The organism is Hymenobacter baengnokdamensis (genome assembly GCF_008728635.1).
GTDB lineage: Bacteria > Bacteroidota > Bacteroidia > Cytophagales > Hymenobacteraceae > Hymenobacter > Hymenobacter baengnokdamensis.
In genome coordinates this window covers 457986-515656 of record NZ_CP044285.1, presented here as the reverse complement: position 1 = coordinate 515656, position 57671 = coordinate 457986, and the positions used below count along the sequence as shown (strand labels likewise).

Here is a 57671-nt window from a genome sequence, read left to right as displayed (position 1 = left end):
CGGGGATAGAAAAGATGCTGCTTTCAGTGGCGGCGGGCAGCGGCGTAATGACGGTGCCGGCCCCCACTACCTGGTTGAAGTAACTACCGGCCTGGGCCAGGGTGCTCTCATTGCCTAAGGCATTGGAATTCACAATAAACTGAGCCAGCGAGCCTTGTCCGCTCGCTTTAGTATTCACAACAAGGTCGAAGTTGAAGCCAAAGTCGGTGCCGGTGGCGTTGCCGGAGCTTCCCACGGCTATACTGTTGAACGCCTGAACTGCCTGGCTGGAACTGGTAAGCGCAGCCAGCGTGGTGGTACCGGGGTTGGCCGGGGCATCGGGCAGGGCGGGGTTGGGGCCGCCCACCCGGTTGGCGATACCGCCCGAATAAGTGACGATGGGAAGCAGCGTGCTGACATAGCCAGCGCGGGCCGACGATACGCTGCCGCTTACTACGCGCACCGTGTAAGAGGTGTTGGCTACTACCTGTGGCGACGGAAAGTTGTAGAAGCCGGCTGCATCGGTGGTGGTAGAGAAGAGAAAGACTCCTGTTGAGCTGTACAGCTCAACTTTGGCACCCGGCCGCCCAATAGCGGCCGTAAAGCCTGAGGCAGCGGCCGAGCTGGTAGCCGTAGCCAATGGCCGGCCCGCGCCACCACCGTAGTTGACGTCTTCAAACACGGTGCCGGCAATGCCGCCCGTATTCGTCTGCACCAGCGCCATATCATCCAGACCAAAGTCGTTGCCATTAGCAGACGTGATGAGGTCGGTTAGGGTCAGCGTAAGCTGTGTGCTGGTGCTGCCAGTGGTGATAGTATAGGACTTTTGCTGCCAGGTAGTACCGGTTGCGGAAAATGTACCGGCCGTAGTAGCCACCGCGTCGTTATTGCCCTTGTATTGGAGCTGTAAGTTGGCCGGGGTAGTAGCATTTAGATTACGTTGCCAATAGGAGAAGGTATAGGTGCGGTTGGATTGTACAGTAATGGTCTGCTGCCAGACAATCGTGGTTGCACTGCTGGGTCCATCCACGGCCATGAGCACGCCGGGGCTGCTGCCCACCGTATGGTCGGTAGCGGTGAACCCAGAGTTGAATTTACTGGCGTCGGGCAGTATCAGGTATTGGCCGGCGGCCGACGAGCCCAGGGTACCCATTGTGAGCTGCGTGGTAAAATCAGCCGGGGCAGCGGCTACGCTGGTCGCCGTCCCAAAGTCTGGTTTAGCTACCAGATTCTGGCCTGATACTCTGCTTGCAGAGAGCAGCCCTAGGGCCAAAGTCAGGCGAAGAAGTTTATTCATAAGCACATTGAGCTAAAAAGCGAACTACTGATGAGCCGCAAAGGTACTGGTTAAAAATAGCTGGTGTGGTAAGGGAGGGGGATAAAAAGTCGTATTGCAGAATTCTAAATAATAGAACTTTATAATATAAACCTACTTTTTTGAGCCGAATAGCTGAATGCGATAAGAGTGCCTATTAGAGGTGCTTGCCAATTCGGGTGCCAGGCCCAAAGCCGACCGCCCACCCCAACCGAGCAGTGCCCGGACCTGAAAGTTGTGCTAATCCCCTGGAAAACAAAAAAGCTCCTCTCAGATGAGAGGAGCTTTTTCCAGAAAGACAGCTGGTGTGAGCGGGCTATTCTTTACTCAATTGCAGCACCTGGCGCAGTACCGAGCCATCGGCCAGGGTACCGGTTACTACTACATGGTAGATGCCGGTTGCGAGGCTTGCCAGGCTCAGGGACTGAAGCTGGCCGCCGGCCAGCGTGGCCGCCAGTACCTGGCGCCCGGTGGCGTCCAGCAGCGCTACCTGGTAAGAACCGGTGGCGGGCAGCTGGCTCAGGTCCAGGGTGGTCGTCATCGTTGCTGGGTTGGGGTACAGCGCCAGGGCTACCGTAGCAATCTTGGTGAAGCTTACTGCCCGAACTGGCGAGTAGGAGGCGGAGCCATCGAGGTCTACCTGCCGCAGGCGATAATAAGCCGTGCCTTGCGTGCGGGCCGCAATGTTGGCATCGGTATAGGTATAGCCGCTGGTAGTGGCCGTGGTACCCTGGGCAGCCAGCTCCGCTATTTTGCTGAAGCTCGTGCCTTCGAGACTGCGCTCGACCTCAAAGTGGTCGCTGTTCTGCTCCGAGGCGGTGGTCCAGGTCAGTAGCGCGTCACGGTTCTGCACGGCAGTGGCGGTAAAGGCCGTGAGCACAACCGGCAGCGGGTAGGCCCCGATGCCAAACGTAACGGGTGCGGTATTGGTACCGCCGTTGCTATCGGTAGTCGTAACCGACACCGTGTAGGTCTGGGCCGTTTTATTGTTAACCAGTAAGCTGGCATTGCTAACGTAGATAGTTCCGGTAGCGGGGTTGAGGCTTACCCCGGCCGGCAGGGTACCCGAAGCCAGCACGGCGTTGGTGCCGGTAGTGGGCAGGCCATTGGCCGCGCCGGCTTGCAGAACGCCGGTCGTCGTGTCGTAGATAGTGCCGGCCGAGGTGTACACTGCCGTGTTGGGGTCAGTTACCTGCGCCAGGACATCGTTGTTGGCGTACTTGCTGGTTTTCGAGTCGTTGTATTTCACGTAGGAAGTCGACTGGTCGGCCGCTACCGGGATGGTGTAGCCTGCTACTGGCGACTGGTTGCTGGCGGCATCGGTAGCCAGGTAGGTGAACGAGGCATTCCCCATGAACGACGTGCTGGGCAGGAAGCGCAGCGTGGCGGCCTGCGCGGCAGTCAGCGTCTGGTTGGCGGCCACGGCGGCATACGTACCCGTGCTGCTGCCGTTGTTGCTGTAGTACAGTACGCCCTGCGAAGTGGGCGGGATGCTCACGATGGTAAACGGCGTCGTAGTGCTGAGCGCGTTCTCGGGGTCAGAAGCGGCCAGCGGCGAGATGAGCAGGCCATTGGGCATCAAGCTGTTATTAGCAGCGGTGTTGCCCATTGGGCTTTGCAGGGTATTCACCACGGCGTAGGCCAGCGGGGGCTGGTTGGTAGCCGTAGTGGTGGTGGTCGCGCTGTTGTTAGCGGTATTGCTTTCGCCGGTTACCGCTACGTTGGCCGTGAGCGTGAGGCCGCCTGCGGGCTGGACCACGGTAAAGCTGTTGGCCACGGCGCCGTTGCTGCCAGCCGCCTGGCCAGCAGCTACCGTCCAGGTGATGGTGTTGCCTGAATACGTTCCGCCATTCGTGATGTTGGTGGGCGTGAGGCCACTGGGCAGCGTTACCGTCTGGGTAGTGGCGTTGGCCGTGAGCGACGCGCCGTTGTTGGTGGTCGTTACGGTATACGTCTGGCTCGTGCCGGCCAGCGCCGTAGCCGGGCCGCTGATGCTCGTTACCTCATCGAACACGGGCGTGATGGTTACACTGGCGCTGTTCACGTTGTTGGCCTGAGCAGCGGCCGTTGCCGGCTCGCTCGTGTCGGAAGTCGTGGCGGCGGTAGCCAGCAGCGGCCCGTTGGTCGGGGCCGTTACCTGCACCTGGTAGCTGACGTTGCCGGTGCTGCCGGTAACCTGGCTGGCTACGGTCGGGAAGGTAACCAGGCCCGAGGTCGTGTTGTAGGTAGTGCCGTTGCCGAAGGTGATAACGTTACCGCTCAGCGTGCCCGCCGATTGTCCTACTACCTGGACACTGGCCGTCGTCAGGCCCGGTACCAGTTGCAGCGTGGGCCGTACGTTCACGGCCGGGTCGGTGCCGATGTTGCCGTAGGTCGCCGTAAAGGTTACGGCCGCGCCGGCGTTGACGGGGCTGGCCGAAGCCGCTACCGTCGCCGTGATATCAGCCGAGGTTGTAGTAGTCGGGGCGATGCTGGTAGCAACGCTGCTCGTGTTATTGCTGGCAATAGGGTCGGCTGCCGCCGAGCTGGCCGAAGCAACGCCGGTGGTCTGGCCACCGGTGGCATTGGGCATTACGTAGGTCACGTAGTTGCTCACCGTCTGGCCGTTGGCCAGGCTGGCCAGGGTCGGGAAGGTAACCAGGCCCGAGCTCGTGTTATACGTAGCGCCGCTGCTGTAGGTGATGACGTTGCCGCTCAGCGTACCCGTCTGGCCACCCACTTGCAGGGTAGCCGGGGTAAAGCCGGTTGCCAGCTGCAAGGTCGTTACGGTGCTGGTAGCCACCGAGGGGCCGTTGTTGGTGGTGTTCACCGAGTAAGTAACCGCGTTGCCCACTACGGCGGTGGCCGGGCCGGCTACCGTGGTGGCCAGGTCGGCCGAGGCGGCTACCGTAGTAGCGACGCTGGCATTGTTGTTGGTCGCCACGGCGTCGGAGCTGCTCGACCCAACGCTGCTGCGCGGGCTGAAGCTCAGCGCCGGGGCGGCAAAGGTCAGCTTGTATACCTGGGTGGTCCCGTTGGGGTCCGTGGCCAGGGTCGGGAAAGTAACCAGGCCGGTGGTGGTGCTGTACGAAGCCCCGCTCACCGCATTGCCCGCGCCATCGGTGATGGTGACGCCGGCCAGGCCGGCCGGCAGCTGCGCCGTCTCAGTGACGCCGGTGGCAGCCATCGGGCCGTTGTTGAGGAAGGTAGCCGTGTACTGAACCGACTGGCCCGCCGTAGCCGAGGCCGGGCCCGCGATGGTCGTGGCCAGGTCGGTCGATTGCAGCAGCGTAACGGCGACTGCCGCCACGTTGTCGGCCGGTACGGGGTCGGTGTTGGAGGTGCTTACCATCGCCGTCGCCAGCAGCGGGCCGTTGCTGCCCGTGGAGGCCGGGGCCGCAAACGTAATCGTGTTGCTCACGCTCGTGCCGCTGGTGCTGCCGTTCACGCCGTTGGCCAGGGTAGAGAAGGTCACGATGCCGGTCTGCGTATTGTATGTGGGACCGTTGGTGCCAAAGGTGATAACGTTGCCGCTCAACGTACCCGTAGTGCTGTTTACCTGAATGGTACTCGTAGTAAAGCCCGGCAGAATCTGCACCGTTTGCGAAACGCCGGTAGCCTGGCCGGGGCCGTTGTTGCCCGTGATGACGGTTAGCGTAACGTTACTGCCCACCGTGGTAGTAGCTACCGACGAGCTGATTTTAGTGTAAGCGTTGGCCGTGCCGGCAGCTGTGGTGCTCACGGCCACCGAGGCCGGACTGGTGCTGGTGCTGCCGTTGATACCAACCGCGTTGTTGGCCGTATTGGTATCGCCGGCCGTGGTGGCAGTCGAGGCGGTGTTGGGTGTTACCAGGGCCGTGGGGGCGAAAGCCGTGCCGGGCATGGTAAAGCTCACGGTATTGGCGACCGTCTGGCCGCTGGGCACGTTGGGCAGCGTGGGGAAAACCACCCCGCCGGCCGGTACGGCCGGGTAGGTCACGCCGTTTGCTACCAGGGTCTGGGCCGAGGTGGAGGAGTTATACACCCCGCCGTTGCTTACGTACACGTTAGTCAGGCCGCTTACCAGCTGTAGGGTCTGCACGGCGTTAGCTACGGCGCTCGGGCCGTTGTTGGTCGTGGTCACCGCCAGGGTTACTGGGTCGCCGGCTACGGCCGAGGTTGGGCCCGTCAGCGTCGTGGCCAGGTCGAAGGCCGGGGTGATGGTCATAGCCGTATTGGCCGTGTTGTTGGCCGTCTGGCCGGCTTCGCTGGTCGTTGTCGATACGGTGGCTGCGGCCACGACCGGACCGGTCGCCGGGGCATCGAACGTGATAACGGAGGTGGTTGGGGTGCTGCTGGCGATAGACGTCAGGCCCGCGTAGGTAACCACCCCTGTTGCGCTGCTATATACGCCACCGTTGGTAGCCGTTACGTTGGTCAGGCCCTTAGGCAGCTGCACGGCGGCTACTACGCCGGCTGCCGTAGCAGGACCGTTGTTGTTGAAGACCACCGTAAACTTGGGCGGCGTGCCGGCCGAGGCTAGCGTACCTGCCGCTACCGAAGCAGTAGTAGCCGTCACGGTCGTGAAAACATCGGCCGTCGGCGCTACCGTAGCGTTGATGGTCGAGCTGTTAGGCGCCGTGTCGCTGCCCTGCGGAGTCGTCGTCGTTACGTTGCTCGTAATGGCCACGCTACCCGTGGCCGTCGTCGCCGGTGTGAAGCTGAAGCTGAAGGCGTTGCTGGCACCGCTGACCAGCGTAGAAGCCGTGCCGAAGTCAATCGTGCTGCCGGTGAGGGTAGCCCCGGTAGGCAGTACTACGCTAGTGGCGCCCGCGGGCAGCGTTACCTGCCGGGTTACGGCAGTAGCCGTCGAAGGGCCTTCGTTGGTAAACGTTGCCGTGTACGTGCCCGTTGGCTGGCCGGCGCTCACGGTCGAGGGACCGGTGAGGGCAGTTGTCACGTCGGCAATCGGGCCGATGGCCGTCGTGACGGAGGAAGTATTATTGGACGTCAGGCCGCCTTCGGTTGTTGTGGTTGAGGTGTTCGAGGTAGCCGTTACCGGCCCGCTGCCGGGCGCCACGTAGGTAATGGTATATGTATTGGAAGCACCCGAAGCCAGCGAAGTAGCCGGGTAGGTTACCGTGTAGCCCGACAGCACGTTGCCGGTGATGGTGGCACCAGCCGCGATAGGGTTGAGTACGCCAGCCGGCAGGCTTACCGTGCGCGTGACGCCAGCCGCCGGCTGGGCCCCGATGTTGCTGAAGGTGGCACTGAGTGTTACCGTCGAGCCGGCATTGGCATTGGCGGGGCCCGTGATGGTAGTCGCTACGTCGGCGATGCAGTTAGCGCCAGCCGTACTGTTGGCAATGCTATTGCTAATAGCTGAGTTGCTTATGCCGATAGTGCCGGGCGCTGAGCCGTAGGCAATAGCACCGGGCACAGTCGTACCATTAGTGCCGCCGTTAGCAGTTGCGGTAGCCGTCACAGTGCTATTAGTCAGGATAACCCCGCCGCCGCCGCCGCCACCGGGACCGTGCGAGGTGCCTGCCCCGGCATTATTGCCGCCCGTACCACCGTTAGCAGTGAGGGTCAAGGTAGCCGATTGATTGTTGGTTACCGTTACGAGGATAGAGCCGCCAGAGCCGCCGCCCCACCGCCATCATTGTTTACCGTATTATTAGCATTGGCACCATTGGCCAGGATGGTGCCTGTACCAGTAAGTGTGCCCGTTCGTACCATTACTATTCCCCCACCGGCTGCGCCGCTACTGGCAAAACCGGCGCCAGGCGTGCCGGTGCCATCGTTGGTGGTACCCGCCCCGCCGCCACCGCCCATGACCAGCTGGCTACTGCTAGATGCGGGGAATGCCGCGCCAGGCTCGCCTCCTACGGGGTTGTTGCTGCTCCAGGAATTGCCACCCCGGCCGCCCTGGCCCCCATTGGCACCGCCACCGCCCCCAGTGTTCTGGTCATTGGAAGTCGGATGAGCATCTGTGCCCCCGCCCCCGGCATTGCCAGGTGCGCCCCGGCCATTGTCTCCGCCAGGATAGCCATCAGTCAGTGTGGCTGGCAACAGGGTGGGGTAGCCAGTAGTAGCCGTACGTGTATCAAGAAGTACGTTGTTGGCCGTAGCATAGGCTGGGTCATTGACATAGCGCGGCGTGCCGGCAATGCCTTCGCCCTTCGTACCCCCAGTGTTCAGGCTCGCCGACAAGAGATAGTCAGTACCCGTAGTAGTGCCCGAGTTATCGCCTCCAAGCTGACGGCCCGCGCCACCGCGGAAGCCGAGGCCCGAGGCATCAATCGTAAAGCCGTTCAGGTTCAGCTGGCCGTCTACGTCAATGGCTACAACACCACCCGTAGTACCGTTCCAGGCTACCGGCAAGATATTAGCAGCCAGCGTAACGTTGGTATACTGTGGCACCCGGATTACCTGGAATATGCGCTGGCCCGTGGTAGAGGTAGCTGCCGCGTTGGCATAGCTGTTCTTAACGGCCGTGCTCAACGTAATGGTGCCGCCAGCCGCAGCCGAGAAGCCTCCATTGACGCTGGCTGCCGTGATATATTCGTAGGTGCCGGCCGTGAAGTTGGTCGTGCCATTGGCCGAGCCACCAGCTACGCCGTCACCGTAGCTGTCGGTATTGGTAGTATTGAGGTTGGCCCCCTGCATCTGTATGATGAGCAGCAGGTCGCCGGCGGCGATTGTAGTGGCCGCGCCGCGGGCCGCGCCCACCGCAATAGTCGTAGTAGTACCGGCTGTCAGCGTTTGAGCAGCCGTACTGGGATAATAAGCATTGGGGGTAGTCGAAAGCGCAGTAGCTGCGCCATCCTTACCAGCCGTAGCGCAGGGTGCGGCAGTTCCGGCTGCGCCGGTAGGAGTAATGGTAGTAGTTATGTTCGCACTAGCCGCCGAGCCATTATTATCAGCGGGTGCCGCATCCGTGGTGGCCGAGGTGCTGGCGGCCTTGCCGCTCACCGTAGCCGGAGAAGCTTGCGCAACAAAGCTTACAGTATTTACCACCGAGGCTCCGGCCGCCAGCGTTGTGCTGGTAAATGAAACAATACCCGTAGCGGAATCATAGGTGCCGCCGGTTACTGTTACCGTGTTGGCCGCTGGCTTATTAGCCAGGGTGATAGTAGCCACCAAGCTGTTCGCGGTTGCGTTTCCATTGTTAGTCGTGGTGGCCTGATAATACACTGTTTGACCCACTACTGCCCTAGTGGCACCACTCAGAGTAGTGGCTAGGTCAACGGTTCCTTGAGTAACCGTCACGCTAACCGAAGTCGGGTTAACGTTGGTGTTTGTAGTAGCTGTGGTAGGGGCAGAGGTAGCCGTAAAAGTGCTGATACCGCCCGTTGGCACTACAAATGAAATAGTAAAGTCTAAGGTATTGGTTCCTGAGGCTAGGCCGGGAGCCAGAGAGCTAAATGTAACCGTACCCGCCCCCGAGTTATAGGTTGCATTTGCACTGCCCGGCCCAGCAAACGTGACACCCGTCAGCCCGGTTGGCAAACCAGTTACAGTACGGGTAGCTACTGTTGGCCTGTCGGTTCCTGAGTTGTACGTGTTGGTATACGTTAAGCTAAGGGTAATAGTGCTACCACCAGAAGAATAGGCAGTATTGGCGGTAATGCCCGGTGTGAGCGTATTATTTGCCCAGCCCGCCCGCGCGCCCAGCACAAGCAGCAGCAAAGTGAGTAATCGTAAAGTTAATTTCATAAAGAGCAGATGCTAAGCAGGAAAAGCGGTGAGCGAAGGGAAGAGTGGTGAGGTAAGGAGCCGCTACTGAGTAAGGCTGGGCGAAGTGCCACTAGCGTAAAAGAGCTAGTCAGCAAATGCCGGGTAGCGTAGGGGCTCCACATAAAAAGTGATGCGAAACCGCTTATTGTCAAAATTTTTCAGAGCGCAAAAGCGGAGTAAAAAATAAGCTTTTGGAGTAGCCAGGCACTTATCGAAAAGTGTGCGAAAAGTAGTAAGGTGCACTGTGGGAAGAGAAGCAAACAGTCGGTTTATATCCATAGAAATACCATACGCTGTCTTGAATACTTACAAAGCTATGATGGGGGTACTAAGTGAAGTAAAGATTTCGTTCAACTAATCTATTTTCTATCTGAATGGGGTTAGCTCTGCAAAGCCCATCTCTTATGCTTAGGTAAAAGCTTAGGTAAGAGTACTCTAGTTAGGTTGAAAAAAGTTGCGCAAAATAGTCTTTGGTAAAATAATGCAAAACATTATTGATATCAGAAAACTTCCTCAGTGGGCATAGAAGTAATCTAAAAATTATAATATAAGGTTATAATTTTTAGATTACTTCGTGCCTGTTATGTGCTCTACTTATAAGAACTATGGAGCCGGCGCTACGGAGTTAGCCTAAATAGCAGGTTATGGAGTATATTGGTAGGTAGCCCATGCTTTTAGGCTGGGTAGTGCGGGTGAAGGGTTCCTGAGTTAAATTTTTGTTCAAAAGTTTGATAGCCAGATAATTATTTCTAAAAAAACACCCGTTAAGGATACCTCTTCGCCAGTCTGCCGGTTTAAAATCATCTGCTCACTATACCGTTGATTTTATGCGTGCTTCTTTTGCCCACTGGCTTCTAGGCAGCCTGCTGGCTGCTGCATTGCCGTTAGCCGCCGGCGCTACCCGCCCATCGGTTAGCATTGACCCGCCGGCCGCCGAGGAGGAATTTATACAGACCTGCAATGCTCGCCTTGACCTTACTGATGAGCAGCGCACCGGCCTGCGGGCCTATCTGGAGCAGGAGATAGACTATATGGCCGTGCAAGCGGCCAACCACTCGGCGGCCGAAGTAGCCGAGCTAGTGCCCGCCGAGCGCGAGCAGCTTCAGCGCGTGGCGGGACACCTGCTTTCGCCGGGGCAGCTGCGCCAGTTTCGCGAGCTGGAAGCCACGCCTCGCATGCGCGAATACCTTAAAGAGATGTCGCTGGCCGATTAGACAGTGGCGACACTCCTGTAGATAGCTAAAAAGGCCACCCGTTTGGGTGGCCTTTTTACTTCTTAGCTGCTGAAGCGGTTTAGGAAGTCGGGTCTGAAGCGGGCTGCCGGCTTTTTGCCGGCTGTCCGCTCGCGATACCGCCCAACTAGACTTCCTAAGTAGTCAAGTAAAAGTAATCCAGTAGTCAGCGGTACTAATAGCGTGGAGGACTTGGGAAGCGCGCAATAGGAGCTAGTTTCATCCTCCTAAGATACTGCTGAATTACTTTTGGTAGACTACTTATAGTGATTTATCAATCTGATTAGCAAGTAAAAAGCCGGCAGTGCGCCCCCCAATCTGTATCCGGACCTGAAAGTTGTGCTAATCCCCTGGAAAACAAAAAAGCTCCTCTCATCTGAGAGGAGCTTTTTCCAGAAAGACAGCTGGTGTGAGCGGGCTATTCTTTACTCAATTGCAGCACCTGGCGCAACACGGAGCCATCGGCCAGGGTACCGGTGACTACTACATGGTAGATACCGGTCGCGAGGCTTGCCAGGCTCAGGGGCTGAAGCTGGCCACCAGCCAGCGTGGCTGCCAGCACCTGGCGCCCGGTGGCGTCCAGCAGCGATACCTGGTAGGTACCGGTAGCGGGCAGCTGGCTCAGGTCGAGGGTGGTGCTGGCAGATGCCGGGTTGGGGTACAGGGCCAGCGCCACCGTGGCAGCTTTGGTGAAGCTCACTGCCCGAACCGGTGAGTAGGAGGCGGAGCCATCGAGGTCTACCTGCCGCAGGCGATAATAAGCCGTGCCGTGCGTACGGGCCGCGATGCTGGCATCGGTATAGGTATAGCCGGTGGTAGTGGCCGTGGTACCCTGGGCAGCCAGCTCCGCTATTTTGCTGAAGTTCGTGCCTTCGAGGCTGCGCTCAACCTCAAAGTGGTCGCTGTTCTGCTCCGAGGCGGTGGTCCAGGTCAGCAGTGCATCGCGGTTCTGCACGGCAGTGGCGGTGAAGGCCGTCAGCACAACCGGCAGCGGATACGCCCCGATGGTGAACTGAGCCGTTACTGTGTTGATGCCGCCTTTCAGGTCAGTCGTGATTACGTTAATCTGGTAGAACCGCGCCGTGGGGTTGTTGGCCAGCAGGGCGGCGTTGCTCACGTAAATCAGGCCAGTAGCAGGGTCAAGGCTTACGCCGGCCGGCAGCACGTTGGTGGGGTTGGCCGGGTAAGAGCCGTTGGCGGCCGGGCCGTTGCCCGACGTAGCCGCTACCGCGCTGGCAACACCATTGACGCCTTGCAGAATGGTGGCCGTAGTACCGCCAGCCGAATTGTACACCGTGCGGCTGCTCGTGTAAACAGCAGCATTGGGGTCAATTACATACGCAAGCACGTCGGAAGTTACATACTTGTTGGTGCCTCCTTTGGTGGGCGTAGTAGCGTAGAATGAGTTGATGTCCTGGCTTACCGGAATGGTATAGCGAGCGGGAGCCGAAGTCAGCGCATAGGTAGCGTTGCCATTGCCATTGTCGGTCGCGGTGTACGTGAACGTAGCATCCCCTACGAAGCCGCTGGCCGGGACAAAGCTCAGCTTGGTAGCATCCGTAACCAGGCCGGCCGCCAGGGTAGCCGGTGAGCCATTGTAGTAGAGCACGCCCATAGCTGCCGTGGGCAGGCTGGTGATGGTGTAGCTGGCAATGCTGCCGGCGTCTGTATCAACAGCGCTGAGCGGGCTCAGGGCCAGTGCACCGGCCGTATTGCCGCGCGGGCCTTGCAGCGTGTTTACGATGTCCGAAGCCACGGGGGCCAGGTTAACGCTGGTAGTTACGCTGGCCGTGTTGGGGGCCACATCCGTTTCTGCTACCCCGCCCGTAGTGGCGATGCCTGAGCTTACCGTGAACGTAGAAGCCGGGGCCGTAAAGCTGATTTGATACAGCTCGGTTACGCCCGCCAGCAGGTTGGCCGAAGCCCGGATGTTAACCGTGCCGCTGCCAGTGATAGTGGTAGCGGTGCCGGTGGGGCCGGTAAGAGTGTACGAGGTTACCCCGGCCGGCAGCGTTACGGAGCCCGTAACGGCGGTAGCCTGCGAGGGACCATTGTTCGACAGCGTTACGGCGTAGTTTACCGTGGAGCCGGCCGGGGCCGCAGCCGGACCGCTGATGGTAGCGGCCAGGTCGTATTTAGCGCCAATAGTGGTAGAGTTCGTCGCCGTATTGTTGTTCACGTTCGTTTCCGGGTTTGCGGTGAACGAAGAAGCCGTAGCCACCAGCGAGTAGCTGGGGTTGTCGGACCCCGACGGGCCGGCCGGCAGCGTGAAGGTGGCCGAGTTTGTAACGGCACTGGCACCCAGGTTGCCTACCGTGAAGGTAACTACGCCGGTGAGGTTGTTGTATACGCCGCCATTGGTCGTTGCTACCGTACCGCCGTTGGTGGTAAGGCCGGCTGGCAGCACCAGGGTTTGCGTTACGTTGGTAGCCGTAACGCTGGCCCCCGTGCTGTTGGTAGTCGTGACGCTATAGGTGCGGCTGCCGCCAACCGTCGTGCTGCCGGTTGAGGCGATAGTCGTTATCAGGTCGAGCGTGGGCAGGTTGCTGTTGTTGCTGAGCGGCGTGATAACCTGAGCCGAGTTGTTGGCCAGGTTCAGGTCAGTGCCCGATGTGGTAACGTTAGCCACGGCATTGAGCAAGGTGACGTCGGGAGCCACAAACTGGATGGTGTTTACCGTGCTCAGGCCCTGCTTGGGCAGGTACAGCGCGGCGCTCGGGAAGGTCACTACCCCTGTAGCCGAGTTGTAGGTAGCTCCGGAAGCATAAGTATACGTGCCCGAGGCGTTGCTGGTGCTGGCCGCATTGTTAAGCAGCAGGGTAGTGGGGTCGAGGTCGAAGGGCAGCGTTACCGTTGTGGTTTGCGTCCCGTTGGCTGCGGGGCCGTTGTTGGTCGTAGCTACAGTATACAGCACAGGGTTGCCGATAGTGGCCTGGGCCGGGCCACTGAGGTTCACGGCTACGTCCTGCGCCGAGGCGATGCGCGTCGACAGCGCTGCCGCATTGTTGGCCGTGTTCGATTCGGGCGTACTGGTCGAGATGCTGGCTTGCGCCGGCATAGTGAAAATACCCGAGGTATTGGGAGCCGGAATGGTAAAGCTGACCGAAGTAGCCTGGGTGGCACCGCCCACCAGCTCTGGGATGGCTGGCAAAGTCACTACGCCGGTGCCAGCGTTATAAGTAGCCCCGCCCGTGAAGCTGTACAGGCTGCCGCTGAGTGTGCCGGCTGCGCCATTCACGCGCAGCGTAGTGGCATCGAGTGTGGGCGCGAGCGCCACAGTCTGCTGCACATTGCGGGCCGCTACGGTCGAAGCATTGGTGGCCTGCACCGCATAGCTTATCGTTTGGCCGGCCGTCAGGTTGTGGCTTGCGTCGTCAACGTAGGCGGTGCCGCTGGCAGTCAGACTCACATTGTTCAGGGCAATTACCACGTCGGTAACCGGCTTCACCTCGGTCTGGGTCATTGCCACGTTGTCCGAAGGCATGATATCGGCAGTAGTCGAGCTTACACTGGCAGCAGCCGTGTAGTTGGGCAGCGTAGTGGGAGCCGGGAAGCCAATCTGGTAGGTTTTTTGCGCCGCAGTAGCCGGGCCCTGCGCTGCCGTGAGCGCGGCTAGCTGCAGAATGCCGGTAGCCTGGGTGTACGTGCCGGCAGCACCAAAGCTGATGACTCCAGCCGAAAGAGTGCCGTTTACGAGGGTGCCGTTATCGACCGTCAGAGTCATGGCGGCGAGGCCCGTAGGCAGCGCTACCTGCGTTTGCACGCCACTGGCATCGAGCGGGCCACTGTTGCCCTGCGTTACGGTATAGGTGGCGGTGGCGCCGCCCGTTACCTGGGCTGGGCCCGCGATGGTAACATACACGTTGGCGCTGGTATTGGGAGTAGCGGCAGTTGGGGCAGCTGGGGCGGTGCCGGTAGCCACCGTGTTGGTAGCGCTGGCGTTGCCATTCAGGTAAGCCGAATCGTTGGCCGCGTTGGTGTCGGTACCGGTAAGGGTGCTGGTTTTAGCCACGAGAGCCTGCACGGCAAACGTAGTAGCCGCCCCTACGCTGAAGCTCACCGTGTTGGCCACGGTCTGGCCGCTGGCCAGCGCCACGTCGGGGAAGGTAACGATGCCCGTTGTTTTATCATACGTGCCGCCATTGGTGGCAAATACGCCGATGAGGTTAGTTGGCAGCTTCACGGTTTGCACCGCGCCGGTAGCAGCGGTGCTGCCTTCGGCCGGAATACCAATGGGCGAAGGGCCGTTGTTTTTGGTCGTTACGGTGTAAGTGGCCAGCGCACCCACCGTGAGGGTGGTCGGACCAGTGATGGTCGTGGCCAGGTCAAACGAGGGAGCTACCGGAATGGTCGTGGTAGCCGTATTGTTGGTCGTCACTGTTTCAGCCGACGTGGTGCCGATAGTCGACACGGCCGTGAGCGATGACAAGCCGGCTGGTACCGAATTAATGGTGATAACAGAGTTCAGGTTGGCCGCGCTGGCCAGCGTGGTTGAGCTGGGGCTATACGTTACCAGGCCGGTGGCATTGTTGTAGCTGCCACCATTCGAGGCCGTTACGGTGCCCAGGCCAGCTGGTAGCTGTACCGAGTGCGTTACGCCGGCCGCCGTGCTCGGGCCATTGTTAGTAAAGTTGACGGTGAAGGCCAAGGCAGTGCTGGCCGTTGCGCTCGTGGGATTACCAGCCGCAAATACCGTAGCAACGTCGGCCACCGGCGTTACCGGAATAGTGTACGTAGCGATATTCGAAGTGGCCCCGTTGCTGTCTATAGCATTATACGAGAACGTGGCAGTACCCGAGAAGCCGGCCGTAGGCTGATAGGTCAGCTTGGTCAGGTCAGTAATAACGGTGGCTGCCGTAACTGCCACGCCGTTGTAGCGCAGCGTACCGTTGAGGTTGGTCTGGTCGGTTACCGAGTAGCTGCTGATAGTCACGCCGGCCCCGTCGGTCACTGCCGATAGGTTGGGGTTGAGTACTGCTGCCCCGCTCGAAGCCAGCACTGCTATGTTGGTTACGTTGTTGGCTACCAGCTGGCTCGAAGCTACGTTGCCCGAAAACTCCGAGGTAGCGTTGGCAAGGGTGGCTGTGCTGGTAAGCAGCGTGCCCGGAGCCAGGGTACCATTGGTAAGTACACCGGCCGGCAGGCTGCTCAGCGGAATGCTGAAGGTGAACGCACTGGCTCCCGTGCCCGAGCCCTGGTTAAATCCGTTGATGTTGCCCGAGTAGTTGCTGGTGCTCGCGTTGGCATCCACGATGCCCGTGGTAGCCCCTTCAGTAAGGGTAAGCAGGTAGGTTTTGCCCTGGCCGAAGTTGGCGCCCGTAGCATTAACTGCGCTCGGGTTAGGCTGCGCGATGAAAAGCTCGATGGTAGCCCCGGCTTTCGAGTAGCCCGTTACGACGAGGTTGCTGCCCGTTACGGTGGCTCCGCGCAGAATGGGGTAGTTGAGCAGGCCGTTGGCACCTGTAGTGGTGGTGCTGTTCAGCGTCACAAATGGCGAAGTACCAGCTGGCTCGTTGTCGCCGGTGGCTTCCAGGTCGATACCAACCTGACCGGTGGCGGCGTTCCCGTTGCGGGCAAGCACGTTACCGTTATTGTAAATGGCATTCTGGCTGATGGCCGTTGTACTCGCGGCAGCGGTTGCGCCACCATTCGTTGCCCCTTCCAGCATAATGCCGGCGCCGTAGTTACCAGAGATAATGTTCTGAGTAATGGTGTTGCCCGCACCGTAGATGCGTACGCCGGGTGTTTCGCCGGGGGCCAGGGTAGCCGTGCCACGACCATTATCACTGATGGTATTGCCCGATATGGAGTTGCTGCCTGGCGAGCGATAGCCGTCGATACCCTGGCCCGAAGTGCCGGTAAACAGGTTGTTGGTGACCGTGGCGCTGCTGCCCTGAATATCTACGCCGTCATAGTTGGCACCGCCCAGGCCGTTGCTGCGTACCTCGTTGCCCGTTACACTCACGTTGGTAACGCCTGCGTTAATCGAAATACCCTTGCTGTTGGAGAAGCCAATCAGGTTATTGCTCACTACTACGCCGCTGGTGCCGCCCGTCAGGCGTACGTTGTCAGCGTTGTTGGCAGTTGGTGGGGCAGCAAATGCCGTAGCCGTGGTGCCCAGCGCATTCTGGGTGATGGTGACGCTGTTGGCTGCACTGCGGATGTTAGCGCCGTTGTTGCTGTCGAGCGCGTTGCCAAAGCCGTAGATAGCCAGCCCCTGTACAAGGGTGCCGGTGCCCGTGCTGGCAATATCGAGGCCAAAGGCAACGGCCGAGGTGCCGGTCAGCTGCACTTCCGGGCCGCTGAGTTGCGCCAGCGCCGTGCCGGTGGTGCCCACTGTGCCGCCCGTGCCCAAGGTGGCCGTGTTGGTGTTGCCGATATCACGCAGTTGCGTGGTGCCATCAATAGCTGTATTAGGACCGCTAATGGCCGGTAGAGCCGTGGCGGGGGTGATTTTGGCTACCCCACTAGTGAGTTGGCTGGTAAACCCAGCTAGCTGACCAGCATGGGCCTGCCCATCAGTAAGCATGAAAATACTGGTCTCCACGCCGCTCGTTAGGGGGGTGGTAGCACCCGAGGTAGCCGTATATACCTGAGCCAGTGCGCTTTCGCCACCTAGCGCATTGCTATTGGTAATAAACTGACGCAGGGAGCCCTGGCCCGCGTCGTTGGTGTTTACCACAAGGTCGAAGTTGTAGCCAAAGTCTACGTTGACGGCCGGTGAGCTGGTGACGGAAAGCGTAATGGGCGCCTGGCTTTCAGGAATAGTGCCTATGGTAGCCCCGACAGTGGGGGTAGTGAGTAAGGTAAAGGTGGAGCCGGTACTGCCTTGCGCGGCATCGCCCCGGGCGGGGTCTTCACCGCCCACCCGGCTAGGGTCGGGGGTTGTGCCAGTAGCGGCGGTTACTTTCGTCCGGTAGGTTTGAACGGCCAGCCCACCCGTGCCGCGGCTGCTGGTGACGGTGCTGTTAACTACCCGCACCACGTAGCTTGCCCCGGCCGTGAGGCCCGTAAAGGCGTAGCTGCCATCAGCGGTAGTGGTCTGGAAAGAATTATAAGTAGCTATGCCTGCGTTAACAGTGTACAGCTCTACGCGGGCACCGCTGCGGCCAATGCCTACGGCATTATTCTGGCTGCGGCCCAGGCCTCCACCATAGTTTGGGTCTTCAAATACGGTGCCTGAAATGCTGGGAGCAAATACCAGCTGCGTCGGCGAGGGTGTATCTCCTACATCATTGAGGTCGGCCCGTAGCGCCGGGAAAGTCGACGAGTTTGTCGAGGCATCGTTGGCTTCTAAAGCATTCGGCGTTACTAGCGAGCCATCGGCTGCGGCTTGGGTATAGCCGTCGTTACTGGTGCCACTCGTGCTGGTAGCATAAGCAGTATTGTTCTGAGGAGTAGAGGGTACATTACCGGCCGGAAATACTACCCGCACAGTGTACGTGATTACTGCCCGCTGGCCTGCCGTCAGGGGCTGGGTGCCGCTGAGCAGCGAAGCGGCGCCGGTTTTGCCGGTGAAGGGAGTCGTAGTATTGGCAGCCAGGCTGCTGCCATCGAGGTTGGTTACTACTGGCGCCGACGTAATAGTGGTTGAGGTAGCGGTCGGGAAAGTAGTATTGGCTGTAGTAGCACCAGTGCCACTGAGAAAGTCACTCACCTGTACGTTATCGTCCGTAACCGTCCCCGTGTTGCGCACCCGAATGGTATAAGTGACATCAAACGTAGTAGCACTAACAGCTACTACGTTTGTCAGCTCTTTCGTCACATCTATGCGCTGGTTGGGGTTGATGCAACTAGCCCCGTCGGAGTTACTTACCGGGTCAATCGAGCTAAGCTTGGTATAGGCTCCGCTGGCAAGGTTAACGATATAAAAGCTGCCGGAGCCAGCCGTACCAACGGTACCGTTGGCATAAGCAAACAGGCGGCCGGAAATATCGAAAAATGACGTGCCAATGGCTTGGGTACCCGCCGTGGTACCTATCTGCGTTATCCACGCGGTAGTAGGTACAGTGGTCGAGGTGTTGCCGGTGGTTGGGTTGCCCGCCGCATCGTGCAGGTCGAGACGGTAAATAACGTTATCGGCAAAGGTGCCGTAGAGCTTGTTGTCGCTAGGGTTGTACGCTATGTCGAAGTAGTCTTCGGTAGCGGTGGTAGTTACCGTGCCACCCGTAGCGTTTTTCATGAGCAGTGTGGCCGCATTCAGGGGCGTAGCATTCGAGCTATTAAGGTCGAAGCGATACACGTTACCCCGATAAGTGGCATCTGCTGAGTTGCGGGTAGTTACGTAGTAGTGCCCGGTTTTATCAAACGAGCCGGTAGCAAACTGCGCGATAGGCAGGTTGGTAGCGCCCAGGTCCTGCACTCCACCCAAACCCATCTTGTAGAGGTGCGGCACTACTGTAGGCGTACCATTGTCGGCCGGATACGTCAGGGCATATAAGAAGCCGTCTTGTGAATTGTAAGCTAAGCCGTTAACTACGATGTTGGTGCCGCTTACGCTTAGCGTGCCGGTAGTGCCATAAGTACCACCCGTAATTGGGTTAGTAGTATATGTGCTCGTAGAGCGGTCTACGCGGTAAAGCACTGAAAATGCCGTGGCACCGTTTCCCGACTGGCGCACCTGATAAAAGGTGCCATCGCAGGAAAATGCCCCCCCCGCGCTTTGAGCCTGGGCCCCGCCAGGGTGCAGTAACGCCGCTGCCCACGCGAGTAAAAAGATGAGTAAACTTGAAATTTTCATAAGCCAGCTTATAGTGGTATGGATTATAGAAGATGAAAGAAAGAAAAGTCTGGTATGTAGTGAGTTAACGGGTAAGCTAAAACGCTTAAGCTGAACTAAAATAATTAACTAAATCTTTAGACTGCACAAAATTATTTGTCAGCCAACAAATGGAGCTATTATTTCGTCCAAACGCTCTCTTTACTGGCTGAACGAAATAAGTGTGCTTTAAACCAAGCTTTTTGGACGTACGAAAAAGTGAAATAGCCGGATTTAGCAGGTCAAAAAAGGTTTCATGAAAACCGGTATTATTGAAAAAATACAAAAAAATGTTTGTTTAAGGCAGCTTAGCGCTTTTTAGCGATAAGCGGGTTCACTTAATGATAACTTACTCACTGGAGCCGTTCCCAACTCGAGCACAGCCAGTCTGTTAGCAGACTTACAAAACCGTTCTGGCGTAATTGCAAAGTCAGTGTACTGCCGAGCAAGTAGCGCGGACTGCTGGTCCGCCCGCCTCCGGCTGGCCTATTGGCGGACTAAAAGTCCGCGCTACTGTTCAGCGACTCTGAAAGCGCGCTGAGCTTAACTGCTATAGTAGTTTTCATCAGACTTGAGCGGGCTGCTGACTAAAAAGTAAGCTCATTGTCTGGTATTATTCGGAGTATTTTTAGTATATTAGCAGTGAGCTCAGTCAATTGGTATAGAGACAGGAAGCATGTTTTAAGTAAGCTAAGCGGCTTGGCTCAGTAGTAATTTCTGAAAAAACCAATGGGTTCGGGCACCACTTGCCCGTCGCGCTGGTTAAAAGTCATCCGCTCACTAATACTCTGCCGCTATGAAACTTTACTTATCGGGCTGGCTGCTGAGCAGCCTGCTGGCTGCCGCTCCGGTTGCTGCTGCGCCACACGTATGGACACTAGCCGGGCCACCGGCCGTAGCCGAAGAATTTGTACAGGCCTGCAATGCTCGCCTTGACCTTACTGATGAGCAGCGCACCGGCCTGCGGGCCTATCTGGAGCAGGAGATAGACTATATGGCCGTGCAAGCGGCCAACCACTCGGCGGCCGAAGTAGCCGAGCTAGTGCCCGCCGAGCGCGAGCAGCTTCAGCGCGTGGCGGGACACCTGCTTTCGCCGGGGCAGCTGCGCCAGTTTCGCGAGCTGGAAGCCACGCCTCGCATGCGCGAATACCTTAAAGAGATGTCGCTGGCCGATTAGACAGTGGCGACACTCCTGTAGATAGCTAAAAAGGCCACCCGTTTGGGTAGCCTTTTTAGTAGCGGAGCAAGCCCGTGCCGGGCGGCTAATACGCTGGGCCGCGCCCACTTTCCTGCACCAGCGCCCGCACGGGCTCATTGAAGCCCACGGCTTCTACCAGCTCTTCGAGAGGCAGGTGCAGGCGGTATTTCCAGAAGTGCTGGGGGTTGCTGGGCACGTTAATCTGCTCGTCGTGCGGGTTAGGGCGGCGCAGCTGCGTATCGATACCCAGAAAATCCTGGAGCGGAAAAATGGCCCACATGGCTGGCGAGTGCAGGTGCTGGGTCAGCACCTCGCGTACTACCCAGGGCTCGCAGTAGTAGGGCGCGAGCTGGCGCCAGTGGCCCAGCGTGGTTTCGAAGTAGCGCTGGGTGCGCACCCGGTCTTCTTCCCACCAGCCGCGCAGCGTGCTCATGTCGTGGCTGCCGGTGGTTACTACCGATAGGTACGGCGCATCAGCCGGGTGGCCAAACTCAGTAGCCGGGTTGGAGGGCATGCGCTGAATATTCAGGCCCAGAATACCGAGCTGGTGCATCACGCCGGGCACCGAGGCGGGCACCATGCCCAGGTCTTCGCCACAGATGAGCATGTCGGTGGCGTAGCGCACAGCCGGCAGCTTCACGAGGCCCTGCTCGCGCCAGAACTCCTCGTGGCGACGGAAGAAATAATCAACGTAGATGTCGTCGTAGAGCCGGCGGCGACTCTCGTCATCGGCCAGCTCGGCAAAGCTGGCGGTCTTATTCAGGGTAATGCGGGGGTGGTAGAAGTCGTTGTCGGCGGGCAGAAACAACACCTCGTTCACAAACTGATACAGGCCCGGCCGCACGCGCAGCAGGAATTCTCTGCGCTCGGGATGAGTTAATATATTATTTTCTGAATATTCTTCAATCTGCCGCTGGTTGGCTACGTGCGGCCGGAGCTGCAGCGCGCCATAGCTATCAGCCACCAGAAACTCGTCGAATACGGCCTGCGCGTCGGCGCCAAAAACCCGCTCCAGCAGGTGCCAGCGGATGTAGGGCTCACACAGGCGGCCGTAGTCAAACCAGCCCAGGCGGCGCTGAATCTCGTCGCGGTGCAGCGGCAGGGCAGGGGAAAAGTGGCCAAGCAGGCCCTCAACCGAGTTTTCGGGCATTTCCCAGATGCGGAAAAAGCCCAGAATGTGGTCGATACGCAGCGCGTCGAAGTAGCGGGCCAGGTGGCCGAGGCGCTCGCGCCACCACTGGTAGTTGTCCTGGGCCATGCGCTCCCAGTTGTAGGTCGGGAAGCGCCAGTTCTGGCCGGTGGTCGAGAAGTCGTCGGGCGGTGCCCCGGCCTGCTGGTCCATGTGGAATAGCTCGGGCTGGGTCCAGGCATCTACCGAGTGGCGGTAGATGCCGATGGGCAGGTCGCCTTTCAGCACCACGCCCCTGGCTCGGCCATAGTTTACGGCCGCGCGCAGCTGTTTATCGAGGTGAAACTGGGTAAAGAAATGCAGTCCAAACTCGTCGAAGTCAGCGCCCGCTTCGTTGGTCAGCTCGGCCAGACCGACCGGTGCCCGAAACTCGCGGGGCCACTGGTGAAAGTCGGCCGTGCCGAAGCGCTCGCGCAGCGCCGAGAATGCCGCGTAGGGGATAAGCCAGCTCGCCTGCTCGGCCTTGAAGGTGTGAAACTCAGGGTCGGCCAGGAACTTCTTTTTCTCCTGCTGGTAGAGGAGCTTGAGAAACTTCCACTTGCCATTCATCACAGCCTCGTAGTCCACAAAGTCTTTAGTATTCAGCTCCTCCCGCAGCCGGGTCAGCTCGGCGCGGGCGGCCTTGTCCTTGAGGTCGGCAATGCCTTCGAGGTGCAGGTACTGCGGGTGCAGCGCAAACACGGAGATGGCCGCGTAGGGATAGGAGTCGACCCAGGTATGCGTGGCCGTCGTATCATTGATGGGCAGAATCTGCACCAGGTTAAGGCCGGTTTTCTCGGCCCAGTCAATGAGCAGCTTCAGGTCGGAGAATTCCCCGACGCCCAGGCCCTTCTCGCTGCGCAGCGAGAACACGGGCATGGCCACGCCGGCCCCGCGCCAGGGTCCCGCGTGGTAGCGGAAGCCCTCATCAGCCAGCAGCGTGAGGGTGCCCGGCCGGGCGGTGCCAGCCGGCAGCACCCGGTCGTCGCCGGTTTCGAGCTGCACCACGGCGTGGCGCTCGGGGCTCCAGAAACCATACTTGTAGCGCAGCTCGGCTTCGGGGTTTTGCAGCACCAGCTCGGCCTGCCAGGCCGGAAAATTATTGTCTGACAGCAGCAGCGGCTGGGTATTATCCCAGTTGCCGAGGGCGGGGTCGGAGCCCAGCACGCACACCTGGTGGTGCGGGTCGACGCGGGGTGCCTCGAGCTGAAAGCGCACTGTAGCCGGGATGACCGCCGCTTTTTTGCCCTTGCCGGCGGCTTTTTTCACGACGGTAGCCGAGCCAATGCCGGGCTTAAAGGCCGGCCGCCGAAACAGCGCTTTGGTAAAAGCGGCCGTAAACAGCTCGTTATCTGCCTGCGCGGGCGCCCGCCAGAAATCGCGCACCTCCAGCTGCTGGTAGGGAGGCGTGGCCGGTAGTGGTAAGGCGCGGTTCGTGCCCCATTCCCACACTACCCCGCCACCCTCAAACAGTAGCACGTATTTATAGGCTACCTCGGTGGTAGTAGCCGGCACGGCCACTTCAGCACTCCAGTAGGTAGTTGCCTCGTCGTAGTGCAGCGGCAGGGAATGGGCTAAGTTCCAGAGGCCCAGGGCGGGCAGTGAGCCACATACCACCAGGCGCTGGCCAAAAGTGGTGCGGTAGGGCAGGGAAAAGCGAAGAGTCATATACGCAAACCAGTATGAGGGCCGCAAGATACTGCCCCGACGCCCTGAGCGGCTATGCGCCAACGGCCGGCTGGTGTCTGCCGTATGTGGCATTTCAGCCGCGCTCGGCTGGCTTTCTATTTCCTTTTCCCTCGCCCATGCGTCTTCTTCTGCTAAGTGTCCTGCTAGGGGCCAGCTTATCCAGCCTTGCGGCGCGGCCGCCGGGTTACCGGGCACCCCACCGCTACCTCACCCCGAGCAATCAGCCCTACCATCGCCAGCCGCTGCGGGTCAATTTTGGCTTGAACACGACCTACTACAACGGCGACGTTGCCAGCAGCTCGGCCGGCAATACCTACAAAATCGGTTATGGCATCGGCCTGGCACAAACCCTTAGTCCGCGCCTGACCCTTGCCATCGACTTGTCGTCGGTGCGCATGGCTGCCAAGGACGCTTTTCCGGAGCGGGGGTTTTCATTTAGCAGCCGAAATACCCTGCTCACCGGCCTGTTGCGCTATAATATATTTGCCGATAAAAGTCTGCTTATCGGCCCCGAGCATCAGGAAATGCCCGTGCTGCTCTTCGTGTCGGCCGGGGTAGGCGCGCTTCGCTACAACCCCAGTCCCGGCCAGTACGGCTTTCCGCTGGCACCCGAAGCGGGCTATACTACCTTCACGGGCCTGGCAGCAGTGCTGCCGGTGGGGGGCGGCGTCACGCTGCGTGCTTCACCCCACCTGGCCTTTACGGCCGAGGCGCTGTACTTCTTTACCAGTAGCGATATGCTCGATGGCATCAGCCAGCGCGGCAATCCCGATTCCAAAGACAGCTTTGCCACTGCCACTATAAAAATAGAGTATTCGCTATTTAAGCCGCACCCGAAGCCGCTTGTACACAACGACTAGCAGTCAGGCCGGAGCCGCCCCTGGTGAGCGGGCGGCCCCGGCCGCGTTACTTCTTGCTTAAGTAGTCGGCAGCCAGCGTAGCCAGGGTTTTTACGCCCAGGGGAAAGGCGCTCTCATCAACCTTAAAGCCGGCAGTGTGGTGGTCGGCTACGGTGGCGGGGTCGGTGCCCGGCGTCATGCCACCCAGAAATACGAACAGGCCCGGCACTTTCTCCTGGTAGCAGGCAAAGTCCTCGGCGCCGGTTACGGCCTTTATCTCTAGCACGTTGGCGGTGCCGGCGGTGCGCTGCAGGGTGGGCAGCATGCGCGCCGTGAGAGCTGGGTCGTTGAAGGTAACGGGCACGTAGGGCTCGATGCCTACCTCGGCGGTGGCGCCATTGGCGGCGGCAATCCCATTGGCCGTGCGCTTGATAGCCGCCCAGATGCGCTCCTGCGTGGCGGGGCTGAAGGCCCGGATGGTGCCGCTGAGCGTGGCATCGGGCGGAATTACGTTGTAGCGCACGCCCGCTTGTACGGTGCCTACGGTCACCACGGCGGCATCCTGGGTAAGGTCTACCTGGCGGCTCACAATGGTTTGGAGAGCCGTGATAATCTCGGCGGCCGTTACTACCGGGTCGATGCTGCTCCAGGGCTTGGCGCCGTGGCTGCCCTTGCCGATGACCTTAATGGTGAAGCGGTCAGAGCTGGCCATCTCGCCCCTGGGCCGGTAATTAATCTGCCCCACCGGGGCCGTGGCCCAGATGTGCAGCCCGAAGATGGCATCGACTTTGGGCTTATCCAGCACGCCTTCCTGCACCATCAGCTTGGCGCCGCCCATCACGCCGGGCAGCGAGCCTTCTTCAGCTGGCTGAAAGATGAATTTGACGGTGCCGGGCAGGTCTTTTTTTACCTGGCTAAGCACTTCGGCCGCCCCGAGCAGCATCGCCACGTGGGTATCATGGCCGCAGGCGTGCATCACGCCCACGGGCTGGCCCAGGTAAGTGCTTTTTACGGTAGAGGCGAAGGCCAGGCCGGTGGTTTCGGTGAGGGGCAGCCCATCCATGTCGGCGCGCAGGGCCACTACCGGGCCGGGCTTGCCCCCGCGCAGGATGCCTACCACGCCCGTGCGCGCCACGCCGGTTTGCACTTCGAGGCCCAGGCTTTTGAGCTGGGCGGCAATAAGCCCGGCGGTGCGGTGTTCTTCGTTGCCCAGCTCGGGGTGCTCGTGCAGGTCGCGCCGCCAGGCCACTACCTTAGGCTGCTCGGCATCGGCCAGCTTCGCAATGCGGGCATCCAGGGCCACGTTTTGGGCATAGGCACCGGGGGTAGCCAGCGCAAACCCAAGTCCCGCAAGAATAATAGGAGTAGCGTAGTTCATGGCGGCCAAGATACCGCTTCGGCCGTTGGTATTCGCACAACTACTTCGAAACATAACCGGCGGGCCACTTTGGCTACCTGGCCACTCATTAAGGAACTAGTAGCGCTAAGTACGCAGTTGGGCTTATTTTTGTCTGTTACGCCCCGCCCGCTCTTTCTAATTCGCTGTTATGCCTGCACTTCCCCTCGCTGCACCGCCCGCCTGCCCCGCCACCCCACAAGCGCCGCTACCTGTAGCTGACGCCTGGGGTCCGGCACTGGCCCGGCCCGCGTTCCGGGCGAGCTGGCTGGTACTGCTACTGCTGCTGTTTGGCGTGCTGGTGCCCCTGGTGCCGGGCTTTTTCTTCTATATCCAGCAGCGGCCGGGTACCGTACTTGCTGACCCGCTTTTAGCCTTGCTGCCGCGCCACAATGTAGCCACCCCGGTTTTTGTGCTGATGTACGGCGCCGTGCTGGCGGCCGTGGGCTGGCTTACGCGCCACCCGCTGCTGTTTTTGCGGGGGCTGTGGGGCTACTTTATCTTGCTGCTGCTGCGCCTTTTTACTATTTGGCTGGTGCCGCTGGCCCCGCCCCTCGACCTGCTGCCAATGCCCGACCCATTCACGGCGCAGCTGTTTCACACCACCGGCGGGCTGGCTATTACCAAGGATTTATTCTTCTCGGGCCATACGGCTACCGTGGCAATTCTGGCCCTGGCAGTGCGGGGCTACTGGTGGCGGCGGGTGCTGGCGCTGGTGGCGCTCTGCATTGGAGTGCTGGTGCTGGTGCAGCGCGTGCATTATACCTATGATGTGCTGGCCGCACCCCTGTTCGCCTGGTTTGCCTACTGGCTGGCCGGGCACCTGACCCGCCGCGCTACCCAGGCTCCGCTGCCGGTAAGGTAAGTTGCTGCTCGCTGGCTTCGCATGCGCTTGCGGGCCGCCTCCCGGCCTGGCCGGTGCAAAGCAGGAACGAACTACTCCGCTGCCGGCACAGCAGGCGCGGCCGCATCCGGGCGCTGGGGGTTGGCTAGGCGCGGCCGCTGCCAGTTGCCTTTCAGGTACCAGCTGCCCGCCACCAGCGCCGATAGCACGTTGGCTATCACAAACGACCACCATAGCCCGTGAAAGCCCAGCGCCGTGTGCTGCGATAAAAACCAGGCCACCGGGAACTGCAGGCCCCACACCCCGATTATCGTGAGCACCATGGCGCCCACCGTGTTGCCCGAGCCGCGCAGCGCCCCCGATATACATTGCTGCACGCCCGTAAAGCACAAGCTGAACACCGCGATGCGGACAAACTCGATGGCGTCGAGAGTTACCGCCTCATCGCCCTTCAGAAAGAAGCCTACCAGGGGCCCGGCGGCTAGCCAGCCAATGGCCCCAAGCAGCAGCAGGCCGACAAAGCTGATGGCGATGGCGTAGTTGGCCGTGCGCAGCGCCCTGGGTAGGTTGGCGGCTCCGATATTCTGGGCTACCAGCGTAGAGCAGGCCAGCGAAATACCCAGCGCCGGAATAATGCCCAGCGCCAGAATGCGCGACCCGATGCCATAGGTAGCCAATACTGTGGTGCCGAAAGCGGCCGCCAGCCCGGTGAGCATCGACAGCCCCAGCGCCCGCGCCGAAAGGTCGATGGAGGAGGGCAAGCCGAGCTTTACGGAGCGGCGCATGAGTGGAAAGTCGGGCACGAAGCCCTTGAAGCTGAGCTGGATGCCAGCCTTGCCGCGTAGCAGCACCGCCATGCCGATAACCACGCTCAGAAACTGCGTGCTAAGGGTAGCCACGGCTGCGCCGGCTACTCCAAAGGCCGGCACCGGCCCCCAGCCATAAATGAAGAGCGGGTCGAGCAAAAAGTTGAGCACCAGCGTTCCGATGTTGATGTACAACGGAATACGCACCTCGCCCACGCCCCGCATCAGGGCCTGAAACATGAGAAAGCCGAAGTTGAATACCAGCCCCAGCATCAGCACCCGCTGAAAGGAATTAGCCAGGTTGAATATATCGGGCCCCACGTTAAACAGCCGCAGAATAAGCGGCGAGGCTGCATAGGCCGCCACCGAAAGCACCAGCGCCAGGGCGGTTTCGAGCGCCAGTGACTGCGCCGCAATGTGGTTGACCATCTTCAGGTTGCGGGCGCCGTAGTTCTGCGCGACCAGCACGGAGCCGGCCACCGAAAAGCCCGAGCCCAGGGCCATCAGCAAAAAATTGATTGGAAAGCACACGGCCACGGCCGCTACCGCACCGGCCCCCAGCCGGCCAACCCAAAAGGCATCGACCAGTTGATAGCCGGTTTGCAGCAGGTTGCCAAATACAATGGGCAGCGCCAGGGTGAGCAGCGCTTTTAAAATAGAGCCTTCGGTGAGATTGGGGCGCGGGCGGGCGGCAGTAGGGTGCATATACCGCCCTGATACGTGCCTTTGGGTTGCATGGCCGTTCTAACCCCCGACAACCTCCGTGGCCCAAAGCAGGTACTAAGTCTTGTACCAGGCCGGCTCGCGTCGGCGATTCTTCTCATGACCAAACACACCTACGACATGGGCGTAGTCGGCAACTGTGCCTTCCTGGCGCTCATTGGCACCGACACGGCCGTGCGCTGGCTTTGCTGGCCCCGCTTCGACAGCAGCTTTGTAGTTGGCCCCTTGCTCGATGAGCAAAAAGGCGGTGAGTTCAGTATTCGTCCGGCAACGGCCTTTACATCGTCGCAGTACTATATTCAAAATACGAATGTGCTCTGCACCGAGATTACCACGGCCGAAGGCAGCTACCGCGTCACCGACTTTGCGCCGCGCTTTCTGCAGTATGAGCGCTACTACAAGCCGTTGATGCTCATTCGGAAAGTAGAGCCGCTGACCGGTGCGCCCCGCGTGCGGGTGGCGTGCCGGCCCGTGGGCGAGTACGGCCAGCTGGAGCTGACGCGCCGCCGCAGCTCCAACCACATTGCCTTTCTGGGGCTGGAAGAGGAAATTCGCCTCACCACCAATATCCCGCTCACCTACGTGCTCGATGAGGAGGATTTTGTGCTGAACGAAACCAAGTACCTCGTGCTCACCTACGGTGCGCCGCTCGAAGCCGCGCTGGAAAGTACGGCCGAGCGCTTCCTGACCGGCACGCTGGCTTACTGGCGCAGCTGGGTGAAAAGCACGAGTATCGGCAGCTTTAACCAAGAGCAGGTTATTCGCTCGGCGCTGGCGCTCAAGATTCACCAGTACGAAGACACGGGGGCTATTATCGCCGCCAGCACTACCAGCCTGCCCGAAGCGCCCGGCAGCACCCGCAACTGGGATTACCGCTTCTGCTGGATGCGCGATACCTACTACATCCTTACGGCCTTCAATAATATCGGGCATTCGGAGGAGCTGGAGCGGTACTTTCACTTCATTGCCAATATCTCGACCAAGGTCAAGGACAAGTTTCAGCCGCTCTACGGCATCGGGGGGCAGTCGGAGCTGACGGAGCGTGAGCTGCCGCTGGCCGGCTACCTGGGCAACCAGCCGGTACGCATCGGCAATGATGCCTACACGCATATTCAAAATGATGTATATGGCCAGGTATTGGTAGCCCTGCTGCCGCTCTACGTCGATTGTCGCTTTCAGGACCCCAGCCGCCAGGCCCCGCTGCCGCTGCTAGAAGAAGCCCTGCGCCTCATCGACACGACCATGGACCAGCCCGACGCCGGCCTGTGGGAGTTTCGGCACATTGCCCAAAAGCACTGCTATACTTATCTGTTTCACTGGGCCGGCAGCCAGGCAGCCCTGCGGGTGGCGCGCGCGCTGGGCAACCAGGCGCTGGAATCCAAGGCCAGCCGCCTGCTGCAAGTGGCCCAGCAGCACCTCGAAGCCTGCTTCGACAGCAGTCGGGGCGTGTACACCAACGCCATCGGCTCGTCCAACCTGGATGCCAGCACCATCCAGCTCATTACCATGGGCTACCTCGACCCGGCTTCGGAAAAGGCTCGCCACCACCTGGTAGAGCTGGAAAAGGAGTTGAAAACCCCCGAAGGGCTGTTTTACCGCTACCGGCACCCCGACGACTTTGGTACGCCCGAGACTACCTTCCTTATCTGCTCCTTTTGGTACGTGGAGGCGCTGGCCTGCGTGGGCCGCCTCGACGAGGCCATCCGGGAGTTTGAGCAGCTTATTACCTACACCAATCACCTTGGCCTGCTGAGCGAAGATGTAGATGCCAGAACGGGTTCGCAGTGGGGAAACTTCCCGCAGGCCTACAGCCACGTCGGCCTGGTGAATGCGGCATATCGCATTGCCAAAAAACTCGATAAGCCAAGTTTTGTGGCATAAAGAACGCTTCGGACCGGCTGTTAGCCTAAATTCCTCCGCGCTTGCAGCAGGCGCGGAAGAATTCAGGCTAACAGCTGGCGCAGCAGCTGCCGTGCCTCCGCGGGCGAGGCGATATTGAACCTTGCCAGTGAGCGCACCCCGTGGCCGACCCGCACCGAGTAAGCTTCGGGCGGCAGCACCCGAAACGTATCCTCATCGGTGCGGTCATCGCCGAGGGCCAGTATAAAATCGGGCGCGTACTGCGTTAGCCACCGGGCCGCGGCATTGCCTTTGTTAATGCCGGCGTTCTTGATTTCCAATACCTTATTGCCCTCCAGCACTTGCAGGTCGGTGTTGGCAGTCATAAACGAGAGGTGGCTCAGCAGCTCGCGGGCCCGTACCTCGGCCAGGCCCGCATCGGCCCGGCGGTAATGCCACACCAGCGAATAGTCCTTCTCCTCAATAAAGGAGCCGGCCGTGCGGGCTACGTACAGCTCAAGCACGGGGCGCAGCTCGCGCTTCCACTCGTTGCGCAGCTGTTGGTAGAGCTGCCAGTCTTCGCCCGCCGCGCGCAGCCATATACCATGCTCGGCAATAAAATCGAGGGGCAGGTCGCCGAGCCATTTCTCCAGCGTGCCCCGGTCGCGCCCACTGATGATAACCACCCGCGTATTTGGCAGTCCGGCCAGGTCCTGGAGCAGCTTGCGCAGCTCCGCGCCCGGCTCGGCCCGCTGCGGATTAGCCTGAAATGCGACCAAAGTGCCATCGTAGTCGAGCAGTAGCAGGCGCTGGCAGGCGGCCCGAAAGTCGGCCAGTAGCTGTGCGGTAGCCGGGCTGGTCAGCATTTCGGGCGCCAGGGTCTGCTGCTTCATCTTGGTATAAGCCAGCTGGTTCATAAACAGCTTCGCCCACGAAAAAACGTTGTAGCGCTTCACCAGGGCCTGCATGGCGCTCATGCGCGTAGTCTGCTCCTCTTCGGGCATTACCAGCGCCTCGTGCATGGCTTCGGCCAGCTGGCTTAAGTCGGTGGGGTTAATGATGAGCGCATCCGATAGCTCACGGGCCGCCCCGGCCCGCTCGCTCAGAATCAGTACTCCGCGCTGGTCGAGCTTGCTGGCCACGTACTCTTTCGCCACCAGGTTCATGCCATCGCGCATGGGCGTTACCAAGGCTACTTCCGCCAGCCGGTAGAGGGCCGCCAGCTCCTCAGTAGGCAGCGAGCGGTAAAAATACGATATCGGATTCCAGCCGATAGTGCGGTACTGCGCGTTGAGCCGGCCTACCAGCTCATCAATCTCTTCCTTAAGCGCAGCGTACTGGGCCACTTGGTCGCGCGAGGGTACCACCAGCATGACCAGGCACACTTTTTCGCGCCACTCGGGGTAGCGCTGCAACAGCAGGTCGAAGGCCCGCAGGCGCTGCGCTATCCCCTTGGTGTAGTCGAGGCGGTCGATAGACAGGATAATGCGGGTGTCGCGCAGGGCCTCCCGATACACGGCCTCGTGGGCCTTCGCTTCTTCGGAGGCGGCCGCCTGGGCGTAGCGCTCGTAGTCGATACCCATCGGAAACGCATCGACCCGCACCGAGCGGGTAGGGGTTTCAATCTGCCCGTTCTGCGCCGGCAAACCCAGTAGGTGCGATACCGCGCTCAGAAAGTGCCGCATGTAGCCGAAGGTGTGAAACCCGATAAGGTCGGCCCCCAGCATACCGCGCAGCAGCTCGGTACGCCAGGGCAGCACCCGTATCAGCTCCTGCGACGGAAACGGGATATGCAGAAAAAAACCAATCGATGCCTCGGGCCGCGCCTGGCGCAGCAGCTCCGGCAGCAGCAGCAGCTGGTAATCGTGCACCCAGATAGTATCGTCGGGGCCAGCCTCGGCCAATACGGCGGCGCAAAATTTCTGATTGACAGCAACATACGCGTCCCAGTGCGCTTGCTGGTAGGTAGCAAACTCGCTGAAATAGTGGAAGGTAGGCCACAGCGTAGAGTTGCTGAAGCCTTCGTAGAAGTCATGAATCTCGGCTTCGGTCAAAAATACCGGGGCCATATTGTCGGCCCGCAGCTCTTCGCGGATGTGCGTTTCCTCACCCTCATCCTGCCCAAAAAGCCCCGGCCAGCCAACCCATAAATTGTCGCCCTGGCGGTAGATAGACCCCAGCCCCGTCGCCAGCCCGCCTTCACTGGGCTGAAACGTGAGGCCTTCGTCGGTGCGCTGGACTTTAGTAGGCAGGCGATTAGAGACAATTATGGTACGCGACATAGGCCAAAACAAGCTGGTAAGTCTGTACAGGTACGGAGTATTTCACCAAAAAGCCATGTTATAATGGGTTGCCCTGGGCCAACTGCTGCTGAGCCAGCCCCAAATAGCCGTTTATAGCAGAGGTCAGTTTGGGCTCCCTCGCTTAGCTGAATTTCTATTTCCCTCGCCAGACTCAGCGCTGCACCTCGTATTTGCGCTTGATAAAGTCCAGCATTTCCCGCACATGCTCGTCGGTTTTGTTGGCTTCAATTTTCCACAGGGCCTCAATCAGTAGCAGCAGCAGGCGGGTTTCCTTTTCGGGCTCCGGGTAGCCCAACTGCTCAAACGCAGCTTGCAGGCGGGCAGGCACCGGGCGCATAAATCGCTCGTGCTGCTGTTGGGCCATTTCGCGGTCGGCCAGGCGGTATTGCAGCTTCCAGAAATGTGGCTCCTCCAGCACCAGCTTATAAGGCAGGTCGATAACGCTGTGAATAAACGTGAGCGGGTCAAGCTCGGCCAGGCCCCCGCGGTTGTGCTCGATAATGCGCTGGTAGCCGCTCTTGATAATGAAGTCGAGCAGCTGCTCCTTCGAGCCAAAATGCTTAAAGATAAGCGCCTCCGAAACCCCCGCAGCCTTGGCAATCTGCTGGGTAGAGGTATTTTCAAAGCCCTTATCGCCAAATAGTTGCAGCGCCACATTGGCAATATGTTGGCGGCGGGTAATCATAACGAGGCAGGGTGGGTAGGGCAGCGCCAGCTGGCAATAATAGTAGCAAGATAAAGGGCAAAGTTCGGGGATAGCTGCCGCAAAAGCTGCTTACTGTGCCGCTTTATTCGGGCTGGCAGCAGTTAGCATACTGGCTCCCAAAAAGAAACCGGCCGATTTGGGAGCTCCAAATCGGCCGGTTGAAAAACTTTCAGATGCTGCCAGGCCGGGGCGGGGCAGCGCTACAAAACCAGACGGGGTGGGACGACGGCTGGAGTACTCAGAGTGTGATTCTAAACCAGCTGGGGTGGGACGACAGCCGGGCAACGAGAGTGTGAAGTGAGTCAGCCGGGGTGGGACAACGGCTGGCTGCTAGTGTGGTAACGAGTAGGCTATCAGCTGACCGGGTGGGGCTCGCCAGCTGATAGCGGGAGCAATATTACAACAAAAAAACAAATCCTGGTAAGTGTTAGCTCACTGGGCAGTGGTGAGTGGATACTCACCACTCTGATTTGTTTGTAATTATTTGATAGTCAAGATTAAAATATTATGTGTAAAATTTTGTCATTTTGTAAAAATCCTCAATGAACAACTTTTTGTCTCTTGCACTGCCCACAAAGGTTTGGGGAGGTTTTTAAGCAGCCGCGCTACGTTAACCGGCCGTTGAAAGGCGCTAGTGGGGTGGGTAGCAGGGTAGAGCACTGAAAAAACTTTGCTTGCACCTTCCGGACACGGCCACTCGGGCAAAGCGCTAAAAAAGCGGGGGCCTACCTGCTGTTACCTGTCTTGCTACTGCCAAAACCCGGAACCCGCCAGGTAGCGCGGGGCTGCCTGGCGGGTTCTGGGTCTATATCATAGGATAATTAATATATTATAGATACTTCTCGTAAATGCCGGCGGCAATTTTTTCGACGATGGGCTTTGGCACTACGCTGGTGAGGCCAGCCGATACTTTATTGAGCATCCCCGGAATAAACTCGGCCTTACCGGCAAACAGTGCTTTTAAGCCGGCCTCGGCTACCTGGTCGGCAGTCATGGAAACCTTGTTGGCCACGGCTTGCAGCTCGGTGCCCATCCCGGCGCGATTGCCAAAATCGGTAGTAGTAGCACCGGGACTGAGACAGGTCACGCCGATGGCCGTGTCTTTGAGCTCATAGCGCAGGCCCCGGCTGAAGCTTAGCAGAAAGGCTTTGCTGGCCGCGTACAACGTTAGGGAGGGCACCGCCTGGTAGGCCGCTGTGCTGGCCACATTCAGAATAAAGCCCCGCTCGGCCTGATGCAGCAGCGGCAGCAGCGCATAGGTAAGCTGCACCGGCAGGGTGAGGTTGAGCTGCAGCATATTCAGCTGCTCTTCGAGGTTGAGCTGCTCGAAGCGGCCCCACAGGCCGTAGCCGGCGTTGTTGACGAGCACTGCCAGCCCATCGGGCGACTGCTGGGCAACCCAGGTAGCTACCCGGACCGCCGCTTCGGGCTGGGTAAGGTCAAGGGCCAGGACCTGGGCCTGCCGCTGATGGCGGGCCTGCACTTCCTGAGCCAGCGCCCGCAGCTGGTCGCCGGAGCGGGCTATCAGCAGCAGGTCGTAGCCGCGCCGCGCCAGGCCCAGCGCCAGCGCCCGGCCAATACCGCGTGAGGCACCGGTGATAAGTGCAGTTGCCATAAAGTGAAGTATGAAATAAGACGGAACAAAAAAGAACGTCATGCCGAGGTTATCGCAGCATGACGTTCTTCGGGCTATGAGTAGCTACTTAACCAGGTGCAGGAAGCGCAGGTAGAAAGGGGTAGGGCTTTCATTGCTTTTGGGCTGGTACTTGCCGCCGATAATGGGCACGTACATCACCCGGCGACGCGATTCGGGGCCTACCAGCGGCGACTGCGCCACGCGGTGCCACATGCGGCCATCGTGCACGGTGAGGTCGCCGGGCTCGGTTTCGACGGCTATCTCGTTGGGGTCGTAATACACGTCTTTGTAGTACTTCTTGCGAAACAGCATCTTGCCCAGGCTCTGGCGATGCGTGCCCGGAATAATGCGCAGGCCGCCGTTGGTGGCCTTGGTGCCATCGAGGTGCAGGCCCACGTTGAGCATGGGCCGGATGCGCTTGCCGTAAAACACATCGCGCAGCGAGTCGGTGTGCCAGCCCATCTGGCTAAACTCGGAGCCCTCGACGTTTACGTAGTGATTGACTACCAGCCCATCGCGCTCGTTTTCGCCCACGCGGCCATCCGAAGATTCCAGCAGCGGAAACAGCGCCTCAAAGCGGGGGTCTTGCAGCAGCTCGTGCAGCACCGGGCTGTGCTGCGAGGCAAAGGCAAAGCGCTGCACAATGGGCGAGCCATCCACATCCTTGCCATACTTAATAGGTACCCCGTTTACTTTGTCGACATTTTGCGCCAGCCAGGTAGCCTGAATATCCTGCGTAGCTTTCAAATACGCCTGCACCTGCTCGGGCGAAGCGAATGGCCGGAAATGCAAAAACCCATACTTCGAGAAAAAGGCCCGTTGCTCGGCCGTTAGCTCCTGGCCAAGCGTAAAGCGCGGATACTCAGATAAAGATGCCATAGAAAAGAAGCTGGCGGAAATAACTCCCGACTCGCCCTGGGATTTAAATGAAAGGGCAAAGATACGGTAACAGGTAGTGGGCTGAAATGAATAGACGGATTCTAGCTGCCGGCATGCGGCCAATAACCACGCCGCCCGCACCGAAGTTTGGGCCGGAAGTCAGTTTTTAGTGGTCGCTGCCTATCTTTTCGCACCTTATCGCGTTGCGGACGCTGTCATTACGTACTACCGGCGCAATCGACTGGGTTTTCCGGCGCCGGCGCTTTCCCGTTCTCTTTCCGCCTTATTTCCTTACCCTGCTCATGGTTTTCACGCCCAGCCCCATGCTTCTGAAACTGCTTTACAACCGGGGCAGCCTGCACAACCTGCCCGAGGGCCGGGGGGTGGCATTCAGTATCAAAAATCGCCTCGATACGGTGCGGCTGACGGGGCTGAAGCAGGTGAAAATAGGGGAGGTGGTAGTGCTGGATACCCGTATTCAACTCGACCTGGGCAACGGAGACCTGCGGGCCGGTACCGCGCTTGACGCTGACAAGCAGGCAATTGAGCTGCCGGTGGGACGCACTATCACGTTTGTGCTCGACATGCCCGCCCTGCCCGAGGGTATGCACCAGCTCCGGGCACAATTCAGTACCGATGTCTTTGGCGAGCTGAGTGTGGAGGTCGAAGATGCCATTGTGAGCCACGATGGCCGGGTCCGCATTCCGCGCTCGGAAGACGACGACTACGCCGAAACGGCCATTACGGCCCGGCAGCAATTTGCCGAGCAGTTTACGCAGCAGGAGTTTCACCACTTAAAAAACTATTCTTTCGACCCGCAGCAGCTCAAGGGTAATTGCGAGCACTTTGTCGGAGTAGCGCAGGTGCCAATTGGCCTGGCTGGTCCGCTCCACATCAATGGCGAGCATGCTCAGGGCGAGTTTCTTATCCCGATGGCAACCACCGAAGGCACGTTAGTGGCCAGCTACAACCGGGGCATGCAGGTGCTTAATCTGTGCGGCGGCGTCAAATGCACCGTTATCGGCGATGCTATGCAGCGGGCTCCGGTATTTGTGTTCGATGATGCGCGCGGGGCCCGTGACTTCGGCCGCTGGGTGGCCGAAAGCCTGGAGCAGATTCGGCCCCAGGCCGAAAGTACATCCAGTGTTGCAAAATTACAGTATATTGATACTTATTTAAGTAATAAGTTTGCGTACCTGCGCTTCAACTTCTCGACCGGCGACGCGGCCGGGCAGAACATGGTGGGCCGGGCCACGTTTGCGGCCTGCTCCTGGATTCTGGAACAGTATAAGGGCGCGCCGATTCGAAATTTTTACCTCGAATCTAACTTTGCTACCGACAAGAAAGCCAGTCAGATAAACATTATGCGCACGCGGGGCAAGCGCGTGGTAGCCGAGGCAGTTATCAAGCGCGAGGTGTTGCAGCAGCGCATGCGCGTGACGCCCGAGCAGCTGGCCTACCACGGCCAGGTAAGCAACGTAGGCGCGTTCTTATCGGGGGCCAACAACAACGGGGCGCACTCAGCCAATGGCATCACGGCGCTGTTTATCGCCACGGGCCAGGATGTAGCGAACGTGAGCGAGTCGTCGGCCGGGGTATTATACTCGGAAGTGACGAAGGAAGGCGATTTATACATCAACATCACTATTCCGTCGCTCATTGTAGCCACTCACGGGGGCGGCACCGGCCTGGCTACCCAAAACGAATGCCTGCGCATGCTGGGCTGCGTGGGCCGGGGCACGGTCTACAAGTTTGCCGAGATAGTGGCGGGGGTAGTGCTGGCCGGCGAGCTGAGCCTGGGAGCGGCCATATCGAGTAGCGACTGGGTCAGCAGCCACGAGCAATATGGGCGTAATCGCTAGCAGCAATGGCGAATAGGCGCGCTTATATTTGGTGGCTCTATTCCCAACCCCTTGTGCGCCCGATGAAAACACCCCTACTTACTTTACTGGTTATCGGCCTGTCGCTGGCGGCCCGGGCACAGGCCGGCCGCGCCGCTGACCCCGGCCGTGCCCTCTACCGCGAGGCCAATACCCCGGCAGCCGCCCATCACCTGCGCGCCGAAACCAGCCTGCACGAAAGCGAATACCTGAACAAGGGTGCGTACAAAGTCGGCTACCTGCGCCTGCTCGACGGCCGGCGCGTGCTGCTGCCCGGCCTGCGCTACCACGTAGGCCAGCGCGTAGTGCAGGTGCAGGATTCGATGCAGGCCGATAGCACGCACTACTGGCCGCTGGCCGCCGTGCGGGGCTTCGACCTGGGAGCCGAAGACGAAGCGCCTCTTTCGGCGGGGCAGGGTGCCTCGGTGCCGGCCGTGCGCCGCTACCGCGCCCGCCTGGTGCAGGAAGGCAAGCTCGGTACCCGCCGCGAAGCGGTAGAAGTACTCACCTCTATCGACTCGGGGCCGCTGCTGCTGGCCTGGCTGCCAACGGTAGCCGAAGGGAGCCTGAGCCAGGTGCTGGTGGCCGGCATCGGCACGCCCGTGACCGAGGTGCTGCGCCCGCTCGAGCTTACGCAGCCGGCCGTGCTTCACCTCTGTAGCAGCCGTGCCGATGAAGTGCGCTCGTTTGCCACCAGTCGGCACCTGCGCTACGACCAGCCCACCGAGGTAGCCAAAATGCTGGATTACTACAACCGGATAGCTGTAGCAAAATAACGCCTAGCTGCCGTTACTTGCCCTGCAACGCCAGCATTGCCGTGCTATCCTGCACTACGTGCAGGGCCTGCTGCAGCTCCAGGTCATTGTCGAGCAGGATGGTGCGGGCGGCTTCGACGCCATAGGCACTGCGCGCAATGCTGGCCTTGAGGCAGTTACGCAGAGCGGGAGCGCAGCGCCGCATAGCGCCTGGGTCGGGCCGCATACCCGCCAGGGCTGCCTGCCGCGTAAGGGCATCCAGCTCGGTATCGGTGATGCGAAACACTGCCTGGTACTGGGCAAAGCGCAAGCCGGCCAGCTCAGCCTTATGCTGCTGGTAAAAAGAGAGCGCATACGCCCGCAGCACGCCCAGGCTTTGGAGGCGGGTGTAGTAAGCTGAGTGCAGCAACGTATCGCGGGCCACGAATATATCGGGCATGATGCCTCCGCCCCCGTACACAACCCGGCCGTGGTCGGTACGGAAGCGCTGCTCGGTAGCAAAGTGTACGCTATCGGCCGAGCTCAGCTCGCCGCGCTGCTGGCGCTCGGTCAGCTCGCGGTTGTAGGTGGCCCGGTCGGGGCCGTAGGGCTTCTGAATGCAGCGGCCTACGGGCGTATAGTAGCGGGCCACCGTCAGGCGCAGCTCGCCGCCATCCTGCAGCGGAATGGGCTGCTGCACCAGGCCCTTGCCGAAAGTGCGGCGACCCACCAGCAAAGCGCGGTCATGGTCTTGCAATGCCCCGGCCAGCACTTCGGCCGCCGAAGCACTGTTTTCGTCTACCAGCACCACCAGGGGGTTCTGCTCCCAGTCGCCGGCTACGTGGGCGTAGGTTTGGGTAGCAAACTGCTCATCCTTACCGGCCGTATACACAATCTTGCGCGAGCCGGCAATAAACTCGTCGGCCAGGCGGGTGGCACGGTCGAGGTAGCCGCCGGGGTTGCCGCGCAAATCCAGTATCAGGCGTTTCAGGCCCTGGTGCTGCAAGTCGGCAAGCTGGGCTTTAAACTCTTCGTACGTATTGGTGGCAAATCGGTTAACTTTAATATAGCCTGTTTTGCCATCTTCCAGCAGCATACCTGGCTCAACCGACACATTCGGCACGCGCCCCCGGTTGAAGTGAAAGCTCTGCGGCTGCGCTTGGTGTGGCCGGGCCACCAGTAGGTTGAGGCTGCTGCCCCGGGGGCCACGCAAGAGCTGCATCAGCTGATTGGTGCTCAGGTGGGCGCCGGCCACCGGGGCAGCGCCTACGCGCAAAAGCTGGTCGCCGGGAAGCAGCCCGGCCGCCTCGGCCGGGCCGCCGGGCAGGGTAGAGACAACGGTGGCCGTATCCCGGAAAAAGTTAAAATCGACTCCGGCCCCGTCGAAGCTGCTTTGCAGAAAAGCGTCGACCTGCTCGCGGTCTTTGGCCGGGATATACACCGAGTGCGGGTCGAGCCTGCCCAGCAGTTGCGCTACGGCGTAGTTGGTCAGCCCGTCGGCATCGACCGAATCGACATAATCGCGGTCGATGTAGCTCAGAATCTCCTTGTAGCGCAGGTAGCCGCGCGCGGTGGCATCGGGGTTTTCGGTATGAGGACGAAACGGATTGGTACCCAGAATGATACCCAGGCCCAGCGTAAGCACTGGCAACAGCAATACATAATGCCGAGCCCGGCCTCGGCGAGCCGGTGCCGGGGCAGCAGAAGAAACATCGCCGGGCGATGGTAGCGGGGCAGGCATAAGCGAATCCGCAGAGCGTAGAATTTTAAGTCAGCCCGAACAAAAGCCAACTACTAATTCAAATTTACCGCTCGCTTAGCACAACTATTTCATAACCACGGCCAATAGGCGCATATTCAGGATAAGCCCACACATTTTCTGGTTAAAAGCCAATTTCATGACCTTAGGAAATAGTCGGGCAGGCTTAGCAGGTAAGCGGTGGCGGCAGCTACCAAGCTGGCCCGGCCCTGGGCAGATGCCGTATCTTTGTGATTTAAGGCGCCTGCTTATGTCATCTTCCCTTCCTGGTCGTATCCTGGCCATAGATTATGGCAATAAGCGAGTGGGCCTGGCTATTACCGACCCGCTTCAACTCATTGCTTCCCCGCTGGATACCATACATAGCCAGGACCTGGTAAAATTTGTGCTCGACTACCACCAGCGGGAGCCGCTGGCGGCCGTAGTGGTAGGAATGCCGCGTACGCTGCTCAACGAGCCCACCGACTCCACCAGTGCGGTGGTGGGCCTTTTGCGCCGCCTGCGCCGCGAGCTGCCCGCTGTGCCCGTGCACGAAATCGACGAGCGCTTTACTTCGCGCCTGGCCAGGCAAGCCATGCTGGCTGGCGGCCTGGGCCGCAAAGCCCGCCAAGACAAAGCCACGGTCGATAAAGTGAGCGCCGCGCTTATTCTTCAGTCATTTCTAGAATCCCCCCTTCGCTAATGATTCTCCCGATTGTTGCCATTGGTGACCCTGTATTAAAAACGCTTGCCAAAGCTATTCCGGCCGAACTGCCTGCCGCTGAGCTGAGCCAGCTGGTACAGGATATGTTCGAAACGATGTACTCGGCCCACGGCGTGGGTCTGGCCGCTCCCCAGATTGGCCGCAGCGTGCGGCTGTTTGTGATGGACTCGGGCCCCATGCTGGAAGTGGATGAAGACGATGAAGACGAGCCGGTAGAGGTAGCTACTGCCGATGAAATCCACGAAGCGCCCATCAAGCGGGCTTTTATCAACCCCCGCATGGTGAGCGAAACCGGCGAAGAGTGGGGCTTTGAGGAGGGCTGCCTGAGTATTCCGGGCGTGCGCGAGCTAGTATACAGAAACCCTAATATTGTGCTGCGCTACGAGGACGAAAACCGCCAGCCTCACGAAGAAGCCTTTAGCGGCATGGCGGCCCGGATTATTCAGCACGAATACGACCACCTGGAGGGCGTGCTGTTTACCGACAAGCTTTCGGCTTTTAAGAAACAGCTGCTCAAGGGCCGGCTGGCGCGCATCAGCAAGGGCGACGTAAAGCACGACTACCGCATGAAGTTTGCGACTACCGGGCGGCGGTAGGGCGGCCTATCAGGTAACAGAAGCCGGCATATCAGCTGATATGCCGGCTTTTTTGTTACTTGCTGCTTTGTTTATAGAACTATTGCTTTGTTCGGCATTCAGTTTTTGCTGTGTGCTGCTAAACAGCTTATTGCCTGTAAGGAGCGGCAAGCAACGAGTTATAAACTACTAATAGGCAGCCTATAAGACATGAATAAGCTGAATAAGTACGCACCGCGCTGGCAGTGGGTAGCCGTGTGGCTGCTGGCACTGCTGCCCCCACCGGCCCAGGCCTGGGGCTTCTTTGGTCATCGGCTGCTCAACCGGCTGGCCGTGTACACCCTGCCGCCCGAGATGCTGCCCTTCTTCAAGGCCAATATCGACTACCTTACCGTGAACGCCACGCGGCCCGACTCGCGTCGTACCGTAGTGCCAACGGAGGCGCCGCGCCACTTTCTGGATATTGATGCTTACGGCGATAGCGCCCTCACGCGCCACGGCCTGCCCCGCGCCTACGCCGATGCCGTGGCCCAGGCCGGTGGCGAAGACTCACTGCTGCGCCACGGCATTGTGCCCTGGCAGGTGGCCATGATGAAAAGTCAGCTCACAGCCGCCTTCCGCGACCAGGACACGGATAAGATTCTGCGGCTGGCCGCCGATATGGGGCACTACGTGGCCGATGCCTGCGTGCCGCTGCACACTACCCGCAACTACAACGGCCAGCTTACCAGCCAGCGCGGCATTCATGCGCTCTGGGAGTCGCGCCTGCCTGAGCTGCAGGCCGCCGAGTACAACCTGCTCACTGGCCCGGCACCGTACCTGGAGCAGCCCACCGAAGCCGCGTGGGCGGCCGTAGCGCGCGCCCACGCGGCCATCGACTCCGTATTCAGCATGGAGCGGGCGGTGTCGCGGGAATTGCCGGAGGACCGAAAATTTGGCTATGAGCAGCGTGGTAGTCAGACTATCCGCACGTACTCGCGCGAGTTTAGCCGGGCCTATCATCGTCGGCTCAATGGCCAGGTAGAGCGGCAGCTGCGCTACGCGGCACGCCTCATCGGAGCCTTCTGGTACACCTGCTGGGTCGATGCCGGCCAACCCGACCTGACTGAGATAGAGCAGCAGCCCTCGGTAGCCGAGCAGCTGCAAGTTGCGCAGGAGGCGAAGCAGGCGGCTGCGGCTCCGCAGGTAACTGTGCCGGGCCACGACGAATAAAAGGTGAGCGTTGGAAAGCATACAAAAAAGGGCTGACCTGTGAAAGTCAGCCCTTTTGAGATATAGTTAATTCAGGTTTAAACCTCCGGGTTGGCGCTGGCCAGCACGTCGTAGGCCATATTTTCGGCTGGGGTCATGTTGTTGGGCAGACGGATATCGTCGGCATCGTGCACGCGCAGGGTGAGCAGGCCGGCCAGTATCATCGATATGCCGCCGATGATGAGCGTATAGATGGGTTGGTCATGAAACACGTATTTCGTGAGCGGGCCCAGGATAAGACCCGCCGCGCCCTGGGGCAGCACCACAAAAAAGTTGAAGACGCCCATATAATACCCCATTTTGCTCGAAGGCAGGGCCCCGGCCAGCATGGCATAGGGCACGGACAGGATACTCGCCCAGGCAATGCCCACGCCCACCATCGAGACGAGAATATAGTGGTAGTCGTGAATAAAGTAAATAGAAATCAGCCCCAGGCCGCCTAGTACCAGGGCCAGCATGTGGGTGAAGCGGCGGCTCGTAGCCCGCGCCACCAGCGGCAGCAGCAGGGCCATCACGGCCGATAAGCCATTGTACACCGAGAAGCAAACGCCCACCCAGTCGCCGCCCTTGTTATAGTCGGCAGAGGTGGGGTTGGTGGTGTGAAAAATGTGGCTGGTAACGGCCTGCGTAGTGTAAATCCACATGGCAAACAGCGCAAACCACGAAAAGAACTGCACCACGGCCAATTGGCGCATGGTACGAGGCATCTCGAAAATGCCGGCGAACGACTCGCGGAAGCCGTGCGCGAGACCGGCAGTACGAGCTTTTTCGGCTTCAAACTCGGCCAGGTTTTCGGGCGGATACTCACGGGTGCGCAACACCGTCCAGAGAACAGCCAGGAAGAAAACGATGCCTCCCGCCGTAAAGGAGTAGCGCACGGAGGCCGGAATGTGGCCCGCCGTGGCCGTATTGGAAATGTGAAACCAGTTGGTAAGCATCCAGGGCAGCGACGACGCTACCACGGCCCCTATGCCAATAAAAAAGGTTTGGGCCCCGAAGCCCGTGGTGCGCTGCGAGGAGGGCAGCAGGTCGCCGACCAGCGCCCGGAAAGGCTCCATGCTGATGTTGATGCTCGAATCCATTATCCAGAGCATACCGGCGGCCATCCACAGGGCCGTCACGTTGGGCATTATCAGTAGGGAAAGCGAAGCCAGGATGGCCCCCACCAGAAAATAAGGCCGACGCCGGCCCCAGCGTGGGCTCCAGGTGCGGTCGGAGAGGTAGCCGATGATGGGCTGCACCAGCAGGCCCGTCGCGGGCGCAGCCAGCCACAGAAAGGCTATCTCGTCGGTTTTGGCCCCCATCGTTTCGAAGATGCGGCTTACATTGGCGTTCTGCAGGGCAAAGCCAAACTGAATACCCAGAAAGCCGAAGCTCATGTTCCAGATTTGCCAGAAGCTGAGGCGGGGCTTTACGCGCAGCGAGGCGGGCGAGGCGACCACGGTAGATGCAGCCATGAAAGCAGAAGGGGCGAAAGGGTGGGAAAACGAGTAAGGAAAGTTACGTTACCACGGCTGGTAAAAGCGCACGGGGTCAGCGGTTAGCGCGGCTTTATTTCCAGCACCGTGGCGCTGAGGGGTTCCAGGGTCAGGTTGAGGCTGTTGCGGGCTTCGCCACCGTTCAATAAGTCGTGGTAAGCATAAATGCGCTGCGGGTCGAGGCCGATGGTTTGCAGCACATTATCCGGAATAAGCACGGTAGGGTGGTAGGTTTTGGTGTCGCTGAAATTGACGACAACCAGCACCTGCTGGCCTTTGCTGTAGCGCAAAAAGGTATAGAGCTTGCGCTGGTCGTACTCCTTGCCGAGGTTGTTGGCATCCTGCAATTCATAAAACCGGCCTTTGCGGATGGCTTCGCTGCTGCCTGCCAGCGAAAGCAGACGGGCGTAGAAATCGCGCAGCTGCTTTTGCTCGGGGCTGAGCTTGCCGCCGTCAAATTTGCCGTGGTTCATCCACTTCTGGTGCTCGGGCACGCTCCAGTAGTCGAAGATGGTGGTGCGGCCATCGCCCGTGTTAAAGCCCGCCGCGCCGGCGGCCGGCTCGCCTACTTCCTGGCCCATGTAAAGCATGACGGGGCCGCTGGCCAGCGTGGCCGCCACCGTCATGGCCGGAATAGCCCGGCGCGGGTTGGTCGCAAACTCCTTGGAAGCAATGCGCTGCTCGTCGTGGTTTTCCAGAAAGCGTAGCATGTGCGAGCTAAAGCCGTTGCTTTCCTCTTTCCAGACGTGGGTAATGTCGTCGGTGGTGCCTTCCTGGCGCATCAGGCGGCGCAGGCCATCGTAGAGGCCCACTTTATCATACAAAAAGTCGAAGTGGCCTTTGGTCAGGTACGTGTTGTATTCTTTCGGATTATAGGCTTCGCCGATAAAGATGATGCCCGGCTTTACCTTCTTAACTTCCGGAATAACATAGGCCCAGAACTCGACGGGCACCATCTCGGCTACGTCGCACCGAAAGCCATCTACGTCTTTCTGAGCCCAATACACGAGAATGTCACGCATCTTCTTCCAGGTGTCGGGCACCGGGTCGAAGTGCGTGGCCCGGCCATTCTGGTAATCGACGCCGTAGTTGAGCTTCACCGTTTCGAACCAGTCGTCGAGCTTGGGGGCGGCCGAAAACACGTCGTTGCCGGTTGCCTTGGCCGGAAACTCGTTGTATTTGCCATCCTCGCCCGGCCCTTTGAGCGCGCCGAGCGGATTGTAGCCGGCCGGCACCACAAAATGCTGGCCGGGCAGGTAATAGAAATTATTGTTGGGAGCGAAGGACTTGGTCTTATCATCCTGCGCGCCGAGGTCAACCACGCCCGCAGGCTTCGCATCAGAATGGTAGGAGCGGGCTACGTGATTAGGAATAAAGTCGATAATAACCTTAAGCCCGTGGGCATGGGTACGCTTTACCAGCGCCTCAAACTCTTCCAGCCGGTTTTTAGGATTCACGGCCAGGTCGGGGTCTACGTCGTAATAGTCCTTCACGGCGTAGGGCGAGCCGGCGCGGCCTTTCACCACGTCGGCATCGTCGGCGGGGAGGCCGGCTGCGGGGTAGCTCGTCATGGTGGCGTGCTCCAGCACGCCGGTGTACCACATATGCGATACGCCCAGCTCCTTTATCTTGGTCAGCGCCAGGTCGTTGATGTCGTTAAACTTGCCGCAGCCATTTTCCAGAATAGTGCCGTAGGGCTTATTCAGCGCCACTTTGTTGCCAAACAGGCGCGGCAAGAGCTGGTAGATAACGAGCTTGTTATCCTGGGGCACTTCGGAAGTCGTATTCGGGTCGTTGGCCAGAACAGGAGCAGAGGTATCAGCCACGGGTAAAGAGGGCGGGGTAAAGGCGGATAATGCCAGCAAACTGGCCGCCAGCGTCAGATTCTTCATAGGCGGCCGTAAGTTAGGGCTCAGAGGGCAGGGTTTAACCCGTACGCCTGCGTTGAAGCCGCTCAGGAAGTCACGCGGCGAGCTTGTAAGCTCATGCAAACTTCCTGAGCAGCTTCACTTTCAGCGCGTGCTACTTCCGCAGCTCTACCACCCAGGCCGTGTGGGCCGGGAGGTGCAGGGTCTTTAAATCGGTGATAGCCGCTCCGCTCACTACTTCTACGCCCGACGAAAAGCCGTCGGTGCGCTCGGCGTAGCGCGTGCCATCTACCTTCTTTTCCTCTTTCGTATTGTTGGCGATAATCATCACGCACTCACCACCTTCGTTGTAGCGGAAGTAGGTGTACACGCCATCCTGCGGAATAAACTGCATAAGCTTGCCGCTGCTCAGCACCGGGTGGGCCTTGCGATAGTTGGCCAGCTTGCTCACGTAGTCAAATGCCTCCCCGGCCTGGCCCGGCCGCGCTACGAAATAGTTGGTTTTGTCGCCGGCCCAGCCGCCGGCAAAATCTTCCCGCACCTTGCCGTCAGGATTCGAAAAATTCTTCATCAGCACTTCAGTGCCGTAGTAGAGCTGTGGCACGCCGCGCAGGGTCAGCAGCCAGGCAATACCCATCTTATACTTGTTGAAATCTTCGCCGATAACCGAGTAGAAGCGGCTCATGTCGTGGTTGTCCAGGAAAGGCACGTTGCGGGTAGCATCGGTGTAGAGCCAGTCGCCCTGAATGGCGTGGTAGAGCTTGCTCAGGTCGCCGTTGTCGCCTTTGAGCGCATCGCCCACGGCAAAGCAAATCTGGAAGTCGAGTACGCCGGGCAGGTTCGACTTAAACCCATTCACGGGCGGCAGAATATTTTGGGCAAAGAAGGCCTGCTCGGCCTCCGTGCCTTCCCAGGCTTCGCCAAACATAGATAATTTAGGATATTCGTCGGCCATCGCCTTGCCCCAAGCCATCAGGAACTGCGGCTCCGAATACGGGTAGGTATCAATGCGGTAGCCATCGAGGCCGGTGCTTTCGACCCACCACAGAAAGTTCTGAATCAGGTAGGTAGCTACCAGCGGGTTGCTTTGGTTCACATCGGGCATGGTGGTGTCAAACCAGCCATCGTTTTCCAGCTTGCGGTCGAGCTGCGAGCCGTGCGGGTCGTTGAGCACGAAGGCGTTGTAGTTGCTGCGTGTGAATTTAGGAAAGGCGTGAAACCAGTCGGCAGCGGGCTTGTCCAGAAACAAGTGGTGGTAGCTGCCCCAGTGGTTGAGCACGATATCCTGCACCACTTTCAGGCCCTGGCTGTGGGCGTTCTTCACAAATTGCACGTACTCGGCATTGGTGCCGTAGCGCGGGTCGATTTTGTAGCAATCCGTGACGGCGTAGCCGTGGTAGCTGGCTTTGGGCATATCGTTTTCGATAACCGGTGTAGGCCAGATAGCCGTGGCGCCCAGCTGCTTGATGTAGGCAAAGTGGTCCTCAATACCCTTGAGGTCGCCGCCGTGCCGGGCATACATCGAGTCGCGGGCAATGTGATTTACGCGGGTGCCTTTTACCACGTCGTTCTTCGGGTTGCCGTTGGCAAAGCGGTCGGGCATCAGCATGTAGATGAAGTCGGCCTGCGTGAGGCCCTGCGTGCGGGCCGGGTCCTGGTTGCGGGGCCGCAGCTCGTAGCTGTAGCTGATTCCTTTAGCGCCCTTAAACTGAAGCTTAAGCTTGCCAGGCTGTGCCTGGGGGCTAATGGTAAGGTTGACAATGAGGTAGTTAGGGCTTTCGAGCTTCTGCGAGCCATTGAGCGTAACGCCGGGATAGGTAGCGAGGCTCACCTGGCTGGCCGCGATGCCGGGCGCGTTTACCAGCAGCTGCAGCTGCGGGTTTTTCATGCCCACAAACCAATAAGTGGGGTCGATGCGAACCGGCGCGGCAACGGGGGCCGTGGCCCAGGCCGGCAAGGCCCCCAGCAACTGTATGGCCGCTACCGCAGCCAGGAGAAAGCGAAAAATGCGCATAAGCCAGATAATGAGTGGGTAAGGTGGGAAAAAGCAGAATGAAATCAGTCTCAGTCAAGTGGCGGGAAGCCCGGAAAGGTCGACGTTCAGGCTCCGCAAACCATTGCGGAAGTGGCGGGCCGAACCCACAGGCAAAATACACCGACTTGCGCCGCGCGCCCGCTAGCTTTGGGTTGTGGGTCGTTCATTTGCTGCACTAAACCCTCTTAGTAACAACTCGCTACCAACTTTTTTTCGATGACTTTTCAATTTAAAGCGCCCACTCCGGCCGCTAAATACAAGACGGCGGCTGCTTACTTCTCCATGGAGTTTGCCCTCGACCAGAGCCTGAAAATCTATTCCGGCGGGTTGGGCTTTCTGGCGGGCTCGCACATGCGCTCGGCCTACGAGCTCAAGCAGAACCTCATCGGCATTGGCATTCTGTGGACGTATGGCTACTACGACCAGGAGCGCAACCCCGACCAGAGCATGAAAGCCGAGTTTCTGCACAAGCATTATTCGTTTCTGCAGGATACGGGGCTGGTTTTCCCCATCATCATTCACGATGCCGAAGTGCACGTGAAAGCGCTGTACCTGGCGCCCGACACGTTTGGCACCGCGCCGATGTTTTTCCTGACGACTGACATTCCGGAAAACGACTACCTCTCGCGCACTATCTCGCACCACCTCTATGACCCGGACACCGCCGCGCGCGTGGCGCAAAGCATGCTGCTGGGCATTGGTGGCGGCAAGCTGCTTGATGTGCTGGGCCGGCAAACCGACATCTACCACCTCAACGAGGGCCACGGCCTGCCGCTGGCGTTTTATCTCTACCAAAAGCACGGCCGCGACCTGGCCGAAGTACAAAAGCGGCTGGTGTTTACGACCCACACGCCCGAGCTGGCCGGCAACGAGGAGCACCCCATGAAGCTGCTCCAGGATATGAGCTTTTTTGCGGGCGTGCCCGCCGAGGAAGTGCGCCAGGTGGCGCGGGTCGAAAATGACACGCTCAACTATACCCTTACTGCGCTGCGCTTTGCCCGTAAAGCCAACGCGGTGAGCAAAGTACACGGCACGGTAGCCAACGAAATGTGGGGCCACTACGCGGGCATCTGCCCCATCATCTCCATTACCAATGCCCAGAATGGCACTTACTGGCGCGACCCGCAGCTGGCAGCCGCCCACAAGGCCAAAAACGACGACGCCCTGCTGGCTCGCAAGAAGGACTTGAAAAAGGCGTTGTTCTGCACGGTAGCCGACCAGACGGGCACCCTGCTCGACCCGAATGTGCTGACTATCGTGTGGGCCCGCCGCTTCGCGGCCTACAAGCGGGCCGACCTCATCCTGCGTGATTTTGAGCGCTTTGTAAAGCTGGTGACCAACGACGAGCGCCCGGTACAGGTAATCTGGGCTGGCAAGCCGTATCCGAAAGATTATGGTGCAATTAATATATTCAACGACATCATCCGCAAGACCAAGGACCTGAAGCGCTGTGCTGTGCTCACGGGCTACGAGCTGGGCTTATCGGCCGAGCTGAAAAAGGGTTCGGACCTCTGGCTGAACACCCCGCGCTACCCACGCGAGGCCAGCGGCACCAGCGGCATGACGGCCGCCATGAACGCCTGCGTAAGCGTGAGCATCGCCGATGGCTGGATTCCGGAGTTTGCCAAAGATGGTGAAAACTGCTTCCTCATTGAGCACACCGACGTGAGCCTGCCCGATGCGCAGAAGGATGATATTGAGGCCGCCACGCTCCTGAGCGTGCTAGAAAACACGGTGGTGCCGATGTACTATGACCAGCCCAAGCAATTCCTGAAAGTGGTGAAGGCCGCCATGAAAGATGTGGAGCCGGAGTTTGAGAGCACGCGCATGGCCCGGGAGTATTACGAGCAGCTGTACAAGTAAATAGGCTTAGTAAGCGCGCATAAGCTGTCGTGCTGCGCCTGCGAAGCATCTTATCACCCCCGGCAAACGTTAGGAGAAGCATCCTGGCAGCTGCGGCCGCGATAAGGTGTTTCGCAGGCGCAGCACGACTTTTTTAGCCTGACTTTTTATGTGTGGCCGCTATACCATTATCACCCCAGCGCCGGCGTTAGCCAAGCGCTTCAATGCGAAGGAAGCACCAGCTCCGGCGCCCAATTTCAACGCCGCGCCCTCGCAGGCGCTGCCCATCATCACCAATGCCGCGCCCGGCCAGATTCAGCTCGTGAGCTGGGGCCTGGTGCCCGGCTGGAGCCGCGACCCGGCCAGCGGCCCCAAGCCCATTAATGCCCGCGCCGAAACCCTGATAGAGAAGCCCAGCTTCCGGCAGCTGCTGGCCCGTAAGCGCTGCCTGGTGCTGGCCGACAGTTTTTACGAGTGGCAGGCCACGGAGCGCGGCAAAATTCCGCATCGTATTTTGCTGAAAGATGAGCAGCCGTTCGCTTTTGCCGGCCTCTGGGACGAGTGGCTCGACAAAAGCACCGGCGAGCTGCACCCTACGTTTACCATCGTCACAACCGAGCCCAACGAGCTGATGGCCAGGCTGCACAACCGGATGCCGGTTATTCTGCCCGGTCCCGAAGCCGAACAGGCCTGGCTTTCCGATAGACTGGGCCCATCGCAGCACCAGCAGTTGCTGGTGCCTTATGATGCCAGCTTAATGCGCGAATACGTTATTACAAGCCGCGTAAACTCGCCCGCCCACAACGATGCCGAGGTGTTAGTGGCGGCGTAGCAACGGCTATAGGGCAGGCTTTACCTCAAATGTAAAGCTGGCACTGCCCGCCTGCCCGTCATTGCCCAGGCCCTGGGCCACTACCAGGTAGCGCCCCGCCTGGTCGGAAGTATAAAAAGTGAGTTTCTGACTGCCGCCGGCTGTTAGCTTTACCTCGGGGTTCCAGTACAGCAGGTTGCGCAGGTCGGGTAGCGTGGTGCTTTGCTGAGCCGGAGTTTCGTAGCGGGGCGCGAAAAATTCCCGGTGTCCCTGCATGCCTTCATACTCTTCCAGCAAGGCGCGTGGGTCGAGCGCGAAGCCTGCTAGGTCACCCTTATACGTGGCAAAGCTTACGACGCCCTCGTACGTTTCGGGGCCGTAAAAGTAGCGCTTGGTCATGACGGCAATCTTGCGAATCCGCAACGGGTCGAATGCCATTAGCTTGTTGAGGTTGAACTGGGGTACGCCATCGAGCAGTACCAGCGGGTCTTCATGAAACATCATCTGGCGGGCCTTATCGGCTACCAGAAAATGAAAGCCGTCTTTATGCATGCGCACCCGTACCCCCATGATGTACTCGCGCATCACTTCTTCCAGCACCTTAAAGCGGGTGTAATCGTCGAGGCGATACTGCTCGCTGGGTGGCCCATAAAAATCGGTCGTATCGCGGGCCGGTAGCTCGTAGCGGGCGAGCTTGCCAAAGTAAGCATTTTGCAGCTGGGTTTGCAGGTGCCGCTGCGTAAGCGCCGGCTCCAGACGCGGCGAAAGTGCCAGGGCGCCCGGTAGCGTGGCCGCATAGCGCTCAGAGTAGGGCGACAGCAGCTCCAGCCGGTAGGTGCTATCGCGCCGGTAGTTGGTTTGAAGAATTACCTGGTGGTGACCATAAAAATCCTTCAGCTCAAACTGCACTAACCCATCGGGGCGGCTTTTGGAGGTGTAAAAGCGGGCATTGGGGCTCGGCCAGGCCAGATACGTCATAATACCTGGTGCCGGTGCCCCGGCGGCTGTAAGCACCCGGCCCTGGACCAGCGGGCCATTTATCTCCGGCACATACGAGAGGGCAGGCGTATGGGCTGCCAGTACATCACGCCAGCGAAAGCGGCTCCAGCCGTGCGTAAGCATGAGGTTATCGGCAGCCTCCCGGCCCACCCGGCTGGAGTCGCGCAGGTAGTAGCCGGGGTTCTCTACCCTGCCTTTCAGGTCGGAAGTGAGGCTGAGAAAGCTGCTGATATCAGCCGGATTTGTCCCGGCGGCCAGTGAGTCGAGCTGGTAGACGGCCACCGACATATTAGCGGCTGTAGCGCCTGGTAGCGCCAGGCTCAGGCTAACTTTTTCGCGTGGCCCATACTGCACTTTGTCGGAGCTGGCCGCTAGGGCCAGTGGCTGCTCGGGTCGTTGAAAGTAAAGCCGTTCGGCTACTGGCTCACGGCGGCTGTTAAAAACGGTAAAGTGGGAAATGCCTTCGAGCAAATCCTGCTTGTTCAGCAAAAAGCGCGTATTGCCGGTTGCATCGGGGGTAGCGGCTTGCGCTGCTGCTACGTGCTGCCCCGAGTGGGCTACCAACAGCAGCCGTGAAGCGGCTGGCCCGGCTTCGCGGGTAGCTACGGTGAGGCGTAGCTGGGCGGGGCCAGCTTCTTCGAGGTGTAGCACGTAGCCGTGGGCCGCCGCTACTGGTAGCCGGCCTGTAACCACGGTGCCGTTTGCCAGCCTGACTTCGGCCAGGTAAGCCACCGCAGCTTCGGCAGGGGTAAAAGAGAAACTCCCCAGGCCAAACTTAAGTGAGCGGAACGTCGCCACTACTGCTCCCTGGCTGTTGCGCACCAGGCCGGTAGCGTCAAGGCCTTGGCCCGCCTGGTTAGTCAGCCGAAAGGCAACCTTGCTCGTGAGCCCTTGTACGAGGCTGCCGCCTTCGGGAAAAAACTGGAGGTCGTAGGCGGGCGCAGCCGCAACCGGGGCCGCTCCCGAAGCCGCGAATGTATTGATAATGGTAACCGGAGCCTGGAAATAAAACTCGGGGCCAAAATTCTTCATCCAGTTGGTGTAGGCCCGCACAGTATAAACTCCCGTGGCCAGCGAGGCCGGTAGCTCAAGCGCACCCTGCCCACTGGCGTCGTGCAAAGCGATACTGGCCTGCACTACTGGCTGTTGCAGCTGGTTAAGTATTTCTACATAAGCTACTTTGCTCAGGGTAAGCGGTTTGTGAAAGGTGCCATCCAAAGCGTAGAGCTTGAGCCACATCGTTTCGCGGGCTGTGTACACAGGCCGGTCGAGGTGCACATACAGCTTTTCCACCAGCATTTGCTGGCCGTAGCGCGCCAGCTGCTGACCAACGGTGGCCAGCGAGTCGGCAGACTGAGCCTGAGCCGGGCCAGCCAGCCAGCCGCTAGCCAGCAGCAGCCCCAGTAGCCACTGGCGGCAACCAGCCAATGAAGTAAGGTTTGTCATCATCCAAAAGGAAGTCAGCTTGATAGCCATAATTGGTGCAGACACTGCCTACGGCCAGAAGCTGGGCTTTACATTGGTGCCCCGCGTGCGGCAGTCGATGCACTCCAATGTGCTCACGGTATAGTCGTGGCCACTAGGCAGGATGGCCACGGGATAAAGGATATTGCGCCGAAAAACCATAAGCGCGTAGTTGGGGATGGGTGGGTCATCCATGTAAGCTGGCTTGTCTTTCGGAATGGTGTCGAGCCGGCAGCCATCATTTACCGCATCGGCATACACGAGCTGCCCTTTGGGTAGTTCGTCTCGGGCAATGAACAGGCGTTGCTCTACTACTGAGTGAGCGGAGACAAAGCCAAGTACGGGCTCGCTCGAATCACTAAGCGAGTGCACGTTGCCGGTGAGCTGCGAAGGCAGCGGGTCGTTAATGGTGCCCACGCTCTCGGTGTTTTTGCGCAATATTTCCCAGTAGTCGTACTCCGCCTGCGTTTGGGCATACTGGCGCACCAGGATGCTATAAAGCGATTGGAAGCGCTCGCTGGGAAATGCGAGAAACTGCAGCGGGTAATCACTTACAACATCCTGGCTCAGCGTCGCCGTCGTGTTCTGCTTAATGCTGGTCGACGGCTCGGTATGCCAGCAGTGGTAGATATCCTCGGTGCGGGGCACCACGTAAGGAGCCGGCGGGTTCGCGTTGGTGTCTTTGAACGTGACCACCGAAAAGTAGGCCGCCGTAAACGCCCAGGTTTCGCTGTAGTCCCAGCGATAGTAGTGCGTGTTGCTGGCTGGGTCATGGGCGCTCACATACACCTGAAGCCCCTGGTTTTCCAGCTTCCAGCTGACACGGTCGATGGGCGGTGTCGTTTTGGCCTCAATCAGGTCGGAAAGGTAGGCGCGGCCTTTCGCCGTTGTAATAGAAAGCTGGTACTTGCGCGTGGGGTCGAGCGTTTGGGTAGGCGAGGAGTAGGTACCGGCCGGGCTTTCAGTGAGCGGGTAATGCCGGCCTAGGTCATCCTGGATGTAGACAGTGGCTTTCGGCTCAACCGAAACGCTGCCCTTGGCGGCCAGAGCCTGCGTGCGGGTGAGCTTAATAACGGTACTGCCCTGGGTATTGATAAATCCGTCTACTACGAGGTAGGTCTGCGCGGCGGCCGGAGTATTAATGGTATAGGGCTCTATGCAGCTGCCCAAAGCAAGCAGTCCGGCCAGCACCAGATAACGTATGGAAGTAAAGCCCATTAGAAGCGGAAGTTGTAGGTGACGGTTGGGATAGGCTGCGCGAAGATGGAGAGCTGGTAGCCGTTAATCTGGCCGTTTTGTGATTGAAAATAAACCGAGTACGGGTTGTGGCGGCCCGTAAGGTTGTACACCGCCAGCGTCCAGGAGCTGTGCGCCAGCTTATTAACCTTATGGTTGCCCTCGATATTCATGGCCAGGTCCATGCGGTAGTAGTCGGGCACGCGGTAGGCGTTGCGGTCAGAGTAATACACGCGCAGCGAATTGCCCAGGTAGTACTTAGCCAAAGGCAGGGTAATAGGCCGGCCCGTGCTATAGTTGAGGTTCATCGATAAGCTGAAGCGCCGGCTAAAACGGTAGTTGCTGACCAGGGTGGCATCATGGGGCTTGTCAAAGTTGCTGGGGTAGTAGCTGCCGCCGTTGATGATATCGGTGCCGGTGTTCACTTGTACCAGTGAGCGGGAATAGGTGTAGCTCAGCCAGCCGTTGAGCTTCCCCGTCGACTTACGCACCATAAACTCAACACCATAGGCCCGGCCTTCGCCATTCACCACGTCGGTTTCGAGGTGGTGGTTGAGTAGCAGGGTAGCTCCGCCTTTGTAGTCCAGAAAATCGTGCATCACCTTATAGTAGGCCTCCACCGACGTTTCGATGGTATTCGACTCGAAATTGCGGTAATAGCCCACCGAAGCCTGGTCACCCACCTGCGGCCGGATGTAGCGGTCGCTCAGCTTCCAGCTGTCGGTAGGCGAAACCACCGTGGTGTTGGTGAGCTGATGAATATACTGTCGCATCCGGTTCAGGCTCAGCTTCACCGACGAGTTGGCCGAGGCAGCATACTTTGCCGAAAGCCGGTATTCGGGGCCTTGGTAAGTGGCCAGCACCTTGCCGCTGCCATAGCTGGTAACCCCCGTAATGGTCGACTCGCTGAGCGAAATGCCGGGTTGATACTCATTCACATCGCGGGGCCCCAGGGCATTGTAGAGCGAATAGCGCAGCCCGGCGGCCACCGAAAAGCGCGGCGAGATATCGAAGCGGTCAGATATATAAAGTGCGCTCTCCAGCGCGCGCTCGGTGCTTAGTACGTCGTTGACTACCAGCGAGCTGCTTCCCAGCGGGCTAAGGCTGCCCGGCGCAATCTGATAAAACAGCGAGCTGCCCCCAAACTCGATGGTGTGCCGCGCATTCGGAAAATAGCTAAAATCGGCCTGCACCCCGCCCTGATTCAGATTGTAGGACAGCTGCGACGCCGTAACCGGGTTGCGCTCGGTGCTCAGGCTGTATTGGTAGCGGCTGAATGTACCGGTCAGTACACCGTAGAGCTTATCGTTGATAACGTGCTTCCATTTCAGGCTGCCGGCCAGGTTACTATAGTTGTACACGGTGTCGGTAGCCAGCCGGAAGCGGTCATGGCTATAGTAGCCAGTCGCATACAGGCTGTTGCGGTCGCTGAAATCGTAGGCTATGTGGGCGCTCAAATCATAAAAGGAGGCGGCGCTCGAATTCAGACTCTTGCTTGGGAGCTGTTTCAGCAGCCAGTCGGAATAGGAGGTGCGGCCTGCTACCAGAAAAGACCCTTTTCCCTTTGCCAGCGGCCCTTCCAGGGTGAGGCGGCTGGTGAGTAGCCCAATGCCGCCCGAGGCCTCGATTTTCTTGCGGTTACCGTCGCGGGTGGCAATGTCGAGCACCGACGAGAGCCGCCCGCCGTAGCGGGCCGGTACGGTGCTTTTATACAGCTCAACCGACTTCAGCATGTCGGGGTTAAAAGCCGAAAAAAAGCCGAACAGGTGCGAGGGGTTGTAAATGGTCGCGTCATTGAACAAGACCAGGTTCTGGTCGGTGCCACCGCCGCGCACGCTCATGCCGGTATTGCCCTCACCCACCGATTTTACCCCCGGCAGCGTGAGGATAACCCGCAGAATATCGGCCTCGCCAAAAACCGTGGGTACCTGCTTAATGGTCTTAATGTCCAGCTTTTGCACGCCCATTTGCATGCTGGTTACGTTGTGGTCCTTCTCCGCTTCAATCACTACCTCTTTCAGCGGCGTAATATCTTCCTCAACTTCAAGGTCGAGCTTGCCGTTGCCGTGCAGGTTCAGCAGCCGCACGGTATTCTTGATGCCCAGGCCCCGCAGGTTCAGGCGCTGGCGGCCCACCGGCAGCGTAAGGGTGTAAGAGCCAAATTGGTCGGTCGAAACCCCGATAGTAGGATTTTCTATATATACGGAGGCGCCTACTACCGGCTCGCCGCTCTTGGCTTCCCGCACCCGGCCCGTGATAGTAGCCTTGCCATTGCTGGAAGCCTGGTCGAGCCCCAGCTCATACACCTTGCCGGCTACCGCACCAGCCACCACCGGGCGGGCGGCGGGGTTTGAGCCGGCTTGGGCTGCCGGTTCCTTCCCGGCGGGCTGAAAAAAATTGTCGGGCAACCGCGTCTCGATGGCTACCCCGGTGGTGATGTACACCCGGTGGTCGGCGGCTACGGCAAACTGCAGGGGGGTAGCACGCAGCGCCCGACGCAGCACTTCGTCCAGGGGCTGGTCCACTACCTGAAGGGTGATGCGGACGCTATCTACATCGGCCGGCTTATAGTAAAAGCGGTAGGGCGTGGTAGCGGCCAGCTGCCGCACAAACTCAGTAAAGGGCAACTGCCGGAAATCGCCGCTGATGGTGGGCGGCGGGGCCTGCTGCCCGTAGCCTGCCACTCCGTAGCTCAGCAGTAAACTCAATAAGATAAAACGGTAAAAAAAAGTCATGTGGCGCGATGGAGGTAGCTTAAAAAGTAAGCGGCAACCGCATAGGTAGCCGGGGCGGCTTCAGTGAGCCAGCGCCAGCTCGTTGTAGTAGCTCACCAGCTGCGTTAGCGACGATTCCCGGTTTTCAGGGTTGAATTTCAGTGCATTAGCCCTGGCATATTTTTGCAGCTCGGGCTTTTTACTTGCAAACAGGCTCAATACCTGGCCTAGTTTTGCTACCCGGTAAGTACTGCCCTTATGCTGGACAAAAAAGCGGGTTTCTTCTGCAAACTGCCCGCTGAGGCCACGGCCCGCCGCAGATTTAGTAATGATTTTGGTGCGTCGAACCAGCAGGCGCGCCGGCCCATCGAGCTTCAGGTCGTAGAAGCCGGCGGCCAGAGTCCCGGCCGAATCGGCTGGGAGCCATACGAAATGATAGTTGTCAAAAGCAAAAAACCGGACCTTTTCCCGAATCAGCTGAATGGTTACGCCGCGTACCGAATCAAAGGCCAGCACCTGGTCCTGGTTTTGCTCATACTGCAAAGGCACCCGGGTAAAAGAGCGGCCATCGTAGTCGATAGTGCCCCGGTGTAGCTTATCCGATTGCAGAAAGGGCGTGCCTTTGATGTACGAAGGGGCCAGGTTGAGGTATTCGCCGCCGTTGAGCAGCCGCGATTCATCTTGGGTAGCCGCAGTATACAGCTCAGTGGCCCGCGCAATGCTGGCCGAAACGCCGGAATCGCGGCGGGCAAGCCCTTGCGCGCCGGCCAACCGGGAAACCAGGAGACCGAATAGAATAAGGAAAGCCTTTCGTGTTGCAAACATGTATAACTGGTTGAATGCTAAAAGTAACCCTGCACAACGCAGCATGCGCGGCGGCTTGTTATAAAGGTCTTGTCTGGGCACAGCGAAGCGAGTAGCCCTGGTGTCAGATAGTTTTTTGAAATAGAACTCCGCAATATATTAACAAACTCTTCATGTACTGTCAACTCGGAGCGTGCAGTCCGTAGTGCTGGCAGGTGGGCAATCTTTGCCCCCTACTTTGCCGTAGGCTGCAAAAAAGTCAGCTATGAAAAAACTCTTCTCCCGCCTGCTTTCCCGGCTAGGCCGAAGAGCCACCCGGACACCCGTTACGTTTCGACTTACCTCAATACCAGCCAATACCCCGGCCGGGGCTACGATTTACCTCACGGGCTCGTGCAATGGCTGGACGACCGACGACCCGGCCTTTGCGCTGGCCTTCGACCCGGCCGATGGCAGCTACGCGCTAACCATCCCACCCGGCCGGGGGCTGCTCGAATATAAGTTTACACG

At 59.4% G+C, this 57671-nt stretch carries 32 protein-coding genes (2 of these 32 cut by a window edge); 13 read left to right on the top strand and 19 right to left on the bottom strand.

Annotated features, from left to right (window positions below):
• From F6X24_RS02130 to F6X24_RS02120, 3 genes are all read right to left on the bottom strand, one after another.
• Positions 1-1276, bottom strand: partial view of an Ig-like domain-containing protein gene (locus F6X24_RS02130; RefSeq protein ID WP_151086192.1) — the beginning only. 3593 nt of this gene lie to the left of the window's left edge; only the first 1276 of its 4869 coding nucleotides appear in the window; the start codon lies at positions 1274-1276; the stop codon falls past the left edge of the window.
• A 334-nt stretch (positions 1277-1610) separates the two neighbouring features.
• Positions 1611-6845, bottom strand: a complete 5235-nt coding sequence (locus F6X24_RS02125; RefSeq protein ID WP_151086191.1) for a T9SS type A sorting domain-containing protein — start codon at positions 6843-6845, stop codon at positions 1611-1613.
• Positions 6846-6871: 26 nt separating this feature from the next.
• Positions 6872-8971, bottom strand: coding sequence for a beta strand repeat-containing protein (locus F6X24_RS02120; protein ID WP_229725288.1), 2100 nt, complete (start codon positions 8969-8971; stop codon positions 6872-6874).
• 848 nt (positions 8972-9819) lie between these two features.
• Between F6X24_RS02120 and F6X24_RS02115 the strand changes: the two genes are divergently transcribed.
• Positions 9820-10206, top strand: coding sequence for a hypothetical protein (locus F6X24_RS02115; RefSeq protein ID WP_151086187.1), 387 nt, complete (start codon positions 9820-9822; stop codon positions 10204-10206).
• A 436-nt stretch (positions 10207-10642) separates the two neighbouring features.
• On the opposite strand, the gene F6X24_RS02110 is transcribed toward F6X24_RS02115, so the two are convergent.
• The gene (locus tag F6X24_RS02110) at positions 10643-18964 is read right to left on the bottom strand and encodes a right-handed parallel beta-helix repeat-containing protein (protein WP_151086185.1); all 8322 of its coding nucleotides are present in this window, start codon (positions 18962-18964) and stop codon (positions 10643-10645) included.
• Between the two features lie 814 nt (positions 18965-19778).
• On the opposite strand from F6X24_RS02110, the gene F6X24_RS02105 reads away from it, so the two are divergent.
• Positions 19779-20159, top strand: coding sequence for a hypothetical protein (locus F6X24_RS02105; protein WP_151086183.1), 381 nt, complete (start codon positions 19779-19781; stop codon positions 20157-20159).
• Between the two features lie 85 nt (positions 20160-20244).
• Here the strand turns inward: F6X24_RS02105 and F6X24_RS02100 are convergent, their stop codons facing one another.
• Positions 20245-23016, bottom strand: coding sequence for a 4-alpha-glucanotransferase (locus F6X24_RS02100; RefSeq protein ID WP_191906420.1), 2772 nt, complete (start codon positions 23014-23016; stop codon positions 20245-20247).
• Positions 23017-23153: 137 nt separating this feature from the next.
• Between F6X24_RS02100 and F6X24_RS02095 the strand changes: the two genes are divergently transcribed.
• Positions 23154-23897: a hypothetical protein gene (locus F6X24_RS02095; protein ID WP_151086180.1), complete on the top strand. Its 744-nt coding sequence runs from the start codon at positions 23154-23156 to the stop codon at positions 23895-23897.
• A 46-nt stretch (positions 23898-23943) separates the two neighbouring features.
• Here the strand turns inward: F6X24_RS02095 and F6X24_RS02090 are convergent, their stop codons facing one another.
• On the bottom strand, positions 23944-25254 hold the full coding sequence (locus F6X24_RS02090) for an amidohydrolase (RefSeq protein WP_151086178.1): 1311 nt from the start codon (positions 25252-25254) through the stop codon (positions 23944-23946).
• Positions 25255-25423: 169 nt separating this feature from the next.
• On the opposite strand from F6X24_RS02090, the gene F6X24_RS02085 reads away from it, so the two are divergent.
• Complete coding sequence (locus F6X24_RS02085; RefSeq protein WP_151086176.1) at positions 25424-26137, top strand: phosphatase PAP2-related protein; 714 nt, start codon at positions 25424-25426, stop codon at positions 26135-26137.
• A gap of 71 nt (positions 26138-26208) precedes the next feature.
• On the opposite strand, the gene F6X24_RS02080 is transcribed toward F6X24_RS02085, so the two are convergent.
• On the bottom strand, positions 26209-27627 hold the full coding sequence (locus tag F6X24_RS02080; RefSeq protein ID WP_151086174.1) for an MATE family efflux transporter: 1419 nt from the start codon (positions 27625-27627) through the stop codon (positions 26209-26211).
• A gap of 117 nt (positions 27628-27744) precedes the next feature.
• Here F6X24_RS02080 and F6X24_RS02075 point away from each other — a divergent pair, with 117 nt between their 5' ends.
• The gene (locus F6X24_RS02075; RefSeq protein ID WP_151086173.1) at positions 27745-29526 is read left to right on the top strand and encodes a glycoside hydrolase family 15 protein; all 1782 of its coding nucleotides are present in this window, start codon (positions 27745-27747) and stop codon (positions 29524-29526) included.
• Positions 29527-29588: 62 nt separating this feature from the next.
• Here the strand turns inward: F6X24_RS02075 and F6X24_RS02070 are convergent, their stop codons facing one another.
• The 4 genes from F6X24_RS02070 to F6X24_RS02055 all read right to left on the bottom strand — a co-directional run bounded on the left by F6X24_RS02070 (position 29589) and on the right by F6X24_RS02055 (position 35008).
• Complete coding sequence (locus F6X24_RS02070) at positions 29589-31766, bottom strand: bifunctional alpha,alpha-trehalose-phosphate synthase (UDP-forming)/trehalose-phosphatase (protein WP_151086171.1); 2178 nt, start codon at positions 31764-31766, stop codon at positions 29589-29591.
• Positions 31767-31938: 172 nt separating this feature from the next.
• A complete protein-coding gene (locus tag F6X24_RS02065; RefSeq protein WP_151086169.1) occupies positions 31939-32472 on the bottom strand; it encodes a TetR/AcrR family transcriptional regulator in 534 nt (177 codons plus the stop codon).
• A gap of 850 nt (positions 32473-33322) precedes the next feature.
• Positions 33323-34108, bottom strand: a complete 786-nt coding sequence (locus F6X24_RS02060; RefSeq protein WP_151086167.1) for an SDR family NAD(P)-dependent oxidoreductase — start codon at positions 34106-34108, stop codon at positions 33323-33325.
• An 84-nt stretch (positions 34109-34192) separates the two neighbouring features.
• Complete coding sequence (locus F6X24_RS02055; protein ID WP_151086165.1) at positions 34193-35008, bottom strand: phytanoyl-CoA dioxygenase family protein; 816 nt, start codon at positions 35006-35008, stop codon at positions 34193-34195.
• A gap of 323 nt (positions 35009-35331) precedes the next feature.
• Between F6X24_RS02055 and F6X24_RS02050 the strand changes: the two genes are divergently transcribed.
• The gene (locus tag F6X24_RS02050) at positions 35332-36870 is read left to right on the top strand and encodes a hydroxymethylglutaryl-CoA reductase (RefSeq protein WP_229725286.1); all 1539 of its coding nucleotides are present in this window, start codon (positions 35332-35334) and stop codon (positions 36868-36870) included.
• A gap of 62 nt (positions 36871-36932) precedes the next feature.
• Positions 36933-37664 (top strand): hypothetical protein, encoded by a 732-nt coding sequence (locus tag F6X24_RS02045; RefSeq protein ID WP_151086162.1) that lies wholly within the window; start codon positions 36933-36935, stop codon positions 37662-37664.
• A 13-nt stretch (positions 37665-37677) separates the two neighbouring features.
• On the opposite strand, the gene F6X24_RS02040 is transcribed toward F6X24_RS02045, so the two are convergent.
• Complete coding sequence (locus F6X24_RS02040) at positions 37678-39363, bottom strand: S41 family peptidase (protein WP_151086160.1); 1686 nt, start codon at positions 39361-39363, stop codon at positions 37678-37680.
• 268 nt (positions 39364-39631) lie between these two features.
• Between F6X24_RS02040 and ruvX the strand changes: the two genes are divergently transcribed.
• The 3 genes from ruvX to F6X24_RS02025 all read left to right on the top strand — a co-directional run bounded on the left by ruvX (position 39632) and on the right by F6X24_RS02025 (position 41871).
• On the top strand, positions 39632-40063 hold the full coding sequence (gene ruvX / locus F6X24_RS02035; RefSeq protein WP_151086158.1) for a Holliday junction resolvase RuvX: 432 nt from the start codon (positions 39632-39634) through the stop codon (positions 40061-40063).
• Positions 40063-40680, top strand: a complete 618-nt coding sequence (gene def, locus F6X24_RS02030; protein ID WP_151086156.1) for a peptide deformylase — start codon at positions 40063-40065, stop codon at positions 40678-40680. Before ruvX ends, def begins: the two co-directional genes overlap by 1 nt.
• Positions 40681-40869: 189 nt before the next feature.
• A complete protein-coding gene (locus F6X24_RS02025) occupies positions 40870-41871 on the top strand; it encodes a zinc dependent phospholipase C family protein (protein ID WP_151086155.1) in 1002 nt (333 codons plus the stop codon).
• A gap of 77 nt (positions 41872-41948) precedes the next feature.
• On the opposite strand, the gene F6X24_RS02020 is transcribed toward F6X24_RS02025, so the two are convergent.
• The 3 genes from F6X24_RS02020 to F6X24_RS02010 form a co-directional block, all read right to left on the bottom strand.
• On the bottom strand, positions 41949-43367 hold the full coding sequence (locus F6X24_RS02020; RefSeq protein WP_217278605.1) for an MFS transporter: 1419 nt from the start codon (positions 43365-43367) through the stop codon (positions 41949-41951).
• A gap of 83 nt (positions 43368-43450) precedes the next feature.
• Positions 43451-45280 carry an alpha-amylase family glycosyl hydrolase gene (locus F6X24_RS02015; protein WP_151086153.1) on the bottom strand — a complete coding sequence of 610 codons (1830 nt, stop codon included), beginning with the start codon at positions 45278-45280 and terminating at the stop codon, positions 43451-43453.
• A 130-nt stretch (positions 45281-45410) separates the two neighbouring features.
• Positions 45411-47270: an alpha-amylase family glycosyl hydrolase gene (locus tag F6X24_RS02010; protein WP_151086151.1), complete on the bottom strand. Its 1860-nt coding sequence runs from the start codon at positions 47268-47270 to the stop codon at positions 45411-45413.
• Positions 47271-47507: 237 nt separating this feature from the next.
• On the opposite strand from F6X24_RS02010, the gene glgP reads away from it, so the two are divergent.
• Positions 47508-49154: an alpha-glucan family phosphorylase gene (gene glgP, locus F6X24_RS02005; RefSeq protein WP_151086150.1), complete on the top strand. Its 1647-nt coding sequence runs from the start codon at positions 47508-47510 to the stop codon at positions 49152-49154.
• Positions 49155-49302: 148 nt separating this feature from the next.
• Positions 49303-49965: an SOS response-associated peptidase gene (locus F6X24_RS02000; RefSeq protein ID WP_151086148.1), complete on the top strand. Its 663-nt coding sequence runs from the start codon at positions 49303-49305 to the stop codon at positions 49963-49965.
• Between the two features lie 6 nt (positions 49966-49971).
• Here the strand turns inward: F6X24_RS02000 and F6X24_RS18830 are convergent, their stop codons facing one another.
• Genes F6X24_RS18830 through F6X24_RS01980 form a run of 4 tightly spaced genes read right to left on the bottom strand, consistent with a single transcriptional unit; the run spans position 49972 to position 57182 of the window.
• Positions 49972-52389 carry a hypothetical protein gene (locus F6X24_RS18830; protein ID WP_191906419.1) on the bottom strand — a complete coding sequence of 806 codons (2418 nt, stop codon included), beginning with the start codon at positions 52387-52389 and terminating at the stop codon, positions 49972-49974.
• Positions 52390-52437: 48 nt separating this feature from the next.
• A complete protein-coding gene (locus F6X24_RS01990; RefSeq protein ID WP_151086146.1) occupies positions 52438-53625 on the bottom strand; it encodes a DUF4249 domain-containing protein in 1188 nt (395 codons plus the stop codon).
• Positions 53625-56378: a TonB-dependent receptor gene (locus F6X24_RS01985; protein ID WP_151086144.1), complete on the bottom strand. Its 2754-nt coding sequence runs from the start codon at positions 56376-56378 to the stop codon at positions 53625-53627. The genes F6X24_RS01990 and F6X24_RS01985 overlap by 1 nt, the downstream gene beginning before the upstream one ends.
• Before the next feature lie 60 nt (positions 56379-56438).
• Positions 56439-57182, bottom strand: a complete 744-nt coding sequence (locus tag F6X24_RS01980) for a hypothetical protein (protein WP_151086142.1) — start codon at positions 57180-57182, stop codon at positions 56439-56441.
• Between the two features lie 244 nt (positions 57183-57426).
• Between F6X24_RS01980 and F6X24_RS01975 the strand changes: the two genes are divergently transcribed.
• Positions 57427-57671: the beginning of an alpha/beta hydrolase-fold protein gene (locus F6X24_RS01975; RefSeq protein WP_151086140.1), read on the top strand. The gene runs 952 nt beyond the window's last position; the window shows 245 of its 1197 coding nt (coding positions 1-245); it begins with the start codon at positions 57427-57429; its stop codon lies beyond the right edge, outside the window.

Coding starts and splice junctions, on each gene's coding strand:
- glgP (WP_151086150.1), top strand. CDS start 47,508: ATGACTTTTCAATTTAAAGCGCCCACTCCGGCCGCTAAATACAAGACG.
- F6X24_RS02000 (WP_151086148.1), top strand. CDS start 49,303: ATGTGTGGCCGCTATACCATTATCACCCCAGCGCCGGCGTTAGCCAAG.
- F6X24_RS02045 (WP_151086162.1), top strand. CDS start 36,933: ATGAAAACACCCCTACTTACTTTACTGGTTATCGGCCTGTCGCTGGCG.
- def (WP_151086156.1), top strand. CDS start 40,063: ATGATTCTCCCGATTGTTGCCATTGGTGACCCTGTATTAAAAACGCTT.
- F6X24_RS02110 (WP_151086185.1), bottom strand. CDS start 18,964: ATGAAAATTTCAAGTTTACTCATCTTTTTACTCGCGTGGGCAGCGGCG.
- F6X24_RS02090 (WP_151086178.1), bottom strand. CDS start 25,254: ATGAACTACGCTACTCCTATTATTCTTGCGGGACTTGGGTTTGCGCTG.
- F6X24_RS01985 (WP_151086144.1), bottom strand. CDS start 56,378: ATGACTTTTTTTTACCGTTTTATCTTATTGAGTTTACTGCTGAGCTAC.
- F6X24_RS02020 (WP_217278605.1), bottom strand. CDS start 43,367: ATGGCTGCATCTACCGTGGTCGCCTCGCCCGCCTCGCTGCGCGTAAAG.
- F6X24_RS01980 (WP_151086142.1), bottom strand. CDS start 57,182: ATGTTTGCAACACGAAAGGCTTTCCTTATTCTATTCGGTCTCCTGGTT.
- F6X24_RS02115 (WP_151086187.1), top strand. CDS start 9,820: ATGCGTGCTTCTTTTGCCCACTGGCTTCTAGGCAGCCTGCTGGCTGCT.
- F6X24_RS02070 (WP_151086171.1), bottom strand. CDS start 31,766: ATGTCGCGTACCATAATTGTCTCTAATCGCCTGCCTACTAAAGTCCAG.
- F6X24_RS02060 (WP_151086167.1), bottom strand. CDS start 34,108: ATGGCAACTGCACTTATCACCGGTGCCTCACGCGGTATTGGCCGGGCG.
- F6X24_RS02075 (WP_151086173.1), top strand. CDS start 27,745: ATGACCAAACACACCTACGACATGGGCGTAGTCGGCAACTGTGCCTTC.
- ruvX (WP_151086158.1), top strand. CDS start 39,632: ATGTCATCTTCCCTTCCTGGTCGTATCCTGGCCATAGATTATGGCAAT.
- F6X24_RS02080 (WP_151086174.1), bottom strand. CDS start 27,627: ATGCACCCTACTGCCGCCCGCCCGCGCCCCAATCTCACCGAAGGCTCT.
- F6X24_RS02055 (WP_151086165.1), bottom strand. CDS start 35,008: ATGGCATCTTTATCTGAGTATCCGCGCTTTACGCTTGGCCAGGAGCTA.
- F6X24_RS02065 (WP_151086169.1), bottom strand. CDS start 32,472: ATGATTACCCGCCGCCAACATATTGCCAATGTGGCGCTGCAACTATTT.
- F6X24_RS02120 (WP_229725288.1), bottom strand. CDS start 8,971: ATGAAATTAACTTTACGATTACTCACTTTGCTGCTGCTTGTGCTGGGC.
- F6X24_RS02100 (WP_191906420.1), bottom strand. CDS start 23,016: ATGACTCTTCGCTTTTCCCTGCCCTACCGCACCACTTTTGGCCAGCGC.
- F6X24_RS02095 (WP_151086180.1), top strand. CDS start 23,154: ATGCGTCTTCTTCTGCTAAGTGTCCTGCTAGGGGCCAGCTTATCCAGC.
- F6X24_RS02040 (WP_151086160.1), bottom strand. CDS start 39,363: ATGCCTGCCCCGCTACCATCGCCCGGCGATGTTTCTTCTGCTGCCCCG.
- F6X24_RS01990 (WP_151086146.1), bottom strand. CDS start 53,625: ATGGGCTTTACTTCCATACGTTATCTGGTGCTGGCCGGACTGCTTGCT.
- F6X24_RS02010 (WP_151086151.1), bottom strand. CDS start 47,270: ATGCGCATTTTTCGCTTTCTCCTGGCTGCGGTAGCGGCCATACAGTTG.
- F6X24_RS02015 (WP_151086153.1), bottom strand. CDS start 45,280: ATGAAGAATCTGACGCTGGCGGCCAGTTTGCTGGCATTATCCGCCTTT.
- F6X24_RS02105 (WP_151086183.1), top strand. CDS start 19,779: ATGAAACTTTACTTATCGGGCTGGCTGCTGAGCAGCCTGCTGGCTGCC.
- F6X24_RS18830 (WP_191906419.1), bottom strand. CDS start 52,389: ATGACAAACCTTACTTCATTGGCTGGTTGCCGCCAGTGGCTACTGGGG.
- F6X24_RS02050 (WP_229725286.1), top strand. CDS start 35,332: ATGCTTCTGAAACTGCTTTACAACCGGGGCAGCCTGCACAACCTGCCC.
- F6X24_RS02025 (WP_151086155.1), top strand. CDS start 40,870: ATGAATAAGCTGAATAAGTACGCACCGCGCTGGCAGTGGGTAGCCGTG.
- F6X24_RS02085 (WP_151086176.1), top strand. CDS start 25,424: ATGCCTGCACTTCCCCTCGCTGCACCGCCCGCCTGCCCCGCCACCCCA.